Source organism: uncultured Jannaschia sp. (assembly GCF_947494025.1).
Lineage (GTDB): Bacteria > Pseudomonadota > Alphaproteobacteria > Rhodobacterales > Rhodobacteraceae > Jannaschia.
Map to the genome: position 1 here is coordinate 164,496 of NZ_CANLTQ010000003.1, position 55,397 is coordinate 219,892.

General features: G+C 69.4%; 54 protein-coding genes (1 of these 54 only partly in view). 27 read left to right on the plus strand and 27 right to left on the minus strand.

The features are described from left to right. Window positions 1–37 precede the first annotated feature (37 nt). The 3 genes from Q1B08_RS07385 to trpB all read left to right on the plus strand — a co-directional run bounded on the left by Q1B08_RS07385 (window position 38) and on the right by trpB (window position 4,205). Window positions 38–1,177 (plus strand): phosphoserine transaminase, encoded by a 1,140-nt coding sequence (locus Q1B08_RS07385; protein WP_299816683.1) that lies wholly within the window; start codon window positions 38–40, stop codon window positions 1,175–1,177. Between the two features lie 54 nt (window positions 1,178–1,231). Continuing rightward, window positions 1,232–2,824 (plus strand): phosphoglycerate dehydrogenase, encoded by a 1,593-nt coding sequence (gene serA / locus Q1B08_RS07390; protein ID WP_299816685.1) that lies wholly within the window; start codon window positions 1,232–1,234, stop codon window positions 2,822–2,824. Window positions 2,825–2,972: 148 nt separating this feature from the next. Next, window positions 2,973–4,205 (plus strand): tryptophan synthase subunit beta, encoded by a 1,233-nt coding sequence (trpB, locus tag Q1B08_RS07395; RefSeq protein WP_299816687.1) that lies wholly within the window; start codon window positions 2,973–2,975, stop codon window positions 4,203–4,205. A gap of 151 nt (window positions 4,206–4,356) precedes the next feature. Here the strand turns inward: trpB and Q1B08_RS07400 are convergent, their stop codons facing one another. The 3 genes from Q1B08_RS07400 to pth form a co-directional block, all read right to left on the minus strand. Then, window positions 4,357–4,953, minus strand: a complete 597-nt coding sequence (locus Q1B08_RS07400; protein WP_299816689.1) for a GNAT family N-acetyltransferase — start codon at window positions 4,951–4,953, stop codon at window positions 4,357–4,359. Window positions 4,954–5,025: 72 nt separating this feature from the next. After that, a complete protein-coding gene (locus tag Q1B08_RS07405) occupies window positions 5,026–5,412 on the minus strand; it encodes a DUF2237 domain-containing protein (protein WP_299816691.1) in 387 nt (128 codons plus the stop codon). 74 nt (window positions 5,413–5,486) lie between these two features. Beyond that, window positions 5,487–6,179 carry an aminoacyl-tRNA hydrolase gene (pth, locus tag Q1B08_RS07410; RefSeq protein ID WP_299816693.1) on the minus strand — a complete coding sequence of 231 codons (693 nt, stop codon included), beginning with the start codon at window positions 6,177–6,179 and terminating at the stop codon, window positions 5,487–5,489. A 132-nt stretch (window positions 6,180–6,311) separates the two neighbouring features. On the opposite strand from pth, the gene Q1B08_RS07415 reads away from it, so the two are divergent. Next, on the plus strand, window positions 6,312–6,851 hold the full coding sequence (locus tag Q1B08_RS07415; protein ID WP_299816695.1) for a DNA starvation/stationary phase protection protein: 540 nt from the start codon (window positions 6,312–6,314) through the stop codon (window positions 6,849–6,851). Window positions 6,852–6,888: 37 nt separating this feature from the next. Here Q1B08_RS07415 and Q1B08_RS07420 read toward each other — a convergent pair whose 3' ends face one another. The 3 genes from Q1B08_RS07420 to Q1B08_RS07430 all read right to left on the minus strand — a co-directional run bounded on the left by Q1B08_RS07420 (window position 6,889) and on the right by Q1B08_RS07430 (window position 10,078). Further along, entirely contained in the window at window positions 6,889–7,464 is a 576-nt protein-coding gene (locus tag Q1B08_RS07420) for an NUDIX domain-containing protein (protein WP_299816697.1), read from the minus strand. Continuing rightward, window positions 7,461–9,272, minus strand: a complete 1,812-nt coding sequence (locus Q1B08_RS07425; RefSeq protein WP_299816699.1) for a M3 family oligoendopeptidase — start codon at window positions 9,270–9,272, stop codon at window positions 7,461–7,463. The genes Q1B08_RS07420 and Q1B08_RS07425 overlap by 4 nt, the downstream gene beginning before the upstream one ends. 74 nt (window positions 9,273–9,346) lie before the next feature. Continuing rightward, window positions 9,347–10,078, minus strand: coding sequence for a folate-binding protein (locus Q1B08_RS07430; RefSeq protein ID WP_299816701.1), 732 nt, complete (start codon window positions 10,076–10,078; stop codon window positions 9,347–9,349). Window positions 10,079–10,198: 120 nt separating this feature from the next. Between Q1B08_RS07430 and Q1B08_RS07435 the strand changes: the two genes are divergently transcribed. Beyond that, the gene (locus Q1B08_RS07435; RefSeq protein WP_299816703.1) at window positions 10,199–11,398 is read left to right on the plus strand and encodes an aminotransferase class V-fold PLP-dependent enzyme; all 1,200 of its coding nucleotides are present in this window, start codon (window positions 10,199–10,201) and stop codon (window positions 11,396–11,398) included. Between the two features lie 105 nt (window positions 11,399–11,503). Here Q1B08_RS07435 and Q1B08_RS07440 read toward each other — a convergent pair whose 3' ends face one another. From Q1B08_RS07440 to Q1B08_RS07490, 11 genes are all read right to left on the minus strand, one after another. Further along, window positions 11,504–12,730: a lytic murein transglycosylase gene (locus tag Q1B08_RS07440; protein WP_299816705.1), complete on the minus strand. Its 1,227-nt coding sequence runs from the start codon at window positions 12,728–12,730 to the stop codon at window positions 11,504–11,506. Beyond that, window positions 12,727–14,967: a ribonuclease R gene (gene rnr / locus Q1B08_RS07445; RefSeq protein WP_299816707.1), complete on the minus strand. Its 2,241-nt coding sequence runs from the start codon at window positions 14,965–14,967 to the stop codon at window positions 12,727–12,729. The genes Q1B08_RS07440 and rnr overlap by 4 nt, the downstream gene beginning before the upstream one ends. Window positions 14,968–15,006: 39 nt before the next feature. Beyond that, on the minus strand, window positions 15,007–16,059 hold the full coding sequence (gene rmuC, locus Q1B08_RS07450; RefSeq protein WP_299816709.1) for a DNA recombination protein RmuC: 1,053 nt from the start codon (window positions 16,057–16,059) through the stop codon (window positions 15,007–15,009). Continuing rightward, window positions 16,056–17,840 (minus strand): DNA mismatch repair endonuclease MutL, encoded by a 1,785-nt coding sequence (gene mutL / locus Q1B08_RS07455; protein ID WP_299816711.1) that lies wholly within the window; start codon window positions 17,838–17,840, stop codon window positions 16,056–16,058. Before mutL ends, rmuC begins: the two co-directional genes overlap by 4 nt. A 60-nt stretch (window positions 17,841–17,900) precedes the next feature. Further along, a complete protein-coding gene (locus Q1B08_RS07460) occupies window positions 17,901–19,214 on the minus strand; it encodes a pitrilysin family protein (RefSeq protein WP_299816713.1) in 1,314 nt (437 codons plus the stop codon). Continuing rightward, window positions 19,211–20,557 carry a pitrilysin family protein gene (locus tag Q1B08_RS07465; protein ID WP_299816925.1) on the minus strand — a complete coding sequence of 449 codons (1,347 nt, stop codon included), beginning with the start codon at window positions 20,555–20,557 and terminating at the stop codon, window positions 19,211–19,213. The genes Q1B08_RS07460 and Q1B08_RS07465 overlap by 4 nt, the downstream gene beginning before the upstream one ends. 232 nt (window positions 20,558–20,789) lie before the next feature. Then, the gene (locus Q1B08_RS07470) at window positions 20,790–21,299 is read right to left on the minus strand and encodes a DUF3035 domain-containing protein (RefSeq protein WP_299816715.1); all 510 of its coding nucleotides are present in this window, start codon (window positions 21,297–21,299) and stop codon (window positions 20,790–20,792) included. A 56-nt stretch (window positions 21,300–21,355) separates the two neighbouring features. After that, the gene (lspA, locus tag Q1B08_RS07475; protein WP_299816717.1) at window positions 21,356–21,823 is read right to left on the minus strand and encodes a signal peptidase II; all 468 of its coding nucleotides are present in this window, start codon (window positions 21,821–21,823) and stop codon (window positions 21,356–21,358) included. Beyond that, window positions 21,823–23,406, minus strand: coding sequence for a bifunctional phosphoribosylaminoimidazolecarboxamide formyltransferase/IMP cyclohydrolase (purH, locus tag Q1B08_RS07480; RefSeq protein ID WP_299816719.1), 1,584 nt, complete (start codon window positions 23,404–23,406; stop codon window positions 21,823–21,825). Before purH ends, lspA begins: the two co-directional genes overlap by 1 nt. 21 nt (window positions 23,407–23,427) lie before the next feature. Then, window positions 23,428–25,128 (minus strand): heparinase II/III family protein, encoded by a 1,701-nt coding sequence (locus tag Q1B08_RS07485; RefSeq protein WP_299816721.1) that lies wholly within the window; start codon window positions 25,126–25,128, stop codon window positions 23,428–23,430. Between the two features lie 84 nt (window positions 25,129–25,212). Continuing rightward, window positions 25,213–26,463: a transcription antitermination factor NusB gene (locus Q1B08_RS07490; RefSeq protein WP_299816723.1), complete on the minus strand. Its 1,251-nt coding sequence runs from the start codon at window positions 26,461–26,463 to the stop codon at window positions 25,213–25,215. A 77-nt stretch (window positions 26,464–26,540) separates the two neighbouring features. Here Q1B08_RS07490 and Q1B08_RS22005 point away from each other — a divergent pair, with 77 nt between their 5' ends. Further along, window positions 26,541–26,831, plus strand: a complete 291-nt coding sequence (locus tag Q1B08_RS22005) for a DUF1674 domain-containing protein (protein WP_366139987.1) — start codon at window positions 26,541–26,543, stop codon at window positions 26,829–26,831. Window positions 26,832–26,836: 5 nt separating this feature from the next. On the opposite strand, the gene dapB is transcribed toward Q1B08_RS22005, so the two are convergent. After that, complete coding sequence (gene dapB / locus Q1B08_RS07500; RefSeq protein WP_299816725.1) at window positions 26,837–27,646, minus strand: 4-hydroxy-tetrahydrodipicolinate reductase; 810 nt, start codon at window positions 27,644–27,646, stop codon at window positions 26,837–26,839. A 108-nt stretch (window positions 27,647–27,754) separates the two neighbouring features. Between dapB and rbfA the strand changes: the two genes are divergently transcribed. From rbfA to mscL, 8 genes are all read left to right on the plus strand, one after another. Next, a complete protein-coding gene (gene rbfA, locus Q1B08_RS07505; protein ID WP_299816727.1) occupies window positions 27,755–28,171 on the plus strand; it encodes a 30S ribosome-binding factor RbfA in 417 nt (138 codons plus the stop codon). Continuing rightward, window positions 28,168–28,890 (plus strand): phosphodiester glycosidase family protein, encoded by a 723-nt coding sequence (locus tag Q1B08_RS07510; protein ID WP_299816729.1) that lies wholly within the window; start codon window positions 28,168–28,170, stop codon window positions 28,888–28,890. The genes rbfA and Q1B08_RS07510 overlap by 4 nt, the downstream gene beginning before the upstream one ends. Window position 28,891: 1 nt before the next feature. After that, on the plus strand, window positions 28,892–29,791 hold the full coding sequence (truB, locus tag Q1B08_RS07515) for a tRNA pseudouridine(55) synthase TruB (protein WP_299816731.1): 900 nt from the start codon (window positions 28,892–28,894) through the stop codon (window positions 29,789–29,791). 40 nt (window positions 29,792–29,831) lie between these two features. Then, entirely contained in the window at window positions 29,832–30,350 is a 519-nt protein-coding gene (locus Q1B08_RS07520) for a DUF1643 domain-containing protein (RefSeq protein WP_299816732.1), read from the plus strand. A 120-nt stretch (window positions 30,351–30,470) separates the two neighbouring features. After that, the gene (gene rpsO / locus Q1B08_RS07525) at window positions 30,471–30,740 is read left to right on the plus strand and encodes a 30S ribosomal protein S15 (RefSeq protein ID WP_299816733.1); all 270 of its coding nucleotides are present in this window, start codon (window positions 30,471–30,473) and stop codon (window positions 30,738–30,740) included. 211 nt (window positions 30,741–30,951) lie between these two features. After that, on the plus strand, window positions 30,952–31,188 hold the full coding sequence (locus tag Q1B08_RS07530; protein WP_299816735.1) for a hypothetical protein: 237 nt from the start codon (window positions 30,952–30,954) through the stop codon (window positions 31,186–31,188). A gap of 210 nt (window positions 31,189–31,398) precedes the next feature. Further along, window positions 31,399–33,531, plus strand: coding sequence for a polyribonucleotide nucleotidyltransferase (pnp, locus tag Q1B08_RS07535; protein ID WP_299816929.1), 2,133 nt, complete (start codon window positions 31,399–31,401; stop codon window positions 33,529–33,531). 215 nt (window positions 33,532–33,746) lie between these two features. Then, entirely contained in the window at window positions 33,747–34,163 is a 417-nt protein-coding gene (mscL, locus tag Q1B08_RS07540) for a large-conductance mechanosensitive channel protein MscL (protein WP_299816737.1), read from the plus strand. Window positions 34,164–34,310: 147 nt separating this feature from the next. On the opposite strand, the gene Q1B08_RS07545 is transcribed toward mscL, so the two are convergent. Both Q1B08_RS07545 and ald read right to left on the minus strand, forming a co-directional pair. After that, window positions 34,311–36,779, minus strand: a complete 2,469-nt coding sequence (locus Q1B08_RS07545; protein WP_299816739.1) for a hypothetical protein — start codon at window positions 36,777–36,779, stop codon at window positions 34,311–34,313. Between the two features lie 326 nt (window positions 36,780–37,105). Continuing rightward, window positions 37,106–38,221, minus strand: coding sequence for an alanine dehydrogenase (gene ald, locus Q1B08_RS07550; protein WP_299816741.1), 1,116 nt, complete (start codon window positions 38,219–38,221; stop codon window positions 37,106–37,108). Window positions 38,222–38,326: 105 nt separating this feature from the next. Here ald and Q1B08_RS07555 point away from each other — a divergent pair, with 105 nt between their 5' ends. Then, window positions 38,327–38,818 carry an Lrp/AsnC family transcriptional regulator gene (locus Q1B08_RS07555; protein ID WP_299816931.1) on the plus strand — a complete coding sequence of 164 codons (492 nt, stop codon included), beginning with the start codon at window positions 38,327–38,329 and terminating at the stop codon, window positions 38,816–38,818. A gap of 51 nt (window positions 38,819–38,869) precedes the next feature. On the opposite strand, the gene Q1B08_RS07560 is transcribed toward Q1B08_RS07555, so the two are convergent. From Q1B08_RS07560 to Q1B08_RS07570, 3 genes are all read right to left on the minus strand, one after another. Next, window positions 38,870–40,927, minus strand: a complete 2,058-nt coding sequence (locus tag Q1B08_RS07560; RefSeq protein WP_299816743.1) for a Calx-beta domain-containing protein — start codon at window positions 40,925–40,927, stop codon at window positions 38,870–38,872. Window positions 40,928–41,059: 132 nt separating this feature from the next. After that, a complete protein-coding gene (locus tag Q1B08_RS07565) occupies window positions 41,060–41,380 on the minus strand; it encodes an AzlD domain-containing protein (RefSeq protein WP_299816745.1) in 321 nt (106 codons plus the stop codon). Continuing rightward, window positions 41,377–42,060 (minus strand): AzlC family ABC transporter permease, encoded by a 684-nt coding sequence (locus Q1B08_RS07570; RefSeq protein ID WP_299816747.1) that lies wholly within the window; start codon window positions 42,058–42,060, stop codon window positions 41,377–41,379. The genes Q1B08_RS07565 and Q1B08_RS07570 overlap by 4 nt, the downstream gene beginning before the upstream one ends. 62 nt (window positions 42,061–42,122) lie before the next feature. Between Q1B08_RS07570 and Q1B08_RS07575 the strand changes: the two genes are divergently transcribed. The 4 genes from Q1B08_RS07575 to Q1B08_RS07590 are packed head-to-tail and all read left to right on the plus strand — an operon-like array spanning window position 42,123 to window position 46,076. Beyond that, complete coding sequence (locus Q1B08_RS07575; protein ID WP_299816749.1) at window positions 42,123–42,950, plus strand: formate dehydrogenase accessory sulfurtransferase FdhD; 828 nt, start codon at window positions 42,123–42,125, stop codon at window positions 42,948–42,950. Between the two features lie 5 nt (window positions 42,951–42,955). Further along, window positions 42,956–43,555 carry a molybdenum cofactor guanylyltransferase MobA gene (gene mobA, locus Q1B08_RS07580; RefSeq protein ID WP_299816933.1) on the plus strand — a complete coding sequence of 200 codons (600 nt, stop codon included), beginning with the start codon at window positions 42,956–42,958 and terminating at the stop codon, window positions 43,553–43,555. Between the two features lie 5 nt (window positions 43,556–43,560). After that, window positions 43,561–44,025, plus strand: coding sequence for a molybdopterin-guanine dinucleotide biosynthesis protein B (mobB, locus tag Q1B08_RS07585; protein ID WP_299816935.1), 465 nt, complete (start codon window positions 43,561–43,563; stop codon window positions 44,023–44,025). Beyond that, the gene (locus Q1B08_RS07590) at window positions 44,013–46,076 is read left to right on the plus strand and encodes a molybdopterin-binding protein (protein ID WP_299816751.1); all 2,064 of its coding nucleotides are present in this window, start codon (window positions 44,013–44,015) and stop codon (window positions 46,074–46,076) included. Before mobB ends, Q1B08_RS07590 begins: the two co-directional genes overlap by 13 nt. 115 nt (window positions 46,077–46,191) lie before the next feature. Here Q1B08_RS07590 and Q1B08_RS07595 read toward each other — a convergent pair whose 3' ends face one another. Both Q1B08_RS07595 and irrA read right to left on the minus strand, forming a co-directional pair. Next, on the minus strand, window positions 46,192–47,076 hold the full coding sequence (locus Q1B08_RS07595) for an NAD(P)-dependent oxidoreductase (RefSeq protein WP_299816753.1): 885 nt from the start codon (window positions 47,074–47,076) through the stop codon (window positions 46,192–46,194). 69 nt (window positions 47,077–47,145) lie between these two features. Further along, complete coding sequence (irrA, locus tag Q1B08_RS07600; protein WP_299816755.1) at window positions 47,146–47,571, minus strand: iron response transcriptional regulator IrrA; 426 nt, start codon at window positions 47,569–47,571, stop codon at window positions 47,146–47,148. A gap of 146 nt (window positions 47,572–47,717) precedes the next feature. On the opposite strand from irrA, the gene fabA reads away from it, so the two are divergent. The 7 genes from fabA (at window position 47,718) to Q1B08_RS07635 (ending at window position 53,073) form a co-directional block, all read left to right on the plus strand. Further along, window positions 47,718–48,227: a bifunctional 3-hydroxydecanoyl-ACP dehydratase/trans-2-decenoyl-ACP isomerase gene (gene fabA / locus Q1B08_RS07605; protein ID WP_299816757.1), complete on the plus strand. Its 510-nt coding sequence runs from the start codon at window positions 47,718–47,720 to the stop codon at window positions 48,225–48,227. Between the two features lie 17 nt (window positions 48,228–48,244). Continuing rightward, the gene (gene fabB, locus Q1B08_RS07610; RefSeq protein WP_299816759.1) at window positions 48,245–49,477 is read left to right on the plus strand and encodes a beta-ketoacyl-ACP synthase I; all 1,233 of its coding nucleotides are present in this window, start codon (window positions 48,245–48,247) and stop codon (window positions 49,475–49,477) included. 4 nt (window positions 49,478–49,481) lie between these two features. After that, complete coding sequence (locus tag Q1B08_RS07615; protein ID WP_299816761.1) at window positions 49,482–50,264, plus strand: enoyl-ACP reductase; 783 nt, start codon at window positions 49,482–49,484, stop codon at window positions 50,262–50,264. Between the two features lie 115 nt (window positions 50,265–50,379). Further along, window positions 50,380–50,577 carry a hypothetical protein gene (locus Q1B08_RS07620; protein ID WP_299816763.1) on the plus strand — a complete coding sequence of 66 codons (198 nt, stop codon included), beginning with the start codon at window positions 50,380–50,382 and terminating at the stop codon, window positions 50,575–50,577. Between the two features lie 49 nt (window positions 50,578–50,626). Then, window positions 50,627–51,316, plus strand: a complete 690-nt coding sequence (locus Q1B08_RS07625) for a haloacid dehalogenase type II (RefSeq protein ID WP_299816765.1) — start codon at window positions 50,627–50,629, stop codon at window positions 51,314–51,316. After that, window positions 51,317–52,141, plus strand: coding sequence for an alpha/beta hydrolase (locus tag Q1B08_RS07630; protein WP_299816767.1), 825 nt, complete (start codon window positions 51,317–51,319; stop codon window positions 52,139–52,141). Further along, window positions 52,123–53,073, plus strand: coding sequence for a threonine/serine dehydratase (locus Q1B08_RS07635; protein ID WP_299816769.1), 951 nt, complete (start codon window positions 52,123–52,125; stop codon window positions 53,071–53,073). The genes Q1B08_RS07630 and Q1B08_RS07635 overlap by 19 nt, the downstream gene beginning before the upstream one ends. On the opposite strand, the gene Q1B08_RS07640 is transcribed toward Q1B08_RS07635, so the two are convergent. Then, window positions 53,064–53,606: a hypothetical protein gene (locus Q1B08_RS07640; RefSeq protein ID WP_299816771.1), complete on the minus strand. Its 543-nt coding sequence runs from the start codon at window positions 53,604–53,606 to the stop codon at window positions 53,064–53,066. The two genes, Q1B08_RS07635 and Q1B08_RS07640, sit on opposite strands and share 10 nt — an antisense overlap. 64 nt (window positions 53,607–53,670) lie before the next feature. Continuing rightward, window positions 53,671–55,155, minus strand: a complete 1,485-nt coding sequence (locus tag Q1B08_RS07645; protein WP_299816773.1) for a DEAD/DEAH box helicase — start codon at window positions 55,153–55,155, stop codon at window positions 53,671–53,673. A gap of 226 nt (window positions 55,156–55,381) precedes the next feature. Here Q1B08_RS07645 and Q1B08_RS07650 point away from each other — a divergent pair, with 226 nt between their 5' ends. Then, on the plus strand, window positions 55,382–55,397 hold the start of the coding sequence (locus Q1B08_RS07650) for an OsmC family protein (protein WP_299816775.1). The gene runs 410 nt beyond the window's last position; only the first 16 of its 426 coding nucleotides appear in the window; its start codon is at window positions 55,382–55,384; the stop codon falls past the right edge of the window.

Sequence of the window (55,397 nt, forward strand, 5' to 3'; positions counted from 1 at the left end):
CCTCCCCAACGAGGGGCATTTATCTGCAAGGATAGACATGACCGATCTCCAGATCCCGTCCGCGCGGCCGGCCAATCCGCGTTTTTCCTCCGGCCCCTGCGCCAAACCCCCGCATTATGACCTCCGGCTCCTCGCGGACGCGCCGCTGGGTCGCAGCCACCGGGCCGGTCTGGGCAAGGCCAAGCTCGCGGAGCTCATCGACCGGACCCGTGCCCTTCTCGGCGTGCCCGACGATTACCGCGTCGGCATCGTCCCCGCCTCCGACACCGGCGCCTACGAGATGGCCATGTGGACCATGCTCGGTGCCCGTCCCGTCACCATGCTGGCTTGGGAAAGCTTCGGGTCCGGCTGGGTGACCGACGCGGTGAAGCAGCTCGACCTCGACGCCGAGGTGCGGACCGCCGATTACGGTGCGCTGCCCGATCTGGCCTACGACAAGGCCCGCGACGTCTGCTTCACCTGGAACGGCACCACCTCCGGGGTGCGCGTCCCCGACGGCGACTGGATCGCCGACGACCGCGAGGCGCTGACCCTATGCGACGCGACGTCCGCCGCCTTCGCGATGGCGCTGCCCTGGTCGAAGCTCGACGTGACCACCTTCTCCTGGCAGAAGGTCCTGGGCGGGGAGGGGGCGCACGGCGTCCTGATCCTGTCGCCCCGCGCCGTCGAACGGCTGGAAAGCTACACGCCCGCCTGGCCGCTCCCGAAAATCTTCCGCCTCACCAAAGGCGGCAGGCTCATCGAGGGGATCTTCCGCGGCGAGACGATCAACACGCCGTCGATGCTCTGCGTCGAGGATTGCCTCGTCGCGCTGGATTGGGCCGAAAGGGTCGGCCGCCGGGGTCTCGTCGATCGCGCGACGGAAAGCGCGCGCCACGTCTGGGATTTCTGCGCGCGCCACGACTGGATCGCCAACCTCGCCCGCGACCCGGCCACCCGCTCCACCACCTCCGTCTGCCTCCGCTTCACCAGCGACATGCCTGGCGATTTCGCCAAGCGCGTGGCCAGGCGGCTCGAGACCGAGGGCGTGGCCTATGACATCGCGAGCTACCGCGACGCCCCGGCCGGCCTGCGCATCTGGTGCGGCTCCACCGTCGAGCCGGACGACGTGGCCGCGCTCATGCCGTGGATCGAATGGGCCTACCGCGCCGAGCGCGATACCGCGCCCGCCGCCTGAACCAGCTTTCGGGTCCGGCCCCCCCGGATCCAACCCCCTAGACAGGAGCCTGACATGGCCCCCCGTGTTCTCATTTCCGACAAGCTGTCGGACGCCGCCGTGCAGATCTTCCGCGACCGCGGCATCGACGTCACCTTCGAGCCCGGACTCGGCAAGGACAAGGAGGCGCTCGCCGCGCGAATCGGCGAGTTCGACGGCCTCGCCATCCGGTCCGCCACCAAGGTCACCGAAAAGCTGCTCGCGGCTGCGCCGAATCTGAAGGTCGTCGGCCGCGCGGGCATCGGAACCGACAACGTCGACAAGGAGGCCGCCTCCCGGCGCGGCGTGATCGTGATGAACACGCCCTACGGCAACATGATCACCACCGCGGAGCACGCGATCGCGCTGATGTTCGCCGTCGCCCGCCAGATCCCCGAGGCCAACGCCTCCACCCATGCCGGCAAGTGGGAGAAGTCCCGCTTCATGGGCGTCGAGCTGACCGGCAAGACGCTCGGCGTGGTCGGCGCAGGGAACATCGGCGGCATCGTCTGCCAGAAAGCCGTGGGTCTCGGCATGAAGGTCGTGGCCTACGACCCGTTCCTCTCCGAGGACCGGGCGGCGAAGCTCGGCGTGGAGAAGGTCGACCTCGATACGCTGCTCGCGCGCGCCGACGTCATCACGCTCCACGTCCCGCTGACCGAGCAGACCCGCAACATCCTGTCCGCCGAGAACATCGCGAAGACGAAGAAGGGTGTCCGCATCGTCAACTGCGCACGCGGCGGCCTCGTCGACGAGGCGGCTTTGGCCCAGGCGCTCCGGTCCGGCCACGTCGCCGGCGCCGCCTTCGACGTCTTCGCGGAGGAGCCGGCGACCGCCTCGCCGCTCTTCAACTTGCCGGGCGTCGTCGTCACGCCCCATCTCGGCGCCGCCACGACCGAGGCGCAGGAGAACGTGGCCCTGCAGGTGGCGGAGCAGATGTCGGATTACCTGCTGACCGGTGCCGTGACGAACGCGCTCAACATGCCCTCCGTCACCGCCGAGGAGGCCAAGGTGATGGGGCCGTGGATCAAGGTGGCCGAGCATCTGGGCGCCTTCGTGGGCCAGATGACCGACGAGCCGATCAAGGCCATTGAGATCGTCTACAACGGCGTCGTCTCGAAGATGAACCTCGAGGCCTTGAACTGCTCGGTGATCGCCGGCGTGATGGCGGCGACCAATCCGGACGTGAACATGGTGTCCGCCCCGGTCCTCGCCCGCGAGCGCGGCGTGGAGATCTCCACCACCCGTCAGGACAAGACCGGCGCCTTCGAGGGCTACGTCAAGCTCGTGGTTCGGACGGCCACGCGCGAGCGTTCGGTCGCCGGCACCGCCTTCTCCGACGGCAAGCCGCGCTTCATCCAGATCAAGGGCATCAACATCGACGCCGAGGTCGGCGCGCACATGCTCTACACCACCAACAAGGACAAGCCGGGGGTGATCGGCACGCTGGGCGTGACGCTGGGCGAGAACGGGGTGAACATCGCGAACTTCACGCTGGGCCGCTCCGATCAGGGCCGCGACGCGATCGCGCTTCTCTACCTCGACGAGCAGCCGCCGAAGGCCGTTCTGGACAAGCTCCGCGCGACCGGCCTCTTCCAGAGCGTCGCGCCGCTGCGGTTCAACGTCTGACGGGGCGAGACGCACCGCCGTCCGTGCTCGTCGAAATCTTCGAGGTCCGGGGACGAGCCCCCGGTCCTCCTTCACGGTCGATGCCCCGACCCGTTGCGCAGGTCACCGGCCGTCTCTAGAGGTCGGGCGCGGACCTGGGAGGTGGGACATGCCCGACGATCTTCTGAACTCCTTCATGACCGGCCCCGACGAGAAGGGGCGCTTCGGCGATTTCGGCGGGCGCTTCGTCTCCGAGACGCTGATGCCGCTCATCCTTGAATTGGAGCGGCAATACGAGCATGCCAAGACCGACGACACGTTCTGGGCGGAGATGCACGATCTCTGGACGCATTACGTCGGCCGGCCAAGCCCGCTCTACTTCGCCGAGCGTCTGACCGCGCATCTCGGCGGGGCGAAGATCTACCTCAAGCGCGACGAGCTGAACCATACCGGCGCGCACAAGATCAACAACGTGCTGGGCCAGATCATCCTCGCCCGCCGCATGGGCAAGACCCGCATCATCGCCGAGACGGGCGCGGGGCAGCACGGCGTGGCGACCGCGACGGTCTGCGCGAAGTTCGGTCTGAAATGCGTCGTCTACATGGGCGCCCACGACGTGGAGCGGCAATCGCCCAACGTGTTCCGCATGAAGCTGCTCGGGGCCGAGGTCATCCCCGTCACCTCGGGGCGCGGCACGCTCAAGGATGCGATGAACGACGCGCTGCGCGACTGGGTCACGAATATCGGCGACACGTTCTACTGCATCGGCACCGTCGCGGGGCCGCACCCCTATCCGGCGATGGTGCGCGACTTCCAGGCGATCATCGGCAAGGAGGCGCGTGCCCAGATGCAGGAGGCCGAGGGCCGGCTTCCCGACACGCTCATCGCCGCGATCGGGGGCGGGTCGAACGCGATGGGCCTGTTCTACCCCTTTCTCGACGACAAGGAGGTGTCGATCATCGGCGTGGAGGCCGGCGGCAAGGGCGTGAACGAGAAGATGGAGCATTGCGCCTCCCTGACCGGCGGGCGGCCCGGCGTGCTGCACGGCAACCGGACCTACCTGCTGCAGGACGAGGACGGGCAGATCCTCGAAGGGTTCAGCATTTCCGCCGGGCTCGACTATCCGGGTATCGGGCCGGAACATGCCTGGCTGCACGATACCGGGCGGGCCAAGTACGTCTCGATTACCGATGCCGAGGCGCTGGAGGCGTTCCAGCTCTGCTGCGAGATGGAGGGGATTATTCCTGCGCTGGAGCCGTCGCATGCGCTTGCTCACGTGACGAAGATCGCGCCCGACCTGCCGTCCGACCACATCATTTGCATGAATCTCTGCGGTCGCGGCGACAAGGATATCTTCACCGTCGCGAAGGCGCTTGGCTGGAACATGGCGTCGGGGGGCTAGGATCCGCGTTTCGCGACGTAGACGAATGTTCCTGTCGGCGGCACGCCGGACCGCTTTCGATCGCCCGTATGGGCGGTAGTTCGTCACCCACCCGCAGCCGGGATCCGCGCTTTTCGCGAAGGCGAACCTCGGAGTGTCTTGGCTGGACGGGCTAGCGGATCCGCGGGATCTGCGGTGCCGCGTCCATCGGGATGGTGCCGTCGAGGCGCGGATCCTCCACGACCTCCACTTCGCGACGCACGGGAACGAAGCCCGAGCGGATGTAGAAGGGCAGCGCGACCGGGCTGTCGAAGGTGCAGGTGTGGATGTGCAGCCGCGCGATGGGCCGCGCGAAGGCGCGGGCGATCCCGGCCTCGATCAGCGCCCGTCCCGCACCCTTGCTCTGCGCGGCCGGGGCGAGGCCCAGAAAGGCCAGCTCGCAACTCTGCTCGTCGCGGAAGTCGAGCTCCAGAAGCCCCTCCGCCCGTCCGTCGATTTCGAGCGCGAAGACCTCCACATCCGCATCCGCAAGGATCGCGGACAGCTCCGTCCGCGACAAACGCAAGCGCGAGAACCACATCCAGTTGAGCCCGCCTACGCGAAGGAACAGATCGCGGTACCAGTCCGGATCCGGCGCCGCGACCCGGCGCAGTGTCATGCCGGCCGGCATGGCGGCATCGAGCGAAGGGGGCGGAGCGCGCATCTCCAGATGGGTGACGACGGCCGCGATGTGGCCGGGGCCTATGGAATGGAGACCGGGTTCGAGCATCGATCATGGAGTTAGAGGATGCCGGGCCGGGATACCAGCACCGGCGAGCGAGACGCCGGGACCGTGATCGCTTCAGGAAAGGTCGATGGCGTAGCGCCGCAGCACCTCCCTCGGCACGATTTCGAGCGTTCGCTCGTGCGTGGCGGCCAGTCGGATGCGCGGCGCGGCCCCGTGCTCGTGGGCCTCGATGAATCGCGCGGCGCAAAGGCACCAGCGGTTGCCGGGCTGGAGGCCGGCGAAGCCGAATTCGGGCCGGGGCGTGCTCAGATCGTTGCCGCGCATTTTCGAGTACGCGAGGAACTCCTCGGTGACGACGGCGCAAACCGTGTGTACCCCCGCATCCATCGCGCCCGTGTTGCAGCATCCGTCGCGGAAGAAGCCCGTCATCGGCTCGGTCGAGCAGGTCTGGAGCCGCTCGCCGAGGACGCTCACGCTCGGTCGTTTCCCTGTTTCCGGCATGGCGTCGCTCCCTCTGCTATCGACCCTCGCCCTTTGACATAGCGCCGTCCCGCCGCGCCCGCCACGATCCCGGCCTAGCGGAACTTCCGGGCGAGCTTCTGGAGGGGGGAGAGGGTTTCCTCGGGCGCCGGCTCCGGGTCGGACGGGGCAGGGCGCTCGGTCGGGACCGAAGCCGCCGCCTTGCCGCCCGATGGACGCTGCGGTGTGGTGCGGAGCGCGACGGCGTTCGAGAAACCCGGTCCGTCGCCTGCCGCGAGCTTCGGCGCGCCGTCGACGATTCCGTGCAGCATGTCGTCGAGCATATCGCCCTCCGCCTTCGCGAAATCCGACAGGACGTAGCCCGAGACCCGGTCCTTGTGCCCCGGATGCCCGATCCCGATGCGAACGCGCGCGTAATCCGCGCCGATATGCTGATGGATCGAGCGCAGGCCGTTATGACCGGCATGCCCGCCCCCCTGCTTCAGGCGCAGCTTGCCGGGCGCGAGGTCGAGCTCGTCGTGGAACACCGTCACGTCGGCGGGTTCGAGTTTGTGGAAGCGCATCGCCTCGCCCACGGACTGCCCGGACAGGTTCATGAAGGTCCCGGGCTTCAGGAGCCAGACCTTTTTCGACCCGAACCGTACCTCGGCGATCTCGCCCTGGAACTTGGACCGCCAGACGACGCCCTGATCCTCGGCGATGCGGTCGAGCGCCATGAAGCCCACATTGTGCCGGTTGTTCGCGTATTTCGCGCCCGGATTGCCGAGGCCCGCCCAGATCGCCGTCACCGCTTTCCTCCTGCCTTCGCCCGTCTCCTGCGACGCATGGTCCCGGCAACCGGATCCCGCGGTCGCAGAAAGGAACACCGGCGCTAGGATGGCGTTCCACCTGCGACCGTGACAACTCCGAAAGCACAGCTTATGCGCATCACGACCCCCATCGTCTGCCTTTGTCTCGCGATGCCGCTCCCGGCCCTCGCGCAGGACGGCTCGGATACGACGGACAACGTCCCCCTTGCCGAGGAGATCCGCGAGACGTCCACCACGGCGCTGCAGGACACGCTCTACGACCTGATCGCGATGAAGCACGCTGCCCATCAGGAGCACTGGAACGTCGTCGGCATCGAATACTACCAGATGCACGAGTTCTTCGGGGAGCTCTACACCGATCTCGGACCCTTCATCGACATGGTGGCCGAGCGGAAACGCGCGCTCGACGTGATCGCCGACGGCCGGCCCTCCGCCGTGAGCGAGAACGCATCCATCGCCGAGCCGGAGCCGGCGGAGACGCAGGGCGCCGACGCCGTCGACGTCCTGATGGAGAACTGGAGCACCGTCTCCTACCTGATGTACGAGCGCATCGAGGCGACCGGGGACGATCTCGTGACGCAGGATCTTCTGATTGCCGTCACCGCCCTTATCGACAAGCAGCTCTGGCAGCTTCGCGCCCACACGAAATGAAGCGACGCGGCGGGGGCCTGTCCAGGCCGCCCGCCGGTCAGCCCGCCCGGCGCAGCGTGAAGGCCAAAATCAGGGCCACGGTCTTGGCATCGCGGATCTCGCCGCGCGCGATCATCTCCACCGCCTCCGCCGCGGGGACGTGCAGCACTTCGATATCCTCGCCTTCCTCCGCCGCGCCGCCGCCCGTGCCGGCCCGCTCCGTGCGCGTGTAGCGGCCGAGATAGCAGGCGAGGGATTCGGTGACCGAGCCGGGCGACATCGCGAGGTCGGCGACGTGGTGGAGCGCGACGGCCTCGTAGCCCGTTTCCTCCATCAGCTCCGCGCGCATCCGCTCGACCGGCTCCGCCCCTTCGAGAAGCCCCGCCGGCACCTCGATCAGGAACGGGTCGAGCCCCGCGACCTGCATCGGCAAGCGGAACTGTCGCGTGAGCAGCAGGGTATCGCCGGCCGGGTCGTGCAGCAGGCAGGCCACCGCGTCGCCGCGGTCGTAGACCTCCCGCACCTGACGCTCGACCGTGCCGTCGCCACGGACGTAATCGAAGGTATGCCTCGTGAGCGTGCCCCACCCGTCCGACAGGACCTCCTGCGAGACGGGGCGGAAGCGTTCGCTCACTCCATCGCCTCGAGCTGGTCGATGAAGCCCTCGATCATGCCGAGGCCCTTGTCCCAGAAGGCCGGGTCGGAGGCATCGAGGCCGAAGGGCGCCAGAAGCTCGCGGTGATGCTTCGACCCGCCGGCGCGCAGCATCTCGAAATACTTGTCCTGGAAGCCCTCGGGCGCGTCCTCGTAGGCGGCATAAAGCGCGTTCACCAGCCCGTCGCCGAAGGCATAGGCGTAGACGTAGAAGGGCGAATGCACGAAATGCGGGATATAGGCCCAGAAGTGCTCGTAGCCCGGCATGAACTCGAAGACCGGTCCGAGGCTCTCGGCCTGCACGGACATCCACAGCGCGTCGATGTCCTCCGGCGTCATCTCGCCCTCGCGCCGGGCGTCGTGCAGCTTCACCTCGAAATCGTAGAAGGCGATCTGGCGGACGACTGTGTTGATCATGTCCTCGACCTTGCCGGCGAGCATGACCTTGCGCTGCGCGTCGTCCTTCGCGCCCTCGAGCATCGCGCGGAAGGTCAGCATCTCGCCGAAGACGCTCGCCGTTTCCGCAAGCGTCAGCGGGGTGGAGGAGAGCATCTCGCCCTGACCTGCGGCCAGCACCTGATGGACGCCGTGGCCGAGCTCATGGGCCAGCGTCATCACGTCGCGCGGTTTGCCGAGATAGTTCAGCATGACGTAGGGATGCACGCTGGTCACGGTCGGATGCGCGAAAGCGCCGGGCGCCTTGCCCGGCTTCACGCCCGCATCGATCCAGCCATGCTCGAAGAACGGCTCCGCGATCCGGGCCATCTCCGGCGAAAAGCCGGCATAGGCGTCCATCACCGTGCGGCGCGCCTCGTTCCAGCCGATGGTCCGCGTCTCCTCCATCGGCAGCGGCGCGTTGCGGTCCCAGACCTGCAGCTTGTCGAGGCCGAGCCATTTCGCCTTCAGCGCGTAGTAGCGGTGCGACAGGCGCGGATAGGCGGCCACGACGGCGTCGCGCAGGGCCTGCACGACCTCCGGCTCGACATGGTTGGCGATGTGGCGGCCGGCCTGCGGGGAGGGCAGGCCGCGCCAGCGGTCGCCGATCTCCTTCTCCTTGGCGAGCGTGTTGTGGATGCGCGCGAAGGTCCGGGTGTTGCGTCCGAACACATCGGCCAGTGCGCGCGCCCCGGCCTCCCGCTTCGTGCGATCGTGGTCGGTCAGAAGGTTCAGCGTCGCCTCGATGCCGAGCGCCTCACCGTCGACCTCGAAGGTCAGCCCGGCGATCGTCTCGTCGAAGAGCTTGTTCCAGGCGGCCGCGCCGACGGTGGAGGTGTCGTGGAGGAACCGCTCGAGTTCGTCGGAAAGCTGATAGGGCTTCATCGCGCGCAGGCGGTCGAGCGCGGGGCGGTAGCGCGCGAGCGACGCGTCCGCCTTCATCAGCGCCTCGTAGGCGTCGTCCCCGATCCGGTTGAACTCGAGCGTGAAGAACACGAGCGGCGTCGTCATCACCGTGATGCGGTCCTGCATGTCCGACATGAACTTGGCGCGCGCACCGTTCGTCGTCTCCTGGTAATAGCGCAGCCCGGCATAGGACATGATCCGGCCCGCCACCTCGTCGATCTTCTCGTTCCGCTCGATGGCGCGCAGCATCCCTGCCGCATCCAGCTCCGCCAGCCGGCCCTCGTAATCCGCGGCGTAGGCGCGGCACTCCGTCTCGAGCCAGTCGAGGTCGGCCACGAGCTGCGGCGCGTCCTGCCCGGTATAGAGATCGTCGAGGTTCCAATCCGGCAGGTCGTCCAGCGGCTCGCCGGTGGCGGATGTTGCGTTTACGTCGCGCAGAAGGGTCATGTGTCGCCTCGTGGATCGGTTCCGATCCTACCTAGGCGCGCGGGGAGGGGAGGGCAAACGGTGCCGGGAGGCGCTCAGGCAAGCGTGAGTGGCGCGCCGTCGGCCTCCATCCCCTCGATCCGGTCGAAGCGCAGATAGGCCAGCGCGCGGTCGCCCGCGACGGTGTGCACGATTCCTATCGGTCGCCCGCTGGCGGTGATCTCCGCCCCCGGCACCGCGTTGCCCTGCACACGGGCCAGCCCCTTCCGAAGCTCCGTCTTGTGCTTCATGCGGGCCGTCACCTCCTGGCCCACATAGCAGCCCTTGCGGAAATCCACCCCGCCCAGCCGCTCGAACCCCATTTCGAGGATGTAGCTCTCGTTCGGCACGAGCTCGATTCCGGTTTCGGGCACCATGTTCTCCACCCGCACCGCGTCCCAGTCTGTCCCGTCGTCGCCGTCGCCGTCGCCGTCGCCGTCGCTGCCGTAGAGCCGCCAGCCCATGCCGGGCCGCGGATCGGACATCGCGCCGTCGGGCGCCGGGCCGGTGCCGCGCGCGACCCGCGCCGCCTCCGCGGCGATCTCGACCTTGGAGCGCAGCTTGTACATGCCGAGCCGCTGCGCGACCGCCGGGGCAAGGTCGCCCGCCACGTCGAGCACGAAGGCGTCGCCCTCGCGGAAGGTCAGGAAGTCGGCGAGGTACTTGCCCTGCGGCGTGAGCAGCGCGGCATAGCCCAGCCCCGTCTCGGGCACGTCGCGAGTCAGGAGGCCGTGGAGGAAATGGCCCGCATCAGGGCCGGCGATGCGGAGAAGGGTGCGCTTGGTCATGCTCCGACAGATAGGCAAACCCGCCTCGGTGCCAAGCCCCGGCATCGCTTGGGCTGCGGCCGATTGACCCCCGCAAGGGCCGGGCGTAGCCATGTCGCGACCCTAGGACCGGAGCCCTCGATGTCCCTTGCGAACGGACCCAAGACCCTTGCCATTCCCGGACCCTCGATGGTGCCCGACCGCGTGCTTCGCGCGATGCACAAGCCGTCGCCGAACATATATCACGGCCCGCTGATCGACCTGACGCATTCGCTCATTCCCGACCTGAAGGCGGTCGCGCGGACGGAGCACGACGCGACGATCTATATCGGCAACGGCCACGCCGCCTGGGAGGCGGTGCTGGCCAACACCCATTCGCGCGGCGACCTCGTTCTCGTGCCGCGCACGGGCAGCTTCGCCGACGGCTGGGCCGAGCTGGCGCGGGGGCTGGGCCTCAGGGTGGAGATGATTGACTTCGGCAACCGCGATCCGATCGACGCCGCCGCCATCGGCGAGCGCCTGCGCGAGGACAAGAGCCACGAGATCCGCTCCGTCCTCGCGGTGCATGTCGACACCTCCTCCTCCATCCGCTCCGACATCGCCGCGCTCCGGCGTGAGATCGACGCGGCGGGCCATCCCGCGCTCCTGCAGGTGGATTGCATGGCGTCGATGGCCTGCGACCGGTTCGAGATGGACGAATGGGGCGCCGACACCGCGATCGCCGGTTGCCAGAAGGGGCTGATGACGCCGACGGGCGTGTGCTTCGTGTTCTACAACGACCGCGCGTCGCGCGCGCGGGAACGGGCCGATTGCGTGACCGGCTACTGGGACTGGGTGCCGCGCACCCGGCCGGAGATCTACTTCCGCTATTTCGGAGGCACCGGGCCCACGCACCACCTCTACGGCCTGCGCGAGGCGCTCGACATGATCGTCCACGAAGAGGGGGTCGAGAACGTCTGGACCCGCCACGCACGCGTCGCCTCCGCCGTCCACGCGGCCTTCGATGCATGGGAGGCGGGCGAAAACACGGCGCTGGAGCTCAACGTCCGTGACCCCGCATCCCGCAGTCACGCCGTCACCGCCATCCGCCTGCCGGGACGGGCGACGGAGCTGCGCAACTGGGTGGAGGAGGAAATGGGCCTGACCCTCGGCATCGGCGTCGGCATGGCCGCGCCGGACACGCCGGAATGGCACGGCTTCTTCCGCATCGGGCATATGGGGCACCTGTCGGGCCATTCGATCCTCGGCACGCTGGGCACGATCGACACCGCGCTGAAGGCGCTGGGCATCCCCCACGGGACCGGGGCACTCGACCGCGCGGCGCGGGCGCTGGCGGGGTAGGGCGGCATCCGACCATGGGTGTGGGGTAAGCCCTCGCCCATGGGCATGGTGGATGGCTGACCGGCCTGCCGCCGGCTGGACGTCCCTGTGGGTGGTCCTTGCGCCTCAGGTCCGGCGAAGCCGCTCCAGCAGGTCGACGTCGACATAGCCGTCCGGCACCAGCCCCTCGCTCGCCTGCCATCGCTGGATCGCGTCGAGCGTGTCGGGTCCGATCCGCGCGTCGATCTTGAGCGGGTCGAACCCCGCCGCGCGCAGACGTTCCTGCAGCTCGATCCGCTCCGCGCGGCTCAAAGCCCGGTCGCCGCGCGGCCAGCCGCCGCGGAGCGGGGGGCCGCCCGCCAGCCGGTCGGCCAGGTGGCCCACCCCGATCACGTAGGCGTCGGCGGTGTTGTAGCTCTCCAGCACCGCGAAGTTCGCGTAGGTGACGAAGGCCGCGCCCTCGTGGCCCGCGGGCACGCGGATCGAGGCCGGCCCGCCTTCGGGCACCGGGCCGCCATCCGTCGTGCGGACGCCGAGCGCGGTCCATTCGGCGGGCGACTTCTCCACCCGCTCGCCGGTCAGACGGTAGTCGAAGCCATCCGGCAGCACGACCTCCGCGCCCCAGGGCTGGCCAGACGTCCAGCCGTTCGCGGCGAGATAGGCGGCGGTCGATGCCAGCGCATCGGTCGGGTCGTCGCCCCAGATGTCGCGCCGTCCGTCGCCGGCGGCGTCCACCGCATGGTCGCGCCATGAGGTCGGCATGAACTGCGTGTGCCCCATCGCCCCGGCCCAGGAGCCGCGCAGGTCGCCCGCCGCCGCCTCGCCGGTCTCGAGGATGGCGAGCGCGGCGAGGAGCTCCGCCTCGAAGAAGTCCGGCCGCCGGCTGTCGGCGGCGAGCGTGGCCAGCGCCGAGAGCGTGTCGACATCGCCGCGATAGGCGCCGTAGCTGCTCTCCAGCCCCCAGATCGCCACGACGATCTCCGCCGGCACGCCGTGCCGCGCCTCGATCGCCGCGAGCGCGTCGGCGTGCCGTGCCATCGCGCGCCGACCGTTCGCGACGCGCGGCTCGCTTACCGCAGTGTCGAGATAGTCCCAGATCGTCCTGGTGAACTCCGACTGGTTGCGGTCGCGGCGGATCACGTCCGGCAGGGGCGCCACGTCCCGCATCGCCGCGTCGAAGGTGGCACCGGCGATCCCCTGCGCCAAGGCACGCGCGCGGAAGCCCGCGAGCCAGGCGGCGAACGGCACTTCGCGCACGAGAATCGGGCGGGGCAGCGGCCGCGGCTCCTGCGCCCCGCACGCACCGGGCAGCGTCAGGCCGAGCAGGAGAGCGATGCCGCGCGCCGCGCTCATCCCCGGCCGCGCCGCTTCGACGGGGCCTTGCGGAGCTTGCGCTTCTTCGGCCGCCCCGTCTTGCCCGACCGGCCGCGTCCCGTCGCGCGGCGGGCCTCGCCCTCGACCGACAGAAGCTCCAGCACCAGCCCGCCCGTCACCGGCACCGCCTCGGCCAGCCGCACGGTGACGCGCTGACCCAGTCCGATCTCCGTGCCGCTCTCGGTTCCGGTCAGGACCTGCGCGTCGCGGTCGTAACGGAAGTATTCGCCCCCGAGGGAGCGTACCGGGACCAGCCCGTCCGCCCCGGTCTCGTCGAGTTTCACGAACACGCCGAAGGCCTGCACGCCCGAGATGCGGCCGGCGAACTCGGCGCCCACCTTGTCGGCGAGAAAGGCCGCGAGATAGCGGTCGTTCGTGTCCCGCTCCGCGATCATCGAGCGGCGCTCGGCCTCGGAGATCGCCTTCGCCGTCGCCTCCAGATGCTCGACATCGAACTCCGAGAGCCCGTCGTCGCCCCAGCCATGCGCGGTGATGAGCGCGCGATGCACGACGAGATCGGCGTAGCGGCGGATGGGCGAGGTGAAGTGCCCGTAGGCGCGGAGCGCGAGGCCGAAATGCCCCAGATTGGCCGGCGCGTAATAGGCCTGCGTCATCGCCCGGAGCGTGGACATCGAGATGAGCTCGGACAGGTCCGTGCCCGACGCGTCGTGGAGCAGCCGGTTCAGCATGGCGGTGCGCAGGACCTGCCCCTTCGGCAGGGAGAAGCCGCTCGCCTTCGCCGTTTCGCGCAGCGCCTCGATCTTGTCGGCGTCGGGTTCCTCGTGGACGCGGTAGAGGAGGGGGATGCGCTGGCGCTCCAGCTCCTCGGCCGCGGCGACGTTGGCCGCGATCATAAACTCCTCGATCAGCCGGTGCGCATCGAGGCGTTCGCGGAACGCGACCGAGGTGACCTCGCCCGCCTCCGACAGCTCGATCCGGCGCTCCGGCAGGTCGAGGTCCAGCGGCTCCCGCCGGGCGCGGGCGGCGCGGAGCGCGTCGTAGGCGGCATAGAGCGGGCGCAGGACCGGCTCCAGCAGCGGTGCCGTCCGCTCGCTCGGGGCGTCGTCGATGGCGGCCTGCACCTCTCCGTAATGGAGGCTCGCGGGGGAGCGCATCAGGCCGCGGAAGAATTCCTGACCGCGCTTCGCGCCCTGCGCGTCGATCACCATCCGCACCGCGATGCAGGCCCGCTCCACCCCCTCGTGCAGCGAACAGAGGTCGCCCGACAGCGCGTCGGGCAGCATCGGCACGACCCGGTCGGGGAAATAGGTCGAGTTTCCCCGCTCCCGCGCCTCCCGGTCGAGCGCGCTGCCCGGCGTGACGTAGGCGGCGACGTCGGCGATGGCGACCCAGAGGACGTGGCCGCCCGGGTTCTTCGGATCGTCGTCGGGATGGGCGTAGACGGCGTCGTCGTGGTCGCGCGCGTCCGACGGGTCGATGGTGAGGAGCGGCAGGTCGCGCAGGTCGGTCCGGCCGCCGAGTGTCGGGGCCTCCGCCCGTTCGGCCTCCAGGATCGCCGCGTCGGGGAACTCATCGCGCAGCCCGTGCTGGTGGATCGCGATCAGGCTCACCGCCTTCGCCGCGCCGGGGTCGCCGAGCCGGGCGACGACGCGGGCGCGGGGCAGGCCCATGCGTCCCTTCGGCCCGGTCTGCTCCGCCTCGACCAGCTCGCCGTCGCGCGCGCCGCCCGCGTCGTGCGGGTCGATTGTCCATTCGCGGTCGGCACCCTTGTCGATGGGGACGATCCGGCCGCCCTCGGCGCCGGTCCGGTAGACGCCCAGCACCCGGCGCGGCCCGGTGGAGAGGCGCCGGATCAGACGGCCCTCGTGGCTGTGGTCCTCCTCCGCGACCTCGGTCAGGCGGGCGAGCACGCGGTCGCCCGGCGCCAGCGCCGGGTCGTCCTTGCCGGACACGTAGAGGATTCGCGGCTCCGGCGCGTCGCCCTGCCAGTCATGCGGCGCGAGGAACAGGTCGCCGTCGCGGTCCGCCTCGCCCACCTTCAGGACCGAAACGGGGGGCAGGCGGTTCGGATCGTCGTAGGACCGCTTTCGCTTCGCGAGGTGCCCCTCGCCCTCCAGTTCCTTCAGGAGACGCTTCAGGTCGATCCGCGCGGCGCCCTTGACCCCGAAGGCCTTGGCGATGTCGCGTTTCGAGGTGAGGGCGGGGTTGTCGGAGATCCATTGCAGGATGTCCGTCTTGGTGGGGAGCTGGCTCATGGAAAGGGGAGCTAGCACTGGCCGGGCACTTTCACAATTTCACGCCTGTCCCCGGCGGATCACCGGGGCAAGGCGGGGCCGCGGTGCCTCGCCCGCGGGCTCCGGCGCGGGGTCGAAATCGAACGCGTCCAGCCGTTCGGCCCGCTTGCCGGCGCGTTCCGCCGCGGTGGCGATCCCCTCGACGTCGCGGCGGGCCTGGTCGAAATGCGTTTCGAGCTTGGCCGCCCGCTCCACGATCAGTTCCACGTCGCGGCCGAGCGCGGCGAGCGCGCGCCGCATCTCGCCCGCCTGCGCGCGCATCCGGTGGTCCTTCAGGACGGCGCGCAGCGTGTTCAGCACCGCCATGCAGGTCGTGGGCGAGACGATCCAGACGCGCGCGGCGAATCCCTCGCGCACCATCTCGGGGAAGTTCGCGTGCAGCTCGGCGTAGATCGCCTCCGACGGCAGGAACAGGCAGGCGCCGTCCGCCGTCTCGCCCGGAAGGACGTAACGCTCGGCGATGGCGCGGATATGGGTGCGCATCGCGGCGCGGAACGCCGTCCGGGCCGCGGTGGATTTCGGGTCGCCCACCAGCGCCTCGTAGCTTTCGAGCGGAAACTTCGCGTCGATGACGAGCGGGCCGGGCGGGTCGGGCATGTGGATCAGGCAATCGGCCCGGCGGCCGTTCGACAGCGTCGCCTGCCAGCTGAAGGCGTCGGGCGGCAGGGCCTTGGCGACGATGTCGTGAAGCTGGATCTCCCCGAAGGCGCCGCGCGCCTGCTTGTTGGAAAGGATGTCCTGCAGGCCCAGCACGTCGCCCGACAACGTCTCCATCCGCGCCTGCGCCCGGTCGATGGTCGCGAGCCGCTGCTGCAACTCTCCGAGCGCACGGGCCGTGCGGGTCGCGCTGTCGCCGAGCGCGGTGCCGACCTGCGTCTCCGACCGCCGCTGTGCCTCGGTGAGCGCGGCGAGCCCGCCGGTCAGCCGCGCCTGCGCGTGGCTCATGTCGCGCAGGCGTCCGGCAAGAATGAGGACGAGAAGCACGAGGATCAGCAGCGCCGCGCCCCCTCCGAGCGCGGCCAGCGTAAGCGGGTCGGCAAGGTCGAGCGTCATGTCCGGCCGAACAGCCGCTCGATATCGGCGAGCTTCAGCTTCACGTAGGTCGGGCGCCCGTGGTTGCACTGACCGGAATGTGGCGTCGCCTCCATCTCGCGCAGGAGCGCGTTCATCTCCGGGGCGGACATCCGGCGGCCCGCGCGGACCGAGCCGTGGCAGGCCATGCGGCTCAGGATCGCGTCGAGCCGGGATCGCAGCGAGAGGGGATCGGCCTCCTCCTCGGCCTCGATCTCCTCGAGAATGTCGCGCAGGAGCGCCTCCGCCGAACAGGGCCCGAGGATCGCCGGCGTTTCCCGCACGGCGACGGTGCCGGGTCCGAACGCGTCGAGGGCGAGGCCGAGGCGGGCGAGGTCGAGCGCGAGCAGCCGCTCGGCCGCGTCGGCGCCGACCTCCACCACCTCGGGGATCAGCAGCGCCTGCGCCGCGATGCCCCGGTCCCGCATCTGCGCCTTGAGCCGTTCGTAGACCAGTCGTTCGTGCGCCGCGTGCTGGTCGACGATGACCATGCCGTCGCCGGACTGGGCGACGATCCAGTTCCCGTGAAGCTGCGCGCGGGCGGCGCCGAGCGGGCCGTCCCCGGCCTCCTCGTCCACCGGCTCCGTGCGGGCGGAGGGTTCGGCGAAGCCCGGCATCTGCGCCATGTAGGCGTTGTGCCGCGCGGTGGGGGAGGGCCGGTCCGCGCGGGGGCGGTCCATCTGATAGACCGGCGCGGCGGGCCGTTCGGGGCGCATCGCGCCCAGCGTCGCGTCCGACACGGTGGTGGCGGCGCGATGCCCGGCCTCGGCCAGCGCCTGCTTCAGCCCCGCGACGATCAGGCCGCGCACGAGCCCGGCGTCGCGGAACCGCACCTCGGTCTTGGCCGGATGGACGTTGCAATCCACGAGGGTCGGGTCGCAGGTGACGAACAGGACGGCGACGGCATGGCGGTCCTTGGCCAGCACGTCCTGATAGGCGCCGCGTAGCGCCCCGGTCAGCATCCGGTCCCGTACCGGGCGGCCGTTGACGTAGAGGTATTGGTGAACGGCGTTGCCGCGCGAATAGGTCGGCAGCCCGGCCTGCCCGCCCAGATGGAACCCCGCCCGCTCCGCGTCGAGGGCCATCGCGTTCTCCGAGAAGGCGCGGCCCAGGATCGCGGCCAGACGGTCGGCGCGGTCGGAGGCGGCATCGGCGCGGAACAGGATGCGCTCGCCCCCGTCCGACAGGTCGCGCAGGGTGAAGGCCACGCCCGGCTCCGCCATCGCCAGGCGGCGCACCGCGTCGGTCACGGCCATCGTCTCCGATCGCTCGGTCTTGAGGAACTTCAGTCGCGCGGGGGTCGCATGGAACAGGTCGCGCAGCTCCACCACGGTTCCGGCGCCGAGCGCGGCGGGCCGCGCCGGCTCCAGCCGGCCGCCGGAACAGCGGATCGCCGCCGCCCCCTCCGAGCCACGCGCGCGCGAGGTGATCGCGAGCCGCCCGACCGCGCCAAGGCTCGGCAATGCCTCTCCCCGGAACCCGAAGCTGTGGATGTTGAGCAGGTCGCTGCCGTCGATCTTGGACGTGGCGTGCCGCGACAGCGCGAGCGGCAGGTCCTCGGCCGCGATCCCATGCCCGTCGTCGGTGACGCGGATCAGCGTCCGGCCACCATCGGCGATATCGATCGTGATGCGTCGTGCGCGGGCGTCGAGCGCGTTCTCGACCAGCTCCTTCACGGCCGAGGCGGGCCGCTCCACCACTTCGCCCGCGGCGATGCGGTTCACCGCGCCCTCGTCGAGTTGACGGATGCGGGGAAGGATCATGTTGCGGTCGGCGGCGCCCATGCCACGAGGGCTAGCATGGACGCCGCCGGTCGCGCCAGATCAGAAGCCGCCGGATCGCAGGCCCTCGGGCTGTCCGACGACGACGAAGTGGAGGGACTCCGGCTGCAGCACGCGAGCGGCCACGCGGCGCACGTCCTCCTGCGTCACCGCCTCGATCCGGTCGTTCCGGGTCGCGATGTAATCGATCGGCAGGTCGTTCGACTGCATGCCCACGAGGATCGAGGCGATCCGCGAATTGCCGTCGAAGCGCAGCGGATAGGCGCCGGTCAGGTAGGTCTTGGCGGCGTCGAGCTCCTCCTCGGAAACGCCTTCGGCCGCCAGCCGGGCCCATTCGTCGCGCACGATCCGCACCGCCTCGGCGGTCTTGTCGTTCGACGAGGAGAACTGGCCCATCACCTGCGCGGCAAGGTCGCGGGGGACGAGGTCGGTGCCGATCCCGTAGGTCAGGCCGCGCTTCACGCGCACCTCCTGCATCAGCCGGGAATCGAAGCCGGCGCCGCCCAGAACCTCGTTGAGCACATAGGCCGGAAAGTAGTCCGGATCGTCGAAGGCGATGCCCTCGTGGCCGAACAGGACCACCGATTGGGGCGAGGGGAAGTCCACCACCGTGACGCCGCCGGGCAGGTCGTAGCTCGCCTCCGGAACCTCCGCACCGTCGCTTTCGGGCAGGTCGCCCAAAAGGCGGTCGAGCAGCGGGCCGAGTTCCTCGGCGGTGATGTCGCCGGTCACGCCGACCAGCGCGCGGTCGCGGGTCAGGGCGCGCTCGTGAGCGTCCCGCAGGTCTTCGATGTTGAGCGCGGCCACGGTTTCCGGCGTGCCGTCGAGCGAGGTGCCGTAGGGATGGCCGGGGAAGGCCAGCGCCGAGAACGTGTCCGAGGCGATCGCGCCCGGGTCGCTCGCATCGGAGGCGATCGAGGCCAGGACCTGCGCCCGCACCCGCTCGACGGCGTCCATGTCGAATCGCGGATCGAGCAGCGCCTCGCGCAGGAGGTCGACGCTTTCCTCCCGGTTCTCGGACAGGAATTGCAGGCCGACCGAGACCGAATCGTTGGCCGCGTCGAAGGACATCCGCGCGGCCAGCTCCTCCGCCCGCTCCGCGAAAGCCTGGGCGTCGCGCTCGCCCGCGCCTTCCTCCAGAAGCGACATCATCAGGTTGGTCGCGCCACGCTTGCCCGGCGCATCCTCGTTGGCGCCACCCTCGAACAGGATGTCGATGGCGGTGAACGGGATCGAAGGCTCCTCCACCAGCCAGGCGGTGATGCCGCCGGGCGAGACGACCTCCTGGATTTCCACCTCGGCCAGGGCCGGGACGGGCAGCAGGGCGGCGGTCAGAAGGGCGAACATGCGGGTCATTGAATGGGCTCCGGGGCTTCGTCGTTCGTGTCGGCGGCGGGCTGGGCGGCGGCGGGGTCGGGCGCGGCGTTCTCCGCCCCCTCCGTCGCGGCGGGCTTCGAAAGGTAGCCGGTGACCGAGCGGTCGAGGTCGAAGACCTCGCGCGCGGCGGCGAGCACGTCCTCCTCGGTGACCGCCTCGAGGGCGCGCGGCCATTCGGCGACATCCTCGACCGTCAGGCCGCTGGTGACGGCCGCGCCGTAGTCGCGGGCGCGGCCCTGCAGGCTGTCGCGGCCGTAGATTTCGGAGGCGCGGACCTGCGACTTGATGCGCTCGAGCTGCGCCGGGTCGATGCCGTCATCGAGGAGCTTCGCGATCATCCGGTCCATGTCGGCCTCCGCCTCCTCGAGGGTGCGGCCGGGGCTCGGCATCACCAAAAGCCCGAACGTCGTGTCGTCGTAGCGAGTGCCGTCGTAGAAGGCCGAGGTGTAGAGCGCCGTGCCCTCCTCCTGCTCCAGCGTGCGTCCCATGACCGAGGTCTGCGAGGAGCCGCCGAGCAGATCGGCCAGCACCGTCAGCGCGGCGGCCTTCTCCTGCGCGCCGGCGTCGCGCTCGGGGGCGAGATAAGTGCGCAGGACGTAGGGGTTGGACACGCGTCCGTCCTCGTAGCGCAGGCGACGCGGCGCGATCTGCGGCGGTTCTTGCGGACGTTCCCGGGGGGCGAGCCCCTCCGTCGGGGCGAGCGGGCCGTAATGCTTCCTGGCCAGCCGCTCGACCTCGGCGGGATCGATATCGCCCGCCACGACAAGCGTCGCGTTGTTGGGGGCGTAGAACGTGCGATAGAAGTCGAGCGCGTCCTCGAGCGTCAGTTCCTCCACCTCCTGGCGCCAGCCGATGATCGGCATGCGGTAGGGATGGTTCAGGTACTGCGCCGCGTTCCGCATCTCCCCGAACAGCGCGCCGGGATTCGACTCGGTGCGCTGCGCCCGCTCCTCGAGCACCACGTCGCGCTCCGTGAGCATGTCCTCGTCGTCGAGGACCAGGTCGCGCATCCGGTCGGCCTCCATCTCCATCATCAGCTCCAGCCGGTCGGAGGCGACGCGCTGGAAGTAGCCGGTGTGGTCGTCGCTGGTGAAGGCGTTGTCGGTCCCGCCCTGCGCCGCGACGACGCGGCTGAACTCGCCGGGGGCGAGGTCGTCGGTGCCCTTGAACATCAGGTGCTCGAGAAAATGCGCGATGCCGGACTTGCCCGGCGGCTCGTCCGCGGCGCCCACGTCGTACCAGACCATGTGCACGACGACCGGGGCGCGATGATCCTCGATCACGATCGCGTCGAGGCCGTTCTCGAGCGTGAAGGTCGTCACCCCTTCGTCCTCCGGGGCGGCGGCGTCGGCGGGGACATCGCCGGTCTGCGCGAGGGCGGGGGGGACGGCGGTCGGGCTGGCAAGAAGCGCCGCGACGGCGGCGACGAACAGGGGCTGGCGCAAGGCGATCTCCGTAGGACAAGCGGAATTACGCCGGACATACGCCCGCCCCGCCCCGATTTCAAAGTCCGTGACGTCGCGTTCGCGTGACGACCCCGTGATGTCCGGTCGCTCAGTTCCCGGCTGGATCCGGGGGCGCCGCGACCGTCCTGACGCCGGCCTGGCGCAGCCGCCGCAGCTCCGCGTACTGGTCCAGCGATTGCCGGGCATAGGCCTGGTAATAGACGTTCAGGTTGAACGCCCGTTCCAGCAGGCGTCCATCGTTGGCTTGCCGGAAGGCGAGGTCCTCGGCCGCGAGCTGGCCGCGGATGCCCGGCTCCACGCCGTAGCGCGACACGGTAGAGACGAGCGCGCCGTCGGCGCCGGTTCCGCCGGCCGGATTGCCGCCGAGCGCCGCGACCGCCTCCGACAGCGGCGCCCGGTCGGTGCGGTTCGGCCCGCCGGGCGTGGGCGGCGGCAGGGCGGCACGGTCCGGCGGCGTTTCGAGCGGACGCGCGGGCAGGATCGAAAACTCGTCGGGCGTGCGGTCGGCCTTGCGGAGGTTGAAAAGCTTCGGCGCGCCGCCCCCGCAGGCGGAAAGCGTCAGCGACAGCACAACGGCGCAACCCAGCCTCGCGATCATTCCGTCGATCCTCCTGCCCTTCGACGCCCCGGTCCTAGCGCAAGCCCCGGCCCGCGTCACGGGGTCTTGGCCCCACGCTCGTCGGCCCAGAGGACGAGCCCGCCCGCGCCGGCGAAGATGAAGACGTCGGCGAGGTTGAAGGCGTAGGGATTGTGGATCCCGCAGCAGGACATGTTGAGGAAGTCCGCCACCGCGCCGTAGACCACGCGGTCGAGCGCGTTGGCCAGCGCCCCGCCGATCACCAGCCCGGCGGAGACATGCGCCAGCGGCCGGGTGAAGTTCCGCGACCAGCGAAACAGGACGACCGTCACGATCACCGCCACCGCGACCAGAAGCCAGCGCGCGCCGGCGCCGTGAAGAAGGCCGAAATTGATCCCCTCGTTCCAGCCCATGCGGAAGGTCAGGAACGGCGGCGCCACCGGCAGGACCAGCCGCGACTTCAGGTCGAGGAGGTGGACGACGAGGAGTTTCGACGCCTGATCCGCGAGAAAGGCGGCGAGCGCGGCGAGCCAGAGCGTGCGCATCAGTGCCGGAAGTGCCGCATGCCGGTGAAGACCATGGCGAGGTCGGCCGCGTCGGCGGCGGCGATCACCTCCGCGTCGCGCATGGAGCCGCCCGGCTGGATCACCGCCTTCGCCCCGGCCTCGGCCGCGGCCATCAGCCCGTCGGGAAAGGGAAAGAACGCGTCGGAGGCCAGAACGGCGTCGCGCGCCGGCGTGTGCGACAGGTTCAGCGCCTCGGCCATGTCCTCCGCCTTCCGTGCGGCGATGCGCGAGCTGTCGACCCGGCTCATCTGGCCCGCACCGATGCCGACGGTCGCCCCGTCCTTCGCATAGACAATGGCGTTCGACTTGACGTGCTTTGCCACGCGCCAGGCGAAAAGCAGGTTGCGCATCTGGTCGTCGTTCGGCGCGCGTCGGGTCACGACGCGAAGGTCCGACGGCATGAGCCGCCCGTTGTCGTGGTCCTGCACCAGCCAGCCGCCCGCGACCTGCTTCATCGCGCGGCGGGGCGCGTGGGGATCGGGCAGGGTGCCGATGGTCAGCAGGCGCAGGTTCTTCTTGCCGGCGAAGACGGCGCGCGCCTCCTCCGTCGCGTCGGGGGCGACGACCACCTCGGTGAAGATGCCCGCGATGGCCTCCGCCGTCTCCGCGTCGAGCGGGCCGTTCAGCGCGACGATGCCCCCGAAGGCGGAGGTGCGGTCGCAGTCGAAAGCCCGCCCATAAGCCTCGGCCAGCGTCTCGCCGGTGGCGACGCCGCAGGGATTGGCGTGCTTGATGATCGCCACGGCGGGACGGTCGAACTCGGCCACCAGCTCGATCGCGGCGTCGGTATCGGCGAGGTTGTTGTAGCTGAGTTCCTTGCCTTGATGCTGCGTCGCGGTCGCCACGCCGGGCCGGCCGCTGCCGTCGCTGTAGAAGGCGGCCGACTGGTGCGGGTTCTCGCCGTAGCGCAGCGGCTGGCGCAGGCGGGCCGCGGCGGCGACGCGGCGGGGCGCTTCCTCCCGCGCGGTTTCGAACCGTGCCATCCAGGTCGCCACGGCGGCGTCGTAGGCGGCGGTGCGCCCGTAGGCGATGGCCGATTGCCGCTGCCGGAAGGCGAGCGTGGTGCCGCCCCCGTTCGCGTCGAGTTCCGCGAAGAGGGCGTCGTAATCCTCGGGGTCGGTGACGACGCAGGTCCAGGCCTGGTTCTTGGCGCCCGCGCGGATCATCGCCGGCCCGCCGATGTCGATGTTCTCGATGCAGGCGGCCTCGTCGGCGCCGGAGGCCACGGTCACCTCGAACGGGTAGAGGTTCACCACGAGGAGGTCGATCGGCGCGATGCCATGCGACTCCAGCGCCGCCGCGTGGTCCGGTTCGTCGCGCAGCGCGAGCAATCCCCCGTGCACCTTCGGATGCAGCGTCTTGACGCGGCCGTCCATCATCTCCGGGAACCCGGTCAGGTCCGCCACGTCGCGCACGGCGAGCCCCGCCGCGCGGAGCGCCGCGGCCGAGCCGCCGGTGGAGACAAGCTCCACCCCCCGCGCGGACAGCGCCTGGCCCAGGCGGGCGAGCCCCGTCTTGTCGGACACGGAGATCAGCGCGCGCTTCAGGGGGATCGTCGTCATCGGGGGCGTCCTTCGGGCAGGTCAGGATTCGGCGTCGTGCGGCGGCTCGGCTTCGCGCAGCCGCGTCAGGGTCCATTCGATGGTCGCCGCATAGGACACGACGCGGTCGGATAAAACCACCTGCAGCGCGGGGCGCGGCTTCGGGCGATCCGGCTCCAGATAGACCGAGGGCGCGAGCGCGAGCGCCGCGTCCGACCCGGTGCGGAAGGTCCAGACGGCGCCCGTGGGCAGCGTGATCGCCACCGCGCGCGCCGCTTCGTCGAGAGAGGCGGCCGTGTCCGGATGCAGGTGGAAGCGGATGTCGAAGGCGACCCCCGTCGCCTCCGCCCGCGCCAGATCGAGCCGCGTCCGGTCCGCGCCGCCCATGGCGCGCAGGCTGTCCTCGCCTTCGAGGGTGAGGCCGTCCTGCGAAAGCGCGAGCCGGCGCAGATGGGTCAGCCCGTGGCTTGGCCCGTATCCGTCGTGCCGCGCGAGCAGGATGGCGGCGCGGGCCGTGTCGGCGCGCTGGCAATCCACGCGGCCGGGGATCTGCACCAGCGGGGCGATGCGCCGCCGCCCGAGCGGGATCAGCGCGCCGACCCGGGCCGAGGAATGTCCGTCCAGACCCAGCGACGAATGCGACGCCGTCGCCCGCCCGGCGCGGTGCCAATCCGGCCCGTGCGCGCCGCCCGGCCCGCAATTGACGACAAGGGGCGCGTCGCCGTCGGTCATCTCGAAGGCCAGCGTCGAGGCATGGGCGGACCCGGACTGCGCGCCCGTGGGCGGCGGCGCGGCGTCCACGATCAGCGTCGTCCGTCCCCGCGCGATCGCGGCGAAGCCCATCGCCTGCGCGTCGTCGCGGCGGCCGTCGATGCCCGTGGCCGCCAGCACCCGTTCGAGCCGGCCCGGCCGGCCGCGGCCACCGCCGTGGAACCGCGCGAGGCCCCCGTCGGAATGGGTCAGCGCGCGGAGCGTCGGCGCGATCCGCCCCTGCGCCGCGCGCAGGGCCACCGGCACGTCGGACCGGGCGCGGAACCCGTCGACCGTCCAGTTCAGGAGCATCGCCATCTCGAGAAGCGCTTCCGGGTTGCGCGCGCCGATCCCGCCATCCGCGCCCACGTCGCGCTCGACCGTCTCGACCAGCGCGACCGCCGCCTCGCCCACGAGCGACGACATGCCGCGAAGCGAGAGGCCGGCGAAGAGGAGGCCGGTCAGCGCCTCCATCCGGGCCAGCCCGGCCGGCGCCTCGGACCAGTCGCGCCGCAGATGCGTGGCCTGCGCGTAGAGCGCGTCGAGATAGACGGCCCGCGCCCGCGGCTCCAGCCCCGGCAGCAGGACGGAGGCGTGGTCGATCTGGCGCAGGAGGCGGCGGCCGGTGAGCGAGGCATCCCAGCCCGGTCCGCGTCCGCCGCGGAACCGCCGCATCCAGTCCAGCGTCCAGCCCTGCGCCTTCGTTACCGCCTCGGTCGTGCCGAGCGCCACGAGGTCGTCGAGCCATCCCTGGCCGTGAAGCTGCATCTCGAACGGGGTGGAGGGCGGCACGATGTCCCAAGGGCTTCCGTCGGGCGCGTCGACGATTTGTCCGGCCATGTGCCACAGCCCGCCGACGATCTGGCGCCCGCGTCCGGGCGTGCCGCTTTCGCGGGGGGCGGGGTGCCAGACAACGTCACGGTCGCGCGGCGGGCGGAACAGGCGCAGGGCGAGCCTGCGCCGCCACCTTTCGCGGATCCCCTGCGCGCTCATCGTCCCGTCCCCGCCGGCCGGCCGGATGTGCCGCCGGGCTCGCGACGACGAATAGGCCCTGCCTCGTCCGGTGTCACGCGGGCGTCATCCGGGCCTTCGCAGCACGGCCATGTAGAAGCCGTCCATTCCACCCAGCCCGGGCCAGAGATCGGGCAGGAGGCGCAGCCCGTGGGCCGAGGCGGCCTCGATCGGCAGGCCGAGCGCGACCGGGTCCGGCGCGTCCGCCGCGAGGCCCGGATGCCGCTTCAGCGCCGCGCTCGCCTGATGCTCGCCTTCCACCGGCAGGAGTGAGCAGGTGCAGAAGACGATCCGCCCGCCGGGACGCGCGAAGCCGATCGCCCGGTCGAGCAGGCGGTATTGCAGCGCGGTCAGCGCCTCCAGGTCGCGCGCCTCGCGCAGATGCGGCAGGTCGGCATGGCGGCGGATCGTGCCCGTCGCGGTGCAGGGCGCATCGAGGAGGACCGCGTCGAAGGGCGCCTGCGGGGTCCAGTCCAGCGCGTCGGCCTCGACCGGTTCGGCGGCGAGCCCGGTCCGCGCGAGGTTCTCCCGCAGGCGGGCGAGCCGGGGCCCCGAAAGGTCGAGCGCCGTCACGTCCGCCCCGGCGGCGGCGAGCTGCATCGTCTTGCCGCCCGGCGCGGCGCAAAGGTCGAGCACGCGCAGCCCGGCGACGTCGCCCAGAAGGCGCGCGGGCATGGCGGCGGCGGCGTCCTGCACCCACCAATCGCCCGCCTCGTAACCCGGCAGCGTCGAGACCTGGCCGCCAGCCAGTCGGAACGATCCGGTGGGCACCCGCTCCGCCCCCTCCACCGCGAGGCCCGGCTTCGCGGTCAGGTCGAGCGGCGCGGGGACCAGATGCGCCGCCTCGATCGCTTCCAGCCGGTCGCGGCCCCACGCCTTCGCCATCGGCTTGCGAAGCCAGGCGGGCAGGGCGGGGGCGGGCAGCGCGGCCCATTCGTCCCGCGCCTCCGCGAGCTTGCGCAGCACGGCGTTGACGAGCCCGGCCTGCTTCGTTGTCTTCGGCGAGGTGCGCGCCATCGCGACCGCGTCGTTGACCACGCCATGGGGGGCGGCGCCGTCCTCGTGGATTTCCACCAGCGCCAGCCGCAGGATGTCGCGCACCCGCGCCGCGGGCTGCCGCTCCACGTGGCGTTTCAGCAGCGCGTCGGCCCGCCCCATGTGGCGCAGCGTCAGGCCCGCGAGGCGCAACGCGCGCGCGGCGTCCGGCCCGGTCAGCCCGCTTTGCCCGTCGCGCAGCATCCGGCCGTCGCGCAGGACATGCGCCAGAAGGCGAAGCGTGCCCATGCGGGCGGAAAGGCTGTCGGACGGCACTGTCATCGCGGGGATCCTTGGCAGAAAGGCGTTCGCGACGTATATGCGTTTGGTCCAACCGGCAACCGACGAGGAGTCCCGCCATGGTCGCCCGCATGTCCGTCGATCCCTCCGCGCTGCCCGAGGCCGCGCCCGACGCTCCGGCCTGTCCCACGACGCCGCGCGACCGGGGCGTCGATCTCGCGCCGCTTTCCGCCGAGGCGGAGGCCACCCGCCGCGCCGCGCTGCCCGAGGTGGCCCGGCGCGCGCTGGAGGAAGCCGAGGCGCGGCAAGCCGGGCAGGTGACATTGCCACCCGAACTCGGCGGCCGCGCCGGGCCGGAGCCGGTCCGCTACGGCGACTGGGAGCGCAAGGGCATCGCCATCGACTTCTGAGACGTTCAGCGCAGGTTGAGGACGTCGCGCATGTCGTAGGCGCCCGGTGCCCGGCCCTGCGCCCAGAGCGCGGCCCTGAGCGCGCCGCGCGCGAAGACCGAGCGGTCGGAGGCGACGTGGCGCAGGACGAGACGTTCGCCCGCGCCGGCGAAGATCACGTCGTGTTCCCCCACCACGTCGCCGCCCCGGATCGCGGCGAAGCCGATGTCGCCGCGGGTCCGCGCGCCGGTGATGCCGTCCCGGCCCCGGTCGGCAACCTCGCCCAAATCGACGCCCCGCCCCTCGGCCGCCGCCTCGCCCAGCATCAGCGCGGTGCCGGAGGGCGCGTCGACCTTGCGCCGGTGATGCGCCTCGACGATCTCGATATCGTAATCGGCGTCGAGCGACGCGGCCACCTGCCGGACGAGCGCGGTCAGCAGGTTGACGCCGAGCGACATGTTGCCCGCCCGCACCACCACCGTCCGCGTGCCGGCGGCGTCGATTGCGGCGATGTCCTCCAACGAGAGTCCCGTCGTGCCCACGATATGCGCGGTGCCCGACGCGGCGCAAAGGCGCGCCATCGCGACCGTGGCGGCGGGCGTCGTGAAGTCGATCACCGCATCGGCGCCCGCGACGAGGCTGCTCGGATCGTCGGTCACCGGCACGCCGATCTCCGCGCCGCCCGTCGCCGCGCCGAGGTCGCGCCCGGCCCAGTCGTGGCCCGGCGCCTCCACGACGCCGGCGAGCCGCATCGCGTCGGAGGCCCGCGCCAGATCGCACAGCATCCGCCCCATGCGGCCCGACCCGCCCGTCACCACGATCGCCGGTTTCGCCATCTCGTCCTCCGTCCTCCGGGTTCCTCTTGGTGGAACGATCCGGCCCGTGCAACGCTTGCGCTCCGGGGGGCGGGCAAATATCCCGCCCGTTCCGAACAGGAGGTCGGCATGGCACGATCCAGACACGAGGAAGGCCGCGGCCCGTCGCAGCGGCAGCTGCGGGTGGGCGAGCTCATCCGGCGCACGCTGTCGGACGTGCTGATGCGCGGCGACATCCACGACCCCGAGCTCGAGGGGATGTCGATCACCGTGGGCGAGGTGCAGGTGACGCCGGACCTGAAGATCGCCACCGCCTTCGTCCTGCCCCTCGGCGGGCGGGACCGGGAGAAAGCCATCGCCGCGCTGAAGCGCAACAAGGGCGAGCTGCGCCGGGCGATCTCGAAGGACATGACGCTGAAATTCGCACCCGACCTGCGGTTCCGCATCGACGAGACCTTCGATCGGATGGACGCGACCCGCGCGATGTTCGCCGACGAGACCGTGCGCCGCGACATCGAGGCGCCCGACGAAGACGGCGACGAATGATCCGGCTGGCCCTTCTCTGCCTTGCCCTGACGATGGTGGCGGCCGGCACGGCCCGCGCCTGCGAGAGCGTGACGCATCGCGACCGCGCCTTCACGATCTGCACGGTCGATCTGGCCCGCCAGGCGATCTCGCTGCATCTGCTCGGACCGGACGGGGCGCCGCTCGGCGAGTTCGCCGCGCTCGAGCGGGCGATGGATCGGCCCGTGACGCTTGCGATGAACGGGGGCATGTACCATCCCGACCGCAGTCCCGTCGGCCTTTACGTCGAGGACGGGCAGCAGGCGACGGATCTCGTCACCCGGGCCGGGCCGGGCAATTTCGGGATGCTGCCGAACGGGGTCTTCTGCATCCGGGACGACCGTGCCGACGTGATTGAGACGGGCGCCTTCGCGGCCGATCCTCCCGCTTGCCGCCATGCGACGCAATCCGGGCCGATGCTGGTCATCGACGGCGCGCTGCATCCGCGCTTCCTGCCCCGCTCGCCCTCGGCCAAGCGGCGCAACGGGGTCGGCGCCTCGGAGGACGGGCGGGAGGTTCATTTCGTGGCCTCCGACGGCCTCGTGACCTTTCACGAGATGGCGACGCTGTTTCGCGACGTGCTGGGTGTGCGGAACGCGCTCTATCTCGACGGTTCGATCTCGCGGCTGCACGTCCCCGCGGAGGGACGTTCCGATTCCGGCCGCGCGATGGGGCCGATCCTCGCCGTGACGGAGCGCTGAGATGGCGCGGCGGAAGCGCGGCAATCCGGTCCACGGCTGGCTCGTCGTGGACAAGCCCGCGGGGATCGGCTCGACGCAGGTCGTGGGCAAGGTTCGCTGGGCGCTCGACGCGCAGAAGGCGGGCCATGCCGGCACCCTCGATCCGGACGCGACGGGCGTGCTCGCCGTGGCGCTGGGCGAGGCGACAAAGACCGTGCCGCTCGTGACGGACGCGCCGAAATGCTACCGCTTCCGGATCCTGTGGGGGACCGAGACAAGCACCGACGACGCCTCGGGCGAGGTCCTGCAGCGGGCGGAGGCACGACCCGGACCGGCGGAAGTCGAGGCGGCGCTCGGGGCGTTCCGGGGCGACATCCTGCAGGTGCCGCCGCAGGTGTCCGCCGTGAAGGTCGAGGGCGAGCGGGCCTACGACCTCGCGCGCGAGGGGGTCGAGCTGGAACTCGTCGCCCGCCCGCTTTTCGTGGAGCGACTGGAGATGGTCGCCGCGGACAGGGACGGGGCGGAGCTCGAGATGGTTTGCGGCAAGGGCGGCTATGTGCGGTCCATCGCCCGCGACCTCGGCCGGGCGCTCGGCTGTCTCGGCCATGTCGGCTGGCTGCGCCGGGTCTGGTCCGGTCCGTTCCGGGTCGAGGAGGCCGTCGCCTGGGACCGGATCGAGGCATTGGCGCGGACGCCGGACCTCCATGCGCTGGTGCAACCGCTGGAGCTCGCGCTGGCCGACCTGCCGGAACTCGCCGTGACGGAGAATGCGGCCATCCGGCTCGCGCACGGCAATCCGGCCGAGGTCCTGACCGGGGCCGAATACGGCGAGACCTGTTGGGCCTCCGCCGGGGGCAGGGCGGTCGCGATCGGCATCTACCGCGCGGGGCAGCTGCATCCGACCAAGGTCTTCGTCCGCTAGGCTTGCCTGGCGGTCCGCCCGGTGGCATCCCGCGTGGGCCATGATCACGCGCGAGTTTACCAAGGGCGACGCCGCCTCCGTCGCCACCTATTCCGACGATGAGCTCTATCGCTATGACCTCGTCCGCGTCTGGGATCCGGATGGCGCGCGCATCAACTTCGTGATGCTGAACCCCTCCACCGCGACGGAGCTCGCCAACGACCCGACGGTGGAGCGGTGCGAGCGTCGGGCGCGGGCGCTGGGCTATGGCGCGTTCCGGGTGACCAACATCTTCGCCTACCGCGCCACCGATCCGAAGGACATGCGCGCTTGCCCGGATCCGGTCGGCGGGCCCCCGAACGATGCGGCGATCCGCGCGGGGGCGCTTTGGGCCGACCGGGTTGTCTGCGCCTGGGGCGCACACGGGGCGCATCTGGACCGCGGCGCGGCGGTGGAGCGATTGCTGCGCGGGGCGGGCGTGCCGCTGGAGACGTTCGGCCTGTCGAAGCACGGCCACCCGAAGCATCCGCTCTACATCTCCTACGGGGTCGCACCCGCCCTTTGGGAGGCAACGGACTGACGAAGGCGAAGCGGGGCTTTTCTCCGCGGCGCGTCTGCGGTATGGCCGCGCCTCACTCCAAGGGCCCTGCTGGACGACATCCCGGCTCGTGCCATTCCCTGAACCCCGAAGGAGACCCCGATGTCGATCACCGTCGAAGAGAAGAACCGCCTGATCAAGGAATTCGCGACCAAGGAAGGCGACACCGGTTCGCCCGAAGTCCAGGTCGCGATCCTGACGAGCCGCATCACCACGCTTACCGAGCACTTCAAGACCCACAAGAAGGACAACCATTCCCGCCGGGGCCTTCTGATGATGGTCGCGCAGCGCCGGAAGCTGCTGGACTACACGCGCAAGAAGGACGAGGCGCGCTACCAGGACCTGATCAAGCGTCTGGGCATCCGCCGCTGAAGCGAATGACGACCGCGACACGAGACGAAGGGGGCCGCACGGCCCCCTTTTTCGTTCATGGGACATCGTTCCGGACCCATAGCCGTGCCGGCCTGCGTCGGTGGAACCGCGGCGCGCACGGGCACGCCGGCGCGGTCTCTGGCGGGTCGGATGGCGCAAGCTCCCTGTCCGGAACGGGATCGAGGGCGGCGCGGTCTCCGGGTTCAACGGCATGAGCGGGCCGATCCCGTCCGACGCCGCGAGCCCCGGGGCGGGCATCGCCTCCTCCGACGCTTCCGGGTCCGGCCCGGCCGGGGCGGCTTCGGCGACCGCCACGCCGGCGGCGGGCGGCGCCGACGACCTGCAACTGGGTCCCGTCGTCACCGCGTTGGTGGATCACTGCACCGCGAATCCGGATACGACGATGGCGGAGGCCGTCCGATCGGCCCGGACCGCGGGCGGAAACTGATTCCGGCGGCTGCCGAGCGTCGGTCGCTCCGGATCGGGAGGGGATCGCGCGCGCCTTTACCTTTGGGTGGGAAATGGGATATGGCCGCCCAATCTGAGACGTGACGCGTTGGACCCCGGCGTCGTGCGAAGGACAGGGGTCGGCGGCAATGGGGCCGCCATACACACGGAGGACCCGGAGGGCCGGGTGAGCCTCCAGACAGGATACGCAATGTTCAACATCGTGAAGAAAGAGTTGGAGTGGGGCCACGACACCCTCACTCTGGAGACGGGAAAGATCGCCCGTCAGGCCGATGGCTGCGTCGTCGCCACCTACGGCGAGACCTCCGTGATGGCCGCCGTTACCTATGCCAAGGCGCCGAAGCCGGGGCAGGACTTCTTTCCGCTGACGGTCCACTACAACGAGAAATACTACGCCGCGGGCAAGATTCCCGGCGGCTTCTTCAAGCGGGAGGCCCGGCCGACCGAGAAGGAGACGCTGACCTCGCGCCTGATCGACCGGCCGATCCGGCCGCTTTTCGTCGAGGGCTTCAAGAACGAGGTGCTCGTCATCTGCACCGTGCTGAGCCACGACCTCGAGAACGACCCCGACGTCGTCGCGATGATCGCCGCCTCGGCCGCGCTGACGATCTCCGGCGCGCCGTTCATGGGGCCGATCGCCGGCGCCCGCGTGGGTTTCGTCGACGGGGAATACGTGCTGAACCCGTCCGTCGATGACATGCAGGGGCTCAAGAACGATCCCGAGCAGCGTCTCGACCTCGTCGTTGCGGGCACCAAGGACGCCGTGATGATGGTCGAGTCGGAAGCCTACGAGCTTTCCGAGGCGGAGATGCTGGGTGCCGTGAAGTTCGGCCACGAGCAGATGCAGCCGGTGATCGACCTGATCGTGTCGCTGGCCGAGGACGCCGCGAAGGAGCCGTTCGACTTTCAAGCGCCGGATTATTCCGCGCTCTACGAAGCGGTGCGTTCGGCGGGCGAGGGCCGGATGCGCGACGCCTACGCCATCACCGACAAGCAGGAGCGGACGAGCGCCGTTTCCGCCGCCAAGGAGGCGATCCGCGCCGAGCTTGCCGAGGAGCAGCTCGAGGATCCGAACCTCGGCACCGCGCTCAAGAAACTCGAATCGTCGGTCTTGCGCGGCGACGTGGTAAAGAACGGCAAGCGGATCGACGGGCGCGCCCTCGACACCGTGCGCCCGATCGTCTCGGAAGTGGGCCTCTTGCCCCGCACCCACGGCTCGGCGCTCTTCACGCGCGGCGAGACGCAGGGCCTCGTGGTCACCACGCTCGGCACCGGCGACGACGAGCAGTTCATCGACGCGCTGCACGGCAACTTCAAATCGAACTTCCTGCTGCACTACAACTTCCCGCCGTACTCGGTCGGCGAAGTGGGCCGCTTCGGGCCTCCGGGCCGGCGCGAGATCGGCCACGGCAAGCTCGCCTGGCGGGCGCTGCAGGCGGTCCTGCCGTCGGCGACGGATTTCCCCTACACGATCCGTCTGGTTTCCGAGATCACCGAGTCGAACGGCTCCTCCTCGATGGCCACGGTCTGCGGCGCGTCGCTGTCGATGATGGACGCGGGCGTGCCGCTGAAGGCGCCGGTCGCCGGCGTGGCCATGGGCCTCGTGCTCGAGTCGGACGGTGAATACGCCGTGCTGACCGACATCCTGGGCGACGAGGATCATCTCGGCGACATGGACTTCAAGGTCGCGGGCACCGAGGACGGCATCACCTCGCTGCAGATGGACATCAAGGTCGCCGGCATCACGCCCGAGATCATGGAGACGGCGCTGGCGCAGGCCAAGGCCGGTCGCGTCCACATCCTGGACGAGATGTCGAAGGCGCTGACGGAGGGCCGGTCCGAGTTCTCCGCCCATGCCCCGCGCATCGAGACGATGCAGATCCCGACCGACAAGATCCGGGAAGTGATCGGTTCGGGCGGCAAGGTCATCCGCGAGATCGTGGAGACCTCCGGCGCCAAGGTCGACATCAACGACGACGGCGTGATCAAGATCGCGTCCGCCAACGGCGAGGCCATCCAGAAGGCCTACGACATGATCCATTCGATCGTGGCGGAGCCGGAAGAGGGCAAGGTCTACAAGGGCAAGGTCGTGAAGATCGTCGATTTCGGCGCCTTCGTGAACTTCTTCGGCAAGCGCGACGGGCTGGTCCATGTCAGCCAGATCGAGAACAAGCGGCTGAACCACCCGTCCGACGTGCTCAAGGAAGGTCAGGAGGTCTGGGTCAAGCTTCTGGGCTTCGACGACCGCGGCAAGGTCCGGCTCGCCATGAAAATGGTGGACCAGGAGACCGGCGAGGAAAGCGTGAAGGAAGAGGCCGAATAAGGCCCTCTTCCGAACCACGCGGCGAGGGCCCCGGCAGCGATGCCGGGGCCCTTTCGCGTTTCGGGGGCCGTGCTCCGCCCGGCGTTGCCGCGGTTCCACGGTGATCCGCCGCTTTCGTATCGGTTCGAACGAATCGGATGACAGCGGGCCGACAGGCGCGGGACATTCGCCGCGCACCGGACAATTGCCGAAACGAATAATGAACGAGGGTCAACGTGATACAGGAATTCAAGGACTTCATCGCCAAGGGCAACGTGATGGACCTCGCCGTGGGGATCATCATCGGCGCGGCCTTCACCGCCATCGTGACGTCGCTCGTCGAGGATCTGATCAATCCGTTGATCGGTCTCTTCGTCGGCGGCCTCGACTTCAGCAATCTGAGCTTCGGCGTGGGCGAGGCGCAATTCATGTACGGGAACTTCATCACGGCGGTGATCAATTTCCTGATCGTCGCCTTCGTCGTCTTCCTTCTCGTGAAGGCCGTGAACCGCCTGCGGTCGGTCGCCGAGCGTCCCGATGACGTGGCCCCCGACGTGCCCACCGGCCCGTCCGAGCTCGACGTGCTTATCGATATCCGCGATCAGCTCGCCGCCCGCCCGGCTCCGCCGCGCGGCCCCGCCGATCCGGCCTGAGGTCGAAACACGAAAAAGGGGCCCGCGGCGGGTGACGCATTCCGTATGGTGGGAGGCTGATCCGAGGCTCCGGAGTGAACTATGAAAGTCCACGCCTTGTAAGGGCGCGGCCTTATCCTAGCGGTTTCCTCATCGTTCGCGACCGATCTACGAAAATGCGGCAGGTTCCGTCTTGCGTTGCCCTCTCGCTCGTTCGAACCGCGCCCCAAGCTTGGTGCCCATATAAATCCACGGGCGATACAACATCCGATAGATGTCGGGCGGGTCCTGCGTGCCGTCCTTCCGCTTCGTGTAGGCATCCATACCGTGTCGCATGGCCGGCGTCATTCGTGCGCGCGAGCGCCGCGCCCGTGGCGGTAGATCAACGAACTCATCCGTCCCAGGTATTTTAAGGGCGCGCGGTGTCAGCTTCGGAGGATCTATGAGGTCGTCGATCTCCTCGTAGGGACATGCGTAGGGCCGCGGTTCGAAGAAGTTGTAGTGAACGCGGTAGATGTTCAGGAGCGCGATCAGGGTCCTGGGATTGAAGATCGCGCCCTGGATGTAGGAGCCGCCGACGCGGGCACCTCCACTGCCGGCCCGGGCGGCGACGCTCATTCTCTCGCGCAGAGAGTTCATGAAGGAGCTGACCGGCTGAAGCGTGGCCTTGTAGACCCAAGGCGCGAGCTCTTCGCGCAGGTCCTGGCTCAGCTCTTCCTGGTCGAACGGCACCTTCTTCAGCGTCCTGCGCAGGTGGCGTGGCAGCATGGGGAAACCGACGGTCTTGTCGATTTCTCCGCTCGCCTGGGTCGAGGACCGGACCCAGAGCAAAGGGAAGACCTCGGACCGGTAGTTCGAGATCTGGAAATGCGCGGCAGTGCCCCGGAGAGCGGTCTCCATACGGTCGGCGATGAAAGCCTCGCTCACAATCTGCGCATCCGTCCATGGGTCGAAGCGCCCGGCATACATGCCGTCGTTGTGGAAGCGTTTCCGCGCCTTGCGATACTCCTTCACCTTCCCGAGCTTTTCCGGCTTCGTGGCCTTCTTGTTGAATGTCATGGCCAGCCACGCGAACCGGTCCTCCCGGATCTCCTCGTCGAAGATATGCGGCAGCAGGGGCGGCAGGGTCGCCTCCTGTTCCGTGGTCAGGACAATCGACCCGCGCGGGAGCATCTCCTTCAGAAGCGCGAAATGGGCGCCCTTCGTGTAGATATCCTTGGTCGTGACGCCCTTGAACGAGCCACGCTCCTCGGATTCGTCGATCGGAAAGCCGAACCACCCCTCCGAGATCATCCGGATATTGGCAATCATGCCGTTTGTGCGGGCGATCACCTCGTCCTTCTCGGTCCGCTGGCTCTTGTCCTTCTTCGGCATTCGGCGTTTCGCCCGGCTCTGGAATGCCTTGATCTCGTTGACGCAGGCGGCGAAGAACTGCGGTTCGTGATACCGTCCAGTCGGCCGTTGCCAGGAGAATTTCGGGGCCGTTCGCACCTTGCCGTTGGGATACTGCTGTTCGAGGTTCTGCGGCATGCCGACCTCATCGAGGTAGGTGGCGTTGAACATGTCCAGAGGCGTGGCACGCGGGTCGAAGTCGACATCGAGCCGGTAGACATAGCCACTGCGGGCGTCAGCGGTGATCGCGCAGTTGAGTTGCGTGTTCCGTCGGTCTGTCGAGGTCTCCCAGTTCACGGTGAGGACCATGTCGTCGTGGCTGAGAAGGTGCTCGACCGCTTCACCGCTTCGTTCAACCTTGTCCTTCCATCTGCGCAGCATCTCGCGCTCGTAGGCCAGGAAGACTCCTTCGAGGCATTCGATCCGGTCGTAGATCCGAGACATGCCGATCTTCTTGCCGGTTGCGGCGGTCCCGATCATCCGCTGTATGTCGACGATCCCCGCGCTGTTCAGCACCGCCCCGAGTATCCTGAGATTGTCGGCGGTCGTCTTCTGCCCGGCATGGGGTAGCGCGACAGCGAAACGCGCACCCTTCTTCCCCCGGCAGGGCTTGTGAAGCACGCGAAGAGACGAGGGCGTCCTCTTCCTGCGAAGGGGGTTTCCTTCGTGGTCCTTCGATCGCTCGTGGACGCCGTCGAGCGCGAACTCGTCGGGATCATCCAGAAACCGTTTGCCACAGGCTCCGCAGGAGGGCCCGTCGAGAACGCCATTGAAGTTCCTGAGCCTGTCGATCTCCTCTTTGAGGTGATCCGGCGACAGGATCGAGAAGCCGGAGTCGCAGATGCCGCCCTCGTGCGTCTGACCCAGGCACCGGACCGTGCGCTGATCGGACCACACATGCGGGTCGTTTTGGTAGGCGAACACGCGCGAGACGCGGCGATGTTTCTTGTCAGCTCCGGCGAGCTTGTAGGCCCCGGGCCCGTGCGTCTCGACGAGCTGTAGCTGCTCCGGAGAAGCGTCCGGTCGCTTTTCCTTCCATCTCGACATGCGGGCCGCCCGATCGGTCAACTGCTGTCCGATGTTGGAACAGTCCGGGTTCGCGCACGTGTTGATGCGGTGCTCCCCTGCGCCCGGATAGAGCTGCGAGAGCTTGAAGTTGAAAGTTGCCAAGCCTGCCATCAGAACCTCGGATTTCCGCGGCTCTGCCTCAAGTCGTTTTTTGACCAAAGACCAGAAAATCCGCATGAATCGAAGTTAATACGGACATTCGTCCGCGGTCCCACGGTCGCGCGGGGGTCAAGCTTGTCGTCGATGAATATTGGCTGTATCGTAGCAATACGAAGCAGAAATTTTCCCGGGTGGGGGAGTTCTGCCTTCTGCCACGGCTGACGCGACAGTCCGAGAAAAAAGTCTCGGATTTCCGGCCTATTTCTATTGTTCAGGCCCTCAGCAAATCCGCCTAAAATACAATGACCTGCCGCGCGGTGCGCGACAGGTCAGGTTGTTCAGGCCTCCCACCGGACGGAATGCGTCACGCGGCGGGGCCCCTTCGCAACGCGTGCCGTCCGCGTTCAGGCGACCAGCTTCTCCGGTTCGACATGGTCGAGCCCGAGCGCCTCACCCACGGCGCGGTAGGTCAGCTGGCCCGCATGGACGTTGAGTCCGGCGCGCAGATGCGGGTCGTCGGCGCAGGCGCGCTTCCAGCCCTTGTCGGCCAGCGCCAGCAGGAAAGGCAGCGTCGCGTTGCCGAGCGCCAGCGTCGAGGTCCGCGCCACCGCGCCCGGCATGTTCGCCACGCAGTAATGCATCACGCCGTCGACCTCGTAGATCGGATCCTCGTGCGTGGTCGCACGCGATGTCTCGAAGCAACCGCCCTGGTCGATGGCCACGTCGACGATCGCCGCGCCGGTCTTCATGTGCTTCAGGTCGTCGCGCTTCACGAGCTTCGGCGCTGCCGCGCCGGGGATCAGGACGGCGCCGATCACCATGTCGGCGGCCATCACCATCTCGGCGGTGTTGCCGGCGCTGGCATAGCGCGTACTGAAGACCGAGCCGAACGCGTCGTCGAGGTAGCGCAGCCGGGGCAGGGAGCGGTCGAGCACGGTCACGCTCGCGCCCATCCCGGCGGCGATACGCGCCGCGTGCGTTCCGACCACGCCGCCGCCGATCACGACGACCTGAGCCGGGCCGACCCCCGGCACGCCGCCCAACAGGACGCCGCGACCGCCATTGGCCTTCTGCAAGGTCCAGGCGCCGACTTGGGGTGCAAGCCGTCCCGCGACCTCCGACATCGGCGCAAGGAGCGGAAGGCCGCCGTTGCGGTCGGTCACCGTCTCGTAGGCGATGCAGGTGGCGCCGGAGGCGATCAGATCGTGCGTCTGGTCCGGGTCGGGTGCGAGATGCAGATACGTGAAGAGAAGCTGCCCCTCGCGCAGGCGGGCGCGTTCCACGGCCTGCGGTTCCTTCACCTTCACGATCATGTCGGCGGTGGCGAAGACCTCCTCCGCGGTGTCGACGATTTTCGCGCCCACGGCCTCGTACTGTGCGTCCTCGAACCCGGAGCCCGTACCTGCCTTCGTCTCCACAACGACGGAATGACCGTGGGCGATGGCTTCGAGCGCGGCCGACGGCGTCATCCCGACGCGGAACTCCTGCGGTTTGATTTCCTTCGGGCAGCCGATGAGCATGCGTAATCCCCCTTTGAGATGGTCGCGGGAAGTTTAGCCGCGACGATGCGGGATTATCTCGTTATCCTCCTGCCGAGTTTCTTCAATCACGCGGGATCGTTGCGCATGTCGGGCGGAGAGGCGGGAAGAAATCCCGGAACGGGCTACGACGCGACGGATGCGGCGCTCCTCCGGCTCGTGCAGGAAGACGCGCGCCTGACCGCCGGACAGTTGTCCGAACGGCTCAACCTCAGCCCTTCGGCCTGTCACCGTCGCCTGCAGCGTCTGGAGGCGGCCGGGATCGTGGAGCGGACGGTCGCGCTCCTCAATCCCCGGGCGGTCGGCCGGCCGACGACCGTGTTCGTGGAGATCAGCCTCGCCACGCAGGCGGACGAGGTGCTCGACGCGTTCGAGGCGGCGGTGGCCCGCATTCCCGACGTGCTCGAATGCCACCTGATGACCGGCGCCTACGATTACCTGCTGAAGGTTGCCGCGCGCGATTCGGAAGATTTCGCGCTGATCCACCGGCGCTATCTGGCGCGGCTGCCGGGGGTGGCCAAGCTGCAATCCTCCTTCGCGCTCAAGACCGTGTTCCACACGACCGCGCTGCCGGTCTGAGCCCGGCTCCGGGACGGACCGGATCTGTCAGGCCCGCCCCGGCGGAAGCGGTCAGGTGAAGAAGAAGTCCGTCGCGCCGATCTGCTGGAGCTGCGTGTCCTCGATCACGATGGTCGTGTTCGCGAACTCGACGTAAACGTCGCCGTCATTGCGGGAGATATCGAGGTCGCGGAAGCGGTTGGCCCCGCTCTCGATCTCGAACGTGTCCTTTCCGTTCCGGAAGTCGGTGACGAGGTCGCGGCCCGATGCCTTGTCGAAGACGAAGGTGTCCTTGCCGCGATCCCCCGCCAGGACGTCCCGTCCGCGTCCGCCTTCCAGCAGGTCATTCCCGTTGCCACCGAACAGCCGGTCTTTCCCGTTGCTGCCGACGAGGGTGTCGCTGCCGCCCTGACCCTCGAGCCGGTCGTTGCCCCCGTTGCCGAAGAGCCGGTCGTTGCCGCTCCCGCCATAGGCCTTGTCCTTGCCGCCGCCGCCGCGAAGGACGTCGCCGCCGGCCTGGCCCTTCATGACGTCGTTGCCGCCCTGACCCTTCAGGAGATCGCTGCCGGTGCCGCCGATGAGCTCGTCCTTGCCGTTCCCGCCCAGCAACCTGTCATCGCCCCCTCCGCCGAACAGCCGGTCGTCGCCGTCCCGACCGAAGAACCGCTGGATGTAGTCGTTGCCCCTGAACGTGTTGTCGTTGTTGTTGCCGTAAACGATCTCTGGCGTGCCCTCATCGTTGTCGAGGATGGTCGCCGTCCCCCCGCGGGCGGCGGCGATGTCGGGCGGCAGAAAGAATTGCAGCGAGAACGTCTCGGAAATCTCGGTTGCCGTGTCGCCCTTCACCTCGACGCCAATCGAGCCGATGCTCTGGCCCTTCTCGATTTCGAGGGTTCCGTTCGTCTTCTTGAAGTCGTGGCCACCCTTGGCCGAACCCGCAACGGTCCGCCAATTGATCGACAGGTCCCGGGGCGCCGGCGCCGAAAGTTCGACCAAGAAATTCGCCGTCACGCCCTCACCGTTAAGTTCGGCGATCTCCGGGTTCGACACCTGCATGGCGAGGGGCTTGGTCGTGCCGTCGTCGTCGCGGATCCAACCCGTCGCCTCGACGAATTTCACGCCGCCAGGAAGCTGCGCATTGTTCGGCGTGCCGATCTTCACGACTACGCTTTCGTCAGTTTCAGCCTCCGTATCTCCAAGCGCGCGAACATTGATCCGCTCGATCATCTCGCCTGGGCTAAAATAGAGGGTTCCGGCATCGTAGGATCCTCCGGAATATCGGTCCGACGTGCCTTCGGCGAGGGCGGGGGACATGCTCCAGGGCACGGTCACCGTCTCGGAGCTCGGCTCTGTCAGCATGACCGTGAAGGTCAGGTTCCGATAGGAGGAATCGCTTTCCTCGATGGAGGTTCCGGCGACTAGGACGTAGGGCTCGTCGAGGCGGCCATCCTCGTCGATGATGGTCGCTTGTCCGCCGGTGACCTCCGCGATCGAATTCGGGAGGTTCAGCTTCAGGTCAATTTGTTCCAGCGATTCGGCTACGCGGTCGTTCTTGACGTTCACGACGAGGGAGGTCTGGTCCTGTCCGGCAAAGAAACGGACCCGGCCCGAGATGTCGAGGTAGTCGTTCCCCGCCTCCGCGGTTCCGTCGAGCGTGAACGGAATGTTGAGCGTCTCGGTCGCGGGCCGCGATAGCTTCAGGTCGAAGACGGCGCGGCCACCCTCCAGCACCCGCGGACTGCTCACGAAGAGCGAGGTCGGCCGTAAAGTGCCATCATCGTCGTTGATCCAGCCGACAGCCTGTTGCGAGATCGCGCCGTTCTCGAGCTCCGCGTTGATCGGCTGAAAGATCTCCATGACGACGGATTCGTCTGCTTCCGCCGCGAGGTCGCCGAAGGCCCGCATCCTGACCTCTACCTGCGAACGTCCGGCATAGATATAGGCCGTCCCGGACGAGTAGCTGCCGCCGGAATAGATATCAGCCTGACCGGTCGCCGTTCCGTCGATGACCTGCCAAGGAACCCGAATCGTCTCGGTCGCAACCTGATCGAGGGAAATGAGGAATGTGAGGTAGGAATAGGATGAATCAGGCTCGGTGATCGTCGAACCGGAGATGCGCGCAACAGGCATGGATACCCCCCTTAAGCAAAACAGACATACCGGCGAACCTGCCGCTGGCCGGAAAACCTTAGCGGATTTTAATGAACTGCCTAGAGGTTTTCAGCGGTGAGCACACCGCTGTCCGGCCCGAGACCGGACGGTCTAGCTCAGCAGGCTCAGGAGCAGCACGGTCAGCCCGCCCGCGATCACCGCCTGGATTGTGTCGCGCCGCCACATGCCGACGGCGAGGGCGACGCCGCCCGCGATCAGGCGCACGGGATCGGGCGCGCCGCCGGTCGCCTCCGGCCAGACCACGAGCGGCGCGACGAGGGCGGGCAGCACGCCCACGCCGGTATAGCGCAGGTGTCGCAGCGCCCAGGGCGGCAGGGGGCGGTCGCCGACGAAGCCGATGAACAGGAACCGGATCAGAAAGGTCCCGGCGCCGAGGGCCACGACGATGCTCCACACATAGAGGTCGTTCATGCCCGCCGCTCCGTCTCCGCGCCCGCCGCCATCGCGCAGGCCGCCGCGACGATCAGGCCGAGGTTCCACGGCACCCAGACGAGGGCGAGGGCCAGACTCAGCGACACGGCGGCCGCGACGACATGCGCCCGCGTCCGCAGCATCGGCCCGACCAGCGCGAGAAAGGCGAGCGGCATCGCGAAGTCGAGCGCCCATTCCTCCGGGATGCGCGCGCCGAGCGCCGCGCCCGCCCAGGTCGCCCCGACCCAGGCCGGAAAGACCGGCAGCGCGGTGCCGGCGAAGTAGACCACGCGGTCGCGGACCCGCCAGGCGCGCTCCGTCTCGTAGGCCTGCGCCGAAAGGGCGTAGGTCTGGTCCACGAGGAGATAGGCGATCAGGCCGCGCTGCCACAGCGGCGCCTCGCCGAGCCAGGGCACCATCGACGCCGAATACATCGCCATCCGCAGGTTCACCGCCAGCGCCGACAGGAGCACGATCGCCCAGGGCGCGCCGTCCGACATCAGGTGGACAGCCGTGAATTGCGCCGCTCCGGCGACGACGACGATGGAAAAGGCCATGATCTGTCCGATCGGAAGCCCGGCCTCCGAGGCCAGGACGCCGAACAGCGCCCCGAACGGGACCATTACGATGATGAACGGCAGCCCTTCGGCGATGCCCTTGCGAAACGCGGCGCGGGCCATCGCTTGCATCCTTTCGGTCTGGCGGACATCGTGGGCGTAGCCGCCCTCGCAGCAGGTCACAAGTGTCCACCGAAACGCCCGCCAGCCTCCGCGTCGCCCCGCGCCCCGACGACCCGCGCCTCACACGTGGCGTGACCGGGCACGACCAGAACGGGGCCCCCGTCGACCTGCGCGTGGTGGAGGAGCGGCCGCTCACGATCTACCTCAACGCGCGGGAGATCGTCACGGCGATGACCATCGGCGACCACCCGGAATGGCTGGGGCTGGGCTTCCTCGTCAATCAGGGGATGGTGCGCGCCGCCGACACGGTGACGGGCATCGACTACGACCAGGAGCTCGCGACGGTCGTGGTCCGCACGGCGGTGGAAACGGACCACGAGGCCAAGCTCGCCCGCGCCACGCGCACCTCGGGTTGCGCCGTCGGCACCGTCTTCGGCGACATGATGGCAGGGCTCGAGGGCCTGACGCTGCCCGCCACGCCGCTGAAGGTCGCCGACCTGCAGGCGCTGTCGACGGCGATCAACCGGACGCCCAGCCTTTATCTCGAGGCGGGCGCGATCCACGGGACCTGCCTTTGCCACGGCGCCGAGCCGCTCGCCTATTTCGAGGATGTCGGCCGGCACAACGCAGTCGACAAGCTCGCCGGGTGGATGCGGTCGGAGGGCGTCGCGGCTGGCGACAAGACGCTTTACACGACCGGACGGCTGACCTCGGAGATGGTCATCAAATGCGCGCTGATGGGCATCCCGTCGCTCGTCTCGCGCTCGGGCTTCACTGCCTGGGGGGTGGAGATTGCGCGGCAGGTCGGGTTGACGGTGATCGGCCGGATGAAGGGCGCACGCTTCGTCTGCCTGTCGGGCGCCGAACGTGTCGTATGGGACGCGGCATGAGCGGCATGGTGCAGCCGCACGGCGTGATCCTGGCCGGGGGGCGGGCCACGCGGATGGGTGGGGGCGACAAGGGGCGGCTCATGCTGTGCGGCCGCTCGCTCGTCGGACGCGTCGTCGACCGCCTCGCGCCGCAGGTGGACCGTCTGGCGCTCAACGCCAACGGAACGCCTGACCGCTGGTCCGATCTGAACCTGCCGGTCCTGCCCGACGAGGCGCCGGACCGGCCGGGTCCGCTCGCAGGCGTTCTCGCGGGCCTCGACTGGGCGGCCGGGACGGGCTGCCCGCATATCGTGACGGCCGCCGCAGACACGCCGTTCCTGCCGCCGGATCTCGTGCCGCGCCTCCTCGACGCAGCGGGTCCCTCGGGTCTCGCGCTCGCCGCGACGGAAGCGGACGGGCGCGTCCGGGCGCAGCCGACCTTCGGCCTCTGGCCCGTGGCGCTCCGCGACGACCTGCGCGCGGCACTGGCAGCGGGCACGCGCAAGATCCTGCACTGGACCGACGCGCACGGGGCCGGGCTCGCCTTGTTCCCGACCGAACCCTGGGATCCGTTCTTCAACGTCAACACACCCGAGGATCTGGCGCGAGCGGAGGCGATGGCGTGATCCTGATGGGTGTCGTCGGACACAAGAACGCGGGCAAGACGACGCTGACCGCGGCGCTTGTCGCCGAGCTCGTCCGTCGCGGCCTGCGCGTCTCCACGCTCAAGCACACCCATCACGCCGTCGATCTGGAAGTGCCGGGCACCGACACACACCGCCACAGGATGGCCGGTGCGCAGCAGGTCGTGCTCGCCACCGACCGCCGGCTCACGCTGATGGAGGAGGCGGAGGCGCCGGACATCGCGCATCTGCTGACCCGACTGGCCCCCTGCGACGTGGTGCTGGCCGAGGGCTGGAAGGCCGGGCGGCATCCGCGGATCGAGGTCTGGCGGCCGGAAACGGAACGGGCGCCGCTTGCGCGGACCGACCCGACCATCCTCGCGGTGGCCGCGACCGGCGACCCGGAGGTGACGCAGCCGGTGCTGGACCTGAACGACGTGGGCCGGATCGCGGACTGGCTGTGTTCGAACTGATCCTCATCGCCGACTGGTCCGCCGCGGCGGTGCCGTCCCCGGCGCGGCCCTCGCGGGACGCGATCTGGGTCTGCGCGGAGGAGGGCGGGACCGAGACCACCGAGTATTTCCGGACGCGGGCGGCGGCGCTGGACTGGATCGACCGCCAGCTCGATCGTGGCCTCCGCACGCTTCTGTGCTTCGATTTCGCGCTCGGCATGCCGCCGGGCGTGGCGGAACGTCTGACCGGGCGGGCCGAGGCGTTGGCGCTCTGGGACTGGCTCGCGGAGCGGATCGAGGACGCGCCGGACAACCGGAACAACCGCTTCGTGGTGGCCGCGGAGATGAACCGCGCCTTTCCGGGACTCGGCCCGTTCTGGGGGCGGCCCGCACGGCTCGACCTGCCGGACGTGCCGGAGCGAGGGTCGGACAGGGCCGATCATGGCGTGCCGGCGCATCGGCATGTCGACGGGCTCGCCCGGGGGGCGCAGTCGCCGCTCAAGCTCTACACGACGGGTTCGGTCGGATCGCAGAGTCTCATGGGGATGGCCGCGCTCGCCCGCCTGCGCCGTCGCCCCGACCTTGTTGTCTGGCCGCAGGAGACGGGGTTCGTCCTGCCCGATGCGCGGATCGTGCTGGCCGAGATCTATCCCTCGCTCTGGCCGCCCGTTCCGGCGGAGATCCGCGACGAGGGGCAGGTGATCGCGACGGCCCGCGTCCTGCGCGCGGCTTCGGCCGAATGGTTCACCGCGCCCGCCCGGCATCCTGACGCGGCGCGCCTTGCGGTGGAGGAGGGGTGGATCCTCGGGATCGGGCCGGACGGGCCATATCCGGCCCCCGCGGCGCCGCGCATGGCCTCGGACTGCTTCGCCCTGCCGCCGGGCGTGCGCTGGACGCCGGTGGACACGGCGCTCGCGACGCTGCGCGGGGCGAGCGAGGTCGTGACCGGCGTCGAGCACGTGGACATCCGAGCGGCGACGGGCCGCATCCTCGCCGAGGACGTCGCCGCCCGCCGCGCGAACCCGCCCGACGCCAACGCGGCGGTGGACGGCTGGGGTTTCGCGCATGCCACGCTCGCGGAGGGGCCGATCCCGATTGTGAACGGTCGCGCCGCGGCGGGGCGACCCTACCCGCACGCGGTCCCGCCCGGACACACGATCCGCATCCTGACCGGCGCGGCGCTTCCCCGAGGTGTGGACACGGTCGCGTTGCAGGAGGATGCGGAGGCGGGCGAGGCGGGCCTCGTGCTGCGGGCGGTGCCGAAGGCGGGCGCCAACGCGCGCGCGGCGGGGGAAGACGTCGCGGCGGGCGCCCCGGTCCTCGCGCGGGGCACGATCCTGCGGCCCGGCGACGTGGGCTTCGCCATCGCGGCGGGGCACGGCACCTTGCCGGTGCGGACGCGCCTCCGGGTCGGCGTGCTTTCGACCGGCGACGAGATCGTGGCGCCGGGCGCGGGGGGTGGCATTCCGGACGTGAACCGGCCGATGCTTCTCGCCATGCTCGCGGGCTGGGGGCTGGAGGCGGTCGATCTGGGCCACGCGCCCGACGATGCGGAAACGCTCGCCGCGACGCTCGACGGGGCGGCGACCGACGCGATCCTGACCTCGGGCGGGGCCTCCGCGGGCGACGAAGATCACCTGTCGCGTCTGCTGCGCATGCGGGGGGACGTGCATCACTGGCGGATCGCGGTGAAGCCGGGGCGGCCGCTGGCGCTCGGGCTTTGGCGGGGCGTGCCGGTCTTCGGCCTGCCGGGGAACCCTGTCGCGGCCTTCACCTGCGCGGCCTGGTTCGCCCGGCCCGCGCTCCTCAAGATGGCGGGCGCGGGCTGGCGGGAACCGATGGGGCTCACCGTTCCGGCGGCCTTCCTCAAGCGCAAGAAGGCCGGACGGCGGGAGCTTCTGCGCGCGCGCTTGCGGGACAGGACGGCGGAGGTGTTCCACTCGGAAGGGTCGGGCCTCGTCTCCGGCCTTTCCTGGGCGGAGGGGTTCGTGGACCTCCCGGACGACGTCACGCGCGTCGAGCCGGGTGATCCGGTACGCTACGTGTCGTTCGCGGAGTTGGGGATCGGCTGATCCGCTCGCCAGTCATGCGAGCGCGGAACGCAATACCGAAAGGCTTGCCTCGGCCCGCGAGGCACGGACGAGTCTGCCCGGTATCCCGCCGGGCGATCATCACGCATCGGTCGCTTCAGCGATCGATCCCGTTCGCGCGCGCCACGAAGTCCACGAGGTGCGGAACGTAATCCTCCGGCCCGTCGCCGCCGGCCTTCACCGCCGCGTCGAAGCTGTCGCGCGCCGAGGCGCCCACCGGGTTCGCCACGCCGGTTCCCTCGGCGAAGGCGGCGAGGTAGGTCATGTCCTTCAGCGCGTTCGTCAGCGTGAACTTGTGCGCCTCGCGGTCGCCCTCCGCGGCGTAGCCCATGAAGGTCTGGTAGAACCCGCAATCCATCCGGCTGCCGCCGATCACGCTGTGGAAGGTCTGGATGCCGAGCCCCGACTTCTCCGCGAGCGCCAGCGCCTCGGCATAGATCGCCGCGTAGCCAAGCGAGACGAAGTTGTTCAGAAGCTTCATCTTGTGGCCCGCGCCGGGCTCGCCGACGCGCCGGATCGTCTTGGCCCAGGTCTGAAGCACAGGCTCGATCCGGGCGAAGACGGCTTCCGTCGCCCCGACCATCGCGGTGAGCTCGCCCGCCTCCGCCTGCACCGGCGTGCCGCCGAGCGGGGCGTCGGCCATCGCGAAGCCGCGTTCGGCAAGCCGGGCGGCCAGCGCCTCGGTCGAGACGGGATTGGAGGTGGAGCAGTCCACGACGATCGCGCCCTCCGGCAGATGGTCGATCAGGCCGTCCACGATCGCCTCCACCTGCGGGGAGCCGGGCGCGCAGATATGCACGATGTCGGAGGCGCGGGCGAGCGCGGCGAGGTCGGCAGCCTCCTCGGCACCTTTCGCGACCAGGTCCTCGACAGGCGTGCGATTGCTGTGCGCGATCACCGTCAGCGGATGGCCCGCCGCGAGGATGTTCGCGGCCATGCCATGCCCCATGAGGCCCACGCCGACGAAGCCGATCCGTTCCATGCCGTCTCTCCCTGATTGGTCGGCCTTGCGTCGCATGACCCGCCGGGCATGTCGAGCGGAGGGGAGAGCCTAGGCCTTGGGACGGAGGCGGATCACAACGTCGATCTTGGCGATCTCCGTCCCCTCGGGCGCGTCGGGCAGGTTCACGATCTCTATCGGCTGGGTTCCGGCGTCCGTCAGGCGGGCGCCGTCCTCCCAGTAGAAATGGGGGTGATCGTCGAGCCGGGTATCGAAGTAGCTCCCGGTTCCGTCGACCGTGATCTCCTGCACGAGGCCGGCCTCGCTGAAGGCGCGCAGCGTGTTGTAGACCGTTGCGAGGGAGACCTTGTCGCCGCTGCGCCGGGCCGCGTCGTGCAGCCATTCCGCCGTCACGTGCCGGTCGCGCCCGTCGCCCACCAGAAGGTCGGCAAGAAGCAGCCTCTGGCGCGTTGGCCGGAGGTTGGCGCGGGCGAGCCATGCTTCGCCACGGGTATTGTGCGGATCGGTCCTGGGCATCGCAGCTAATATAGGGGTCGGGGGGCGGCGTTTTCAAACACAATCGCAAAACCAGACCGTTTCACCACGGCGAGCCCCCGTTGCGCAGGGTTGCGACGCCGAAACCTCGGGTGATAGAGGAGCGACACTGTCGCCGAGGGGGAAACATGGCCGAATATCCGACCTATTTCGACCGGGACGCCCTTTTGCGGTGTGCCCGCGGTGAATTGTTCGGGCCGGGAAACGCGCAGCTCCCCGAACCGCCGATGCTGATGATGGACCGCATCACCGATATCTCGGCCGATGCGGGGTTGCACGGCAAGGGGCATGTCGTCGCGGAGTTCGACATCACGCCCGATCTGTGGTTCTTCGACTGCCACTTTCCGGGCAACCCGATCATGCCCGGCTGCCTCGGCCTCGATGGGCTTTGGCAGCTGACCGGCTTCAACCTGGGCTGGCGCGGCTGGCAGGGGCGCGGCTACGCGCTCGGCGTGGGCGAGGTGAAGCTCACCGGCATGGTCCGGCCCGAGCGCAAGATGCTGACCTATTACGTCGACTTCACCAAGGCCGTGCAGACGCGGAGGCTGACGATGGGCGTGGCCGACGGGCGGGTGGAGGCGGACGGCGAAGAGATCTACGTCGTCCGGGACATGAAGGTCGCGCTTTCCGAGACCTGATCGAAAGGGAACAGGCCATGCTTCGACGCGTCGTCATAACTGGAATCGGGATCGTCTCGCCGATCGGGAACACCCCGGCGGAGGTCGAGGCCTCGCTGCGCGCCGGCAGATCCGGCATCACCTTCTCCGAGAGCTATGCCGAGCACGGCTTCCGCTCCTGCGTCCACGGTGTCCCCGACATCGTGCTCGAGGACCATATCGACAAGCGGCAGCTGCGCTTCATGGGGCCGGGCGCGGGCTATAACTACATCGCGATGGAACGCGCCATCGCCGATGCCGGGCTTGGGAAGGACGAGGTTTCCAACGAGCGCACGGGCCTCGTGATGGGCTCCGGCGGGCCCAGCACGTCGAACTTCCTCACCGCGTTCAATACCGTGATCGAGAAGGGCAGCCCGAAGCGGATGGGGCCCTTCATGGTGACGCGCTGCATGTCCTCGACGAACTCCGCCTGCCTTGCCACGCCGTTCGAGATCAAGGGGGTGAACTATTCCATCACCTCGGCCTGCACGACCTCGCTGCATTGCATGGGCAATGGTGTGGAGCAGATCCAGTTCGGCAAACAGGACATCGTTTTCGCCGGCGGCGGCGAGGAGGTGGACTGGACGCTGAGCTGCCTGTTCGACGCGATGGGTGCGATGTCGTCGAAATACAACGACACGCCCGAGCGCGCCTCCCGCCCCTTCGACGCCGCCCGGGACGGGTTCGTGATCGCCGGCGGCGCGGGCGTCGTCGTGCTGGAAGAACGGGACCGGGCGATCGCGCGCGGCGCCACGATCTACGGCGAGGTGACGGGCTACGGCGCGACGTCGGACGGGTCCGACATGGTGGCCCCCTCGGGCGAGGGCGGTGAGCGGGCCATGCGCCTCGCCCTGAGCCAGATGCCCGAAGGCCGCCGGATCGACTACATCAACGCGCACGGCACCTCGACCCCGGTGGGCGACGTGAGGGAGATCGCCGCGGTGCGTAACATTTTCGGCCGGGGCAGCACCCCTCCGGTCACCTCCACGAAGTCGATGACCGGCCACTCGCTCGGCGCGGCGGGCGTGCAGGAGGCCATCTATTCGATGCTGATGATGAACAAGGGATTCATCGCGCCGTCGATCAACGTGACGGATCTCGACCCGGATCTCGAATCCGGGGAGATCGTCACCGAATTGCGGGACGACGTCGAGATCGACTCGATCCTGTCGAACTCCTTCGGGTTCGGCGGCACGAACGGCACCGTCATCATCTCGAAGCATCTGGAGTAGGTTCATGGGATTGATGGATGGGAAGCGCGCGCTCGTGATGGGGGTCGCGAACGATCACTCCATCGCCTGGGGAATCGCACGGGTGTTGGCGGCCGAGGGATGCGAGCTGGCCTTCACCTATCAGGGCGAGGCGTTCGGCAAGCGCGTGCGCCCCCTCGCGGCGAGTCTCGGCTCCGACACGCTGCTCGACGTCGACGTGACCGACGATGCCTCCCTCGACGCGGCCTTCGAGACGCTGACCGAGCAGGGGGGGCTCGACGTGATCGTCCATGCCATCGCCTATTCCAACAAGTCCGAGCTGACCGGCCGCTTCGTCAACACGAGCCGGGCGAACTTCAAGCACTCGCTCGACATTTCCTGCTACTCGCTGATCGAGATCGCGCGCCGCGCCGCGCCGCTGATGACGAATGGCGGCACCATCCTGACGCTGACCTTCGACGGCTCGCAGCGGGTCATGCCGCATTACAACGTGATGGGCGTCGCCAAGGCCGCGCTGGAGGCGACGGTGCGCTACCTCGCCGCGGATCTCGGGCCCGACGGCATTCGCGTGAACGCGATCTCGCCCGGCCCGATGAAGACGCTGGCAGGCTCGGCCATCGGCGGCGCGCGGCGGACGTTCAAGCATGCCGAGGCCAACGCGCCCTTGCGTGCCAACGCGACGCTTTCGGCCGTGGGCGGCACGGCGCTCTATCTCGCCTCCGAGCATGGCGCATGCACGACAGGCGAGATCGTCCACGTGGACGGCGGATTCCACGTCATGGGGATGCCGCGGCCGGACAATCTCTGACCGGGCCCCGGCGACATCGACAAATCGACGAAAAGTCTTGCCGATTCCGCCGCATTCTCGCCATTCCGGCGGGCGACCCCGTCCGTGAGCCACGCCCGAGCGAGCGGACCCGTCGATGCCCAGACCGAGACCCCTTCCGATCGATGCCCAGGGCGCGTTCTGCCTCGACTGGCTCGTGCTGACGATCTGCCTCGTCCTGACGTCGCTCGCGGTGATCGCGCACGGGCCGCCGCGCATCCTCGACGCCACGGCGCGGGTGGCGGAATGCGGAGGGCTGCATTCCTGCGAGCTTGTCCGCGCCGCCCTCGACTAGCGCCGATGGCCATGTCAGGGTCCGTCCGATCCGACGCGAGGGAGTGGACGTGACCATCAATACCTGCATCTTCGATGCCTATGGCACGCTCTTCGACGTTTCCGCCGCCGCCCGGGCCGCGGCCGAGGAGGGCGCGGTCCCGGCACTTGCGGAGAACTGGCGCAAGGTCGCCGCGGACTGGCGCGAACGGCAGCTTCAATACACCTGGATCCGCGCGATCACCGGGGAGCATGCGGATTTCTGGAAGGTCACGACCGATGCGCTGGACTACGCGCTCGACGCTTCGGACCTCGGCGGGGACGACGCGCTGCGCGACCGCCTGTGCGCGCTCTACATGGATCTCGCCGCCTATGAGGAGGTGCCGGACACGCTCGTGGCCTTGAAGGATGCGGGGCTCGCGACCGGCATCCTGTCGAACGGCACGCCCGAAATGCTCCAATCGGCGGCCAGGTCGGCGGGGATCACGCGGCTGCTCGACCACGTGCTGTCGGTGGAATCGGTCGGAATCTACAAACCGTCCTTCAAGGTCTACGATCTCGTGAACCGGGCCTTCGACTGCGAGAAGGACAACGTCCTCTTTGTCTCGTCGAATGGCTGGGACGTGGCGGCGGCCGCAGGATACGGGTTCCGCACCGCCTGGGTGAACCGTGCCGGGCTGCCGATGGACCGGCTGCCTTGGCGGCCGGACGACGTGATCGAGGATCTGAACGGGGTCCCCGCGCTCGCGGGAGCGGCCTGAATGCCCGAGTTCCGGACGTCCGACAATCTCCGGCTCTGGTACGAGGATCAGGGCGACGGCCCGCCGCTCCTGTGCCTGAGCGGGCTCACCCGGAACTCCACCGATTTCGACTACGTGCTCCCCTATCTCGTCGGAGAGCATCGGGTGATCCGGCTGGACTACCGGGGCCGGGGCAAGTCGCAGCGGGCCCCGGACTGGCAGACCTACAACATCCCGACCGAGGCGCGGGACGCGGTGGAGCTGCTCGACCATCTGGGCCTTGACCGGGTGCCGATCCTCGGCACCTCGCGCGGCGGACTGATCGGAATGGCGCTGGCGCTGACCGCGAAGGCGCGGCTGGGCGGGCTCTGCCTCGTCGATATCGGCCCGGAGATTTCCGAGGCGGGGATGGAGGCGATCCGCGGCTATGTCGGGCTCGACCCGAAGGCCGTGACGCTGGGCGAGGCCGTGGCCGGACGCGCCGCGCTGATGGCCGGGTTCGAGGACGTTCCCGAGAGCCGCTGGCGCGAGGAGGTCGAGAAGCATTACCGCGAGACGGATGACGGCCTTGCCATCAACTATGACGCCAAGCTGCGCGACGCGGTGCTGGCGGCGGGCGAGGGGGCGTCGCCCGACCTCTGGCCCCTCTTCGACGCGCTGGCTGGCCTGCCGCTCGCCTGCATCCGGGGCGCGAACTCGGACCTGCTCACGCCCGAGACGCTGTCCGAGATGCGGCGGCGGCGGCCCGACATGATCGTAGCGGAGGTGCCGGGTCGCGGTCACGTTCCGTTCCTTGACGAACCCGAATCGCTGGAGGCGCTGAACGAATGGACGATGCTGCTCTGACGGACGCGGTCACCCGCGCCGATATCGAGGCCGCGGCCCGGCGGATCGCGGGACACGCGATACGCACGCCGCTCCTGAACGCGCCGTCGCTCGATGCAGCGATGGGGCGGCGGATCTTCGTCAAGGCGGAATGCCTGCAGAAGACCGGCAGCTTCAAGTTCCGCGGCGCCTTCAACGCGATCTCGCTGGGCACGGGCGGCGTGGTCGCGTACTCGTCCGGCAATCACGCGCAGGGCGTCGCCCTGGCCGCGCGCATGGCCGGGCGGCCGGCGGTGATCGTCATGCCATCGGACGCGCCCGCCGTGAAGATCGCGAACACGAAGGGCTACGGCGCGGAGGTCGTCCTCTACGACCGGGCGAACGAGAGCCGGGAGGAGATCGGGCAGGCGCTTCAGGCCGAGCGGGGGCTCGATCTCGTGAAGCCCTACGACGATCCGCGGGTGATCGCGGGGCAGGGAACCTGCGGGCTGGAGATTGGCGAGGAGCTGCCCGACGGCGTGGAGGAGGTGCTGGTCTGCTGCGGCGGGGGCGGGCTCACCTCCGGCGTCGCGCTCGCCCTCGAAGGCCGCGCACGGGTCCGCCCGGTGGAGCCGGAGGGCTTCGACGACGTGGCGCGCTCGCTTGTCTCCGGCCGGCGGGAGGCGAACCCGAAGCTCACCGGCTCGCTCTGCGACGCGATCGTCACGCCCTCGCCGGGGGAGCTGACCTTTCCGATCCTGCAGCGCCTCTGCGGGCCGGGGCTCGTGGTGACGGACGAGGAGGCGCTGCGTGCGATGGCGCTGGCCTGGACGCATCTGCGGATCGTGGTGGAGCCGGGTGGCGCGGTCGCGCTCGCCGCGGCGCTCTTCCACCACGAGGGCGACGTGGCCGTCGTCGCCTCGGGCGGCAACGTGGACCGGGAGACCTTCGTCCGGGCACTCGCCTACGTCTGAGCGCCGCGCGTCGTCTGCGCCGGTAGAGGCGCGGGAGGCAATCCGCGATGCGTTCCGGGTAGCGAGGAGGCTGAGATGGAGTTCGCGCCCGCGAGCATCGCCGCCGCCGAGAACGGCGCGCAGGCGCCGTAAACCCCGCGCGAATCGCCGAAGGCCGGGCCGAAGGCGACCGTGACGAGGCCGAAATGAACAGCCGTCATCTCCGGCCCCGGGATTACGGTCATGAAAGCGGTCGCGGCTGTCATCGCAACTGTGGCGACCCTGACGATCACCGGCCTCAGACGCAGACGCTGGAATGACTGCGCGACCGCTATCAGGACGTAATCGAGGGAGCTCATGGTAAGCGACGTGAGCAATACAATGCTACGTTCGAACCGTCCGGAAAGCTGGCCGATCCGCGCCGAGAACAGGCATCGCGTCAGCATGTACGCTGAGGCGAGGACCCTGCTTCCGAGCGCGGCCTTGCCGAGGCCCGCGTCTTGTATTTCCTGAAGGACGGCGAGCAGGATCGGCGTGACGAGGCCGATGCCCATGGCCGCGATTCACGACGATCAGGACCGGCAGGTAAGCCATCAGCACGCGTCATGCCGGGGAGCGTCAACCCTCGGCGCGCCGTTCCTCGAAGCTCATCTCGATGAAGCCCGGCACATGATCGCCCAAGCCGACCACCTTCGGGCCGTTGTCCTGCCGGCTGCGGCCACCCCGGCGGGAGCCGCGATCCTCTTCGCCGCGACTGTCCCGGTCCCGGCGGTTGTCGCGCGGCGCGGCCACGGACGCCTCGGTCGTGGCGACATCCGCCTGCGCATCCTGTGCGTCCTGCACGGGCTCCGCCGCAGCTTCCGGCTTGTCCTTCTTCCGGCTCCGCGACCGGGAGGAGGCGCGTTTGGGCGCGTCCTCTTCGATCTGGTCGCGCTCGGCCTTCGGTGCGGGGGCGATCCACGGGCTTTCGCCACGCGGGATCTCGGTGCCAACGAGGTGCTGGATCGCCTCCAGGTACTTCGCGTCAGAAGGCGTCGAGAGGGTGTAGGCGATGCCGGTCTTGCCGGCGCGGCCGGTGCGGCCGATCCGGTGAACGTAATCCTCCGCATGGCTGGGCACGTCGAAGTTGAACACGTGGCTCACGTTCGGGATGTCGAGCCCGCGCGCGGCGACGTCGGAGGCCACGAGGAAGCGAAGCGTGCCGTCGCGGAACCCGTCCAGCGTCCGCGTCCGCTGCGACTGGTCGAGGTCGCCGTGGATCGGCTCGGCATCGTAGCCATGCTTCCGGAGCGACTTCGCCACCACGTCGACCTCGGTCTTGCGGTTGCAGAAGATGATCGCGTTGCGCAGCGCCGAACCATCGCGCTCGATCACGGCACGGAGGATCTCGCGCTTGTCCTTCGCGGCCATGTCGCGCCGCCGGGGCGTGTGTTCGATCAGGATCTGCTCGATTGCCTCGGAGGTGGAGTTCTGCCGCGCCACCTCGATCCGCTCGGGGTTCGACAGGAACTTGTTGGTGATCCGCTCGATCTCCGGCGCCATCGTGGCCGAGAAAAACAGCGTCTGGCGCGTGAAGGGCGTCATCTCGAAGATGCGCTCGATATCGGGGATGAACCCCATGTCGAGCATCCGGTCGGCCTCGTCCACGACCATGATCTGCACGCCGGTCAGCAGCAGCTTGCCACGCTCGAAATGGTCGATGAGGCGGCCGGGCGTCGCGATGAGCACGTCGACGCCACGGTCGATCAGCTGATCCTGCTCCTTGAAGGACACGCCGCCGATGAGGAGCGCCTTGGTCAGGCGACTGCCCTTGGCGTAGGTGTCGAAGTTCTCGGCTACCTGCGCGGCGAGCTCCCGCGTGGGCGCGAGCACGAGGGAGCGCGGCATTCGGGCGCGGGCGCGACCCTTCGAGAGCATGGTGATCATCGGCAGCGTAAAGCCCGCCGTCTTGCCGGTGCCGGTCTGCGCGATGCCAAGGACGTCGCGCCCTTCGAGCGCGGGGGGAATCGCCCCCAGCTGAATCGGCGTGGGCGTCGTGTATCCGGCGGCGTCGATGGCCTTGAGAACCTTCGGGTCGAGTTTCAGGTCGGTAAAGCTCGTCATGTGCGTCCTGTTTGGAGCGGAGGGCCGTATTGCCGGACCGCTCTGGGGGTTGTGGGACGCCGATCTGCCTGTGCGCCCCGCGGAAACGTCTGCCTACATCCGGCAGGCGCGCGTCGCCTATCAAACGACGGCTTCGCGGTCAACGTTCGCCGACGGGCAGGGGCGAAGGGAACGGGCCCGGCGGCCCGCGGGTTGAGGGTCGAACCCAAGAGGAAAGGAATACGACATGCCGAAGAAACACG

Bases quoted from the DNA above. Each gene is read 5' to 3' on its own strand.
- truB (WP_299816731.1), top strand. From the start codon at position 28,892: ATGGCGCGGCGGAAGCGCGGCAATCCGGTCCACGGCTGGCTCGTCGTG.
- irrA (WP_299816755.1), bottom strand. From the start codon at position 47,571: ATGCCCAGGACCGATCCGCACAATACCCGTGGCGAAGCATGGCTCGCC.
- rbfA (WP_299816727.1), top strand. From the start codon at position 27,755: ATGGCACGATCCAGACACGAGGAAGGCCGCGGCCCGTCGCAGCGGCAG.
- rpsO (WP_299816733.1), top strand. From the start codon at position 30,471: ATGTCGATCACCGTCGAAGAGAAGAACCGCCTGATCAAGGAATTCGCG.
- Q1B08_RS07555 (WP_299816931.1), top strand. From the start codon at position 38,327: ATGTCGGGCGGAGAGGCGGGAAGAAATCCCGGAACGGGCTACGACGCG.
- Q1B08_RS07440 (WP_299816705.1), bottom strand. From the start codon at position 12,730: ATGAGCGCGGCGCGCGGCATCGCTCTCCTGCTCGGCCTGACGCTGCCC.
- Q1B08_RS07620 (WP_299816763.1), top strand. From the start codon at position 50,380: ATGCCCAGACCGAGACCCCTTCCGATCGATGCCCAGGGCGCGTTCTGC.
- Q1B08_RS07560 (WP_299816743.1), bottom strand. From the start codon at position 40,927: ATGCCTGTTGCGCGCATCTCCGGTTCGACGATCACCGAGCCTGATTCA.
- Q1B08_RS07510 (WP_299816729.1), top strand. From the start codon at position 28,168: ATGATCCGGCTGGCCCTTCTCTGCCTTGCCCTGACGATGGTGGCGGCC.
- Q1B08_RS07565 (WP_299816745.1), bottom strand. From the start codon at position 41,380: ATGAACGACCTCTATGTGTGGAGCATCGTCGTGGCCCTCGGCGCCGGG.
- lspA (WP_299816717.1), bottom strand. From the start codon at position 21,823: ATGCGCACGCTCTGGCTCGCCGCGCTCGCCGCCTTTCTCGCGGATCAG.
- Q1B08_RS07415 (WP_299816695.1), top strand. From the start codon at position 6,312: ATGCGCATCACGACCCCCATCGTCTGCCTTTGTCTCGCGATGCCGCTC.
- Q1B08_RS07425 (WP_299816699.1), bottom strand. From the start codon at position 9,272: ATGACCCTTCTGCGCGACGTAAACGCAACATCCGCCACCGGCGAGCCG.
- Q1B08_RS07615 (WP_299816761.1), top strand. From the start codon at position 49,482: ATGGGATTGATGGATGGGAAGCGCGCGCTCGTGATGGGGGTCGCGAAC.
- Q1B08_RS07405 (WP_299816691.1), bottom strand. From the start codon at position 5,412: ATGCCGGAAACAGGGAAACGACCGAGCGTGAGCGTCCTCGGCGAGCGG.
- Q1B08_RS07400 (WP_299816689.1), bottom strand. From the start codon at position 4,953: ATGCTCGAACCCGGTCTCCATTCCATAGGCCCCGGCCACATCGCGGCC.
- Q1B08_RS07485 (WP_299816721.1), bottom strand. From the start codon at position 25,128: ATGAGCGCGCAGGGGATCCGCGAAAGGTGGCGGCGCAGGCTCGCCCTG.
- mutL (WP_299816711.1), bottom strand. From the start codon at position 17,840: ATGATCCTTCCCCGCATCCGTCAACTCGACGAGGGCGCGGTGAACCGC.
- Q1B08_RS07545 (WP_299816739.1), bottom strand. From the start codon at position 36,779: ATGCGGATTTTCTGGTCTTTGGTCAAAAAACGACTTGAGGCAGAGCCG.
- dapB (WP_299816725.1), bottom strand. From the start codon at position 27,646: ATGGCGAAACCGGCGATCGTGGTGACGGGCGGGTCGGGCCGCATGGGG.
- mobA (WP_299816933.1), top strand. From the start codon at position 42,956: ATGGTGCAGCCGCACGGCGTGATCCTGGCCGGGGGGCGGGCCACGCGG.
- Q1B08_RS07430 (WP_299816701.1), bottom strand. From the start codon at position 10,078: ATGACCAAGCGCACCCTTCTCCGCATCGCCGGCCCTGATGCGGGCCAT.
- Q1B08_RS07630 (WP_299816767.1), top strand. From the start codon at position 51,317: ATGCCCGAGTTCCGGACGTCCGACAATCTCCGGCTCTGGTACGAGGAT.
- mobB (WP_299816935.1), top strand. From the start codon at position 43,561: ATGGGTGTCGTCGGACACAAGAACGCGGGCAAGACGACGCTGACCGCG.
- Q1B08_RS07435 (WP_299816703.1), top strand. From the start codon at position 10,199: ATGTCCCTTGCGAACGGACCCAAGACCCTTGCCATTCCCGGACCCTCG.
- Q1B08_RS07635 (WP_299816769.1), top strand. From the start codon at position 52,123: ATGGACGATGCTGCTCTGACGGACGCGGTCACCCGCGCCGATATCGAG.
- pnp (WP_299816929.1), top strand. From the start codon at position 31,399: ATGTTCAACATCGTGAAGAAAGAGTTGGAGTGGGGCCACGACACCCTC.
- Q1B08_RS22005 (WP_366139987.1), top strand. From the start codon at position 26,541: ATGGTCGCCCGCATGTCCGTCGATCCCTCCGCGCTGCCCGAGGCCGCG.
- fabB (WP_299816759.1), top strand. From the start codon at position 48,245: ATGCTTCGACGCGTCGTCATAACTGGAATCGGGATCGTCTCGCCGATC.
- Q1B08_RS07520 (WP_299816732.1), top strand. From the start codon at position 29,832: ATGATCACGCGCGAGTTTACCAAGGGCGACGCCGCCTCCGTCGCCACC.
- Q1B08_RS07460 (WP_299816713.1), bottom strand. From the start codon at position 19,214: ATGACCCGCATGTTCGCCCTTCTGACCGCCGCCCTGCTGCCCGTCCCG.
- rnr (WP_299816707.1), bottom strand. From the start codon at position 14,967: ATGAGCCAGCTCCCCACCAAGACGGACATCCTGCAATGGATCTCCGAC.
- Q1B08_RS07645 (WP_299816773.1), bottom strand. From the start codon at position 55,155: ATGACGAGCTTTACCGACCTGAAACTCGACCCGAAGGTTCTCAAGGCC.
- Q1B08_RS07490 (WP_299816723.1), bottom strand. From the start codon at position 26,463: ATGACAGTGCCGTCCGACAGCCTTTCCGCCCGCATGGGCACGCTTCGC.
- Q1B08_RS07595 (WP_299816753.1), bottom strand. From the start codon at position 47,076: ATGGAACGGATCGGCTTCGTCGGCGTGGGCCTCATGGGGCATGGCATG.
- Q1B08_RS07530 (WP_299816735.1), top strand. From the start codon at position 30,952: ATGAGCGGGCCGATCCCGTCCGACGCCGCGAGCCCCGGGGCGGGCATC.
- rmuC (WP_299816709.1), bottom strand. From the start codon at position 16,059: ATGACGCTCGACCTTGCCGACCCGCTTACGCTGGCCGCGCTCGGAGGG.
- Q1B08_RS07385 (WP_299816683.1), top strand. From the start codon at position 38: ATGACCGATCTCCAGATCCCGTCCGCGCGGCCGGCCAATCCGCGTTTT.
- purH (WP_299816719.1), bottom strand. From the start codon at position 23,406: ATGACGACGATCCCCCTGAAGCGCGCGCTGATCTCCGTGTCCGACAAG.
- fabA (WP_299816757.1), top strand. From the start codon at position 47,718: ATGGCCGAATATCCGACCTATTTCGACCGGGACGCCCTTTTGCGGTGT.
- serA (WP_299816685.1), top strand. From the start codon at position 1,232: ATGGCCCCCCGTGTTCTCATTTCCGACAAGCTGTCGGACGCCGCCGTG.
- ald (WP_299816741.1), bottom strand. From the start codon at position 38,221: ATGCTCATCGGCTGCCCGAAGGAAATCAAACCGCAGGAGTTCCGCGTC.
- Q1B08_RS07570 (WP_299816747.1), bottom strand. From the start codon at position 42,060: ATGGCCCGCGCCGCGTTTCGCAAGGGCATCGCCGAAGGGCTGCCGTTC.
- trpB (WP_299816687.1), top strand. From the start codon at position 2,973: ATGCCCGACGATCTTCTGAACTCCTTCATGACCGGCCCCGACGAGAAG.
- Q1B08_RS07640 (WP_299816771.1), bottom strand. From the start codon at position 53,606: ATGGGCATCGGCCTCGTCACGCCGATCCTGCTCGCCGTCCTTCAGGAA.
- Q1B08_RS07470 (WP_299816715.1), bottom strand. From the start codon at position 21,299: ATGATCGCGAGGCTGGGTTGCGCCGTTGTGCTGTCGCTGACGCTTTCC.